57 protein-coding genes (2 of these 57 cut by a window edge) are annotated in these 57088 nt (G+C 68.0%); 18 read left to right on the forward strand and 39 right to left on the reverse strand.

From position 1 onward, the window contains the following. Positions 1–1048: the 3' portion of a class I adenylate-forming enzyme family protein gene (locus Y900_RS02760; protein WP_036338719.1), read on the forward strand. The gene continues 512 nt to the left of window position 1, outside the view; 1048 of the gene's 1560 nt are visible here — the last part of the coding sequence; the start codon falls outside the window, past its left edge; its stop codon occupies positions 1046–1048. 78 nt (positions 1049–1126) lie between these two features. Here Y900_RS02760 and Y900_RS02765 read toward each other — a convergent pair whose 3' ends face one another. Genes Y900_RS02765 through Y900_RS02775 form a run of 3 tightly spaced genes read right to left on the reverse strand, consistent with a single transcriptional unit; the run spans position 1127 to position 3619 of the window. Next, on the reverse strand, positions 1127–2335 hold the full coding sequence (locus Y900_RS02765; protein ID WP_036338722.1) for a winged helix-turn-helix domain-containing protein: 1209 nt from the start codon (positions 2333–2335) through the stop codon (positions 1127–1129). Beyond that, a complete protein-coding gene (locus tag Y900_RS02770; RefSeq protein ID WP_036338725.1) occupies positions 2332–2811 on the reverse strand; it encodes a dihydrofolate reductase in 480 nt (159 codons plus the stop codon). Before Y900_RS02770 ends, Y900_RS02765 begins: the two co-directional genes overlap by 4 nt. Positions 2812–2818: 7 nt before the next feature. Further along, complete coding sequence (locus Y900_RS02775; protein WP_036338728.1) at positions 2819–3619, reverse strand: thymidylate synthase; 801 nt, start codon at positions 3617–3619, stop codon at positions 2819–2821. 43 nt (positions 3620–3662) lie between these two features. Here Y900_RS02775 and Y900_RS02780 point away from each other — a divergent pair, with 43 nt between their 5' ends. Continuing rightward, positions 3663–4403, forward strand: coding sequence for a dienelactone hydrolase family protein (locus Y900_RS02780; RefSeq protein ID WP_036338731.1), 741 nt, complete (start codon positions 3663–3665; stop codon positions 4401–4403). Here the strand turns inward: Y900_RS02780 and Y900_RS02785 are convergent. Continuing rightward, positions 4392–4859, reverse strand: a complete 468-nt coding sequence (locus tag Y900_RS02785) for a hypothetical protein (protein ID WP_036338734.1) — start codon at positions 4857–4859, stop codon at positions 4392–4394. The genes Y900_RS02780 and Y900_RS02785 overlap by 12 nt on opposite strands. Before the next feature lie 281 nt (positions 4860–5140). Between Y900_RS02785 and Y900_RS02790 the strand changes: the two genes are divergently transcribed. Further along, positions 5141–5689 (forward strand): TetR/AcrR family transcriptional regulator, encoded by a 549-nt coding sequence (locus Y900_RS02790; RefSeq protein ID WP_237752658.1) that lies wholly within the window; start codon positions 5141–5143, stop codon positions 5687–5689. A 64-nt stretch (positions 5690–5753) separates the two neighbouring features. On the opposite strand, the gene Y900_RS02795 is transcribed toward Y900_RS02790, so the two are convergent. The 5 genes from Y900_RS02795 to aldR all read right to left on the reverse strand — a co-directional run bounded on the left by Y900_RS02795 (position 5754) and on the right by aldR (position 8843). Continuing rightward, on the reverse strand, positions 5754–6206 hold the full coding sequence (locus Y900_RS02795) for a flavodoxin family protein (RefSeq protein WP_036345676.1): 453 nt from the start codon (positions 6204–6206) through the stop codon (positions 5754–5756). Then, entirely contained in the window at positions 6203–6670 is a 468-nt protein-coding gene (locus Y900_RS02800; RefSeq protein ID WP_192827468.1) for a nitroreductase family deazaflavin-dependent oxidoreductase, read from the reverse strand. Before Y900_RS02800 ends, Y900_RS02795 begins: the two co-directional genes overlap by 4 nt. A gap of 35 nt (positions 6671–6705) precedes the next feature. Beyond that, a complete protein-coding gene (locus Y900_RS02805; RefSeq protein WP_051660293.1) occupies positions 6706–7128 on the reverse strand; it encodes a tetratricopeptide repeat protein in 423 nt (140 codons plus the stop codon). 35 nt (positions 7129–7163) lie between these two features. Then, positions 7164–7898, reverse strand: a complete 735-nt coding sequence (gene dapB, locus Y900_RS02810; RefSeq protein WP_036338740.1) for a 4-hydroxy-tetrahydrodipicolinate reductase — start codon at positions 7896–7898, stop codon at positions 7164–7166. Positions 7899–8330: 432 nt separating this feature from the next. Then, positions 8331–8843 (reverse strand): HTH-type transcriptional regulator AldR, encoded by a 513-nt coding sequence (gene aldR / locus Y900_RS02815; RefSeq protein ID WP_036338744.1) that lies wholly within the window; start codon positions 8841–8843, stop codon positions 8331–8333. Between the two features lie 95 nt (positions 8844–8938). Here aldR and ald point away from each other — a divergent pair, with 95 nt between their 5' ends. Further along, complete coding sequence (gene ald, locus Y900_RS02820) at positions 8939–10054, forward strand: alanine dehydrogenase (RefSeq protein ID WP_036338747.1); 1116 nt, start codon at positions 8939–8941, stop codon at positions 10052–10054. A gap of 76 nt (positions 10055–10130) precedes the next feature. Here ald and Y900_RS02825 read toward each other — a convergent pair whose 3' ends face one another. The 6 genes from Y900_RS02825 to rpsO all read right to left on the reverse strand — a co-directional run bounded on the left by Y900_RS02825 (position 10131) and on the right by rpsO (position 17072). Next, positions 10131–10925 carry a VOC family protein gene (locus Y900_RS02825; RefSeq protein WP_036338750.1) on the reverse strand — a complete coding sequence of 265 codons (795 nt, stop codon included), beginning with the start codon at positions 10923–10925 and terminating at the stop codon, positions 10131–10133. 60 nt (positions 10926–10985) lie between these two features. After that, positions 10986–11900 carry a class A beta-lactamase gene (gene bla / locus Y900_RS02830; protein ID WP_036338753.1) on the reverse strand — a complete coding sequence of 305 codons (915 nt, stop codon included), beginning with the start codon at positions 11898–11900 and terminating at the stop codon, positions 10986–10988. Continuing rightward, positions 11897–12922: a nitronate monooxygenase gene (locus Y900_RS02835; RefSeq protein WP_036338756.1), complete on the reverse strand. Its 1026-nt coding sequence runs from the start codon at positions 12920–12922 to the stop codon at positions 11897–11899. The genes bla and Y900_RS02835 overlap by 4 nt, the downstream gene beginning before the upstream one ends. Before the next feature lie 2 nt (positions 12923–12924). Beyond that, positions 12925–14310, reverse strand: a complete 1386-nt coding sequence (locus Y900_RS02840) for a M16 family metallopeptidase (RefSeq protein ID WP_081845261.1) — start codon at positions 14308–14310, stop codon at positions 12925–12927. After that, complete coding sequence (locus Y900_RS02845) at positions 14288–16537, reverse strand: polyribonucleotide nucleotidyltransferase (RefSeq protein ID WP_036338762.1); 2250 nt, start codon at positions 16535–16537, stop codon at positions 14288–14290. Before Y900_RS02845 ends, Y900_RS02840 begins: the two co-directional genes overlap by 23 nt. Before the next feature lie 265 nt (positions 16538–16802). After that, positions 16803–17072, reverse strand: a complete 270-nt coding sequence (rpsO, locus tag Y900_RS02850; protein ID WP_005148712.1) for a 30S ribosomal protein S15 — start codon at positions 17070–17072, stop codon at positions 16803–16805. 168 nt (positions 17073–17240) lie between these two features. Between rpsO and Y900_RS02855 the strand changes: the two genes are divergently transcribed. Next, the gene (locus Y900_RS02855; protein ID WP_036338767.1) at positions 17241–17591 is read left to right on the forward strand and encodes an ArsR/SmtB family transcription factor; all 351 of its coding nucleotides are present in this window, start codon (positions 17241–17243) and stop codon (positions 17589–17591) included. Beyond that, positions 17591–18076 (forward strand): SRPBCC family protein, encoded by a 486-nt coding sequence (locus Y900_RS02860; protein WP_036338770.1) that lies wholly within the window; start codon positions 17591–17593, stop codon positions 18074–18076. The genes Y900_RS02855 and Y900_RS02860 overlap by 1 nt, the downstream gene beginning before the upstream one ends. Positions 18077–18082: 6 nt before the next feature. Here Y900_RS02860 and Y900_RS02865 read toward each other — a convergent pair whose 3' ends face one another. Next, entirely contained in the window at positions 18083–19060 is a 978-nt protein-coding gene (locus Y900_RS02865; RefSeq protein ID WP_036338773.1) for a bifunctional riboflavin kinase/FAD synthetase, read from the reverse strand. 80 nt (positions 19061–19140) lie between these two features. Here Y900_RS02865 and mntR point away from each other — a divergent pair, with 80 nt between their 5' ends. After that, the gene (mntR, locus tag Y900_RS02870; protein WP_036338775.1) at positions 19141–19845 is read left to right on the forward strand and encodes a manganese-binding transcriptional regulator MntR; all 705 of its coding nucleotides are present in this window, start codon (positions 19141–19143) and stop codon (positions 19843–19845) included. Between the two features lie 12 nt (positions 19846–19857). Here the strand turns inward: mntR and truB are convergent, their stop codons facing one another. The 3 genes from truB to Y900_RS02885 are packed head-to-tail and all read right to left on the reverse strand — an operon-like array spanning position 19858 to position 22348. Next, the gene (truB, locus tag Y900_RS02875; protein ID WP_036338777.1) at positions 19858–20751 is read right to left on the reverse strand and encodes a tRNA pseudouridine(55) synthase TruB; all 894 of its coding nucleotides are present in this window, start codon (positions 20749–20751) and stop codon (positions 19858–19860) included. After that, positions 20748–21416: a 4'-phosphopantetheinyl transferase PptT gene (gene pptT, locus Y900_RS02880; RefSeq protein ID WP_036338779.1), complete on the reverse strand. Its 669-nt coding sequence runs from the start codon at positions 21414–21416 to the stop codon at positions 20748–20750. The genes truB and pptT overlap by 4 nt, the downstream gene beginning before the upstream one ends. Further along, positions 21413–22348: an ACP phosphodiesterase PptH gene (locus tag Y900_RS02885; RefSeq protein WP_036345679.1), complete on the reverse strand. Its 936-nt coding sequence runs from the start codon at positions 22346–22348 to the stop codon at positions 21413–21415. Before Y900_RS02885 ends, pptT begins: the two co-directional genes overlap by 4 nt. Before the next feature lie 183 nt (positions 22349–22531). On the opposite strand from Y900_RS02885, the gene Y900_RS02890 reads away from it, so the two are divergent. Then, entirely contained in the window at positions 22532–24175 is a 1644-nt protein-coding gene (locus tag Y900_RS02890; protein WP_420329732.1) for a CocE/NonD family hydrolase, read from the forward strand. Here Y900_RS02890 and Y900_RS02895 read toward each other — a convergent pair. Both Y900_RS02895 and Y900_RS02900 read right to left on the reverse strand, forming a co-directional pair. Further along, positions 24086–24631, reverse strand: a complete 546-nt coding sequence (locus Y900_RS02895; RefSeq protein WP_036338781.1) for a DUF1802 family protein — start codon at positions 24629–24631, stop codon at positions 24086–24088. The genes Y900_RS02890 and Y900_RS02895 overlap by 90 nt on opposite strands. Continuing rightward, positions 24628–24891, reverse strand: a complete 264-nt coding sequence (locus Y900_RS02900; RefSeq protein WP_036345683.1) for a DUF2277 domain-containing protein — start codon at positions 24889–24891, stop codon at positions 24628–24630. Before Y900_RS02900 ends, Y900_RS02895 begins: the two co-directional genes overlap by 4 nt. Before the next feature lie 142 nt (positions 24892–25033). Here Y900_RS02900 and Y900_RS30130 point away from each other — a divergent pair, with 142 nt between their 5' ends. The 3 genes from Y900_RS30130 (at position 25034) to Y900_RS02915 (ending at position 27816) form a co-directional block, all read left to right on the forward strand. Further along, positions 25034–25585, forward strand: coding sequence for a helix-turn-helix domain-containing protein (locus Y900_RS30130; protein ID WP_081844969.1), 552 nt, complete (start codon positions 25034–25036; stop codon positions 25583–25585). A 134-nt stretch (positions 25586–25719) separates the two neighbouring features. Continuing rightward, positions 25720–27036: a hypothetical protein gene (locus Y900_RS02910; protein ID WP_036338784.1), complete on the forward strand. Its 1317-nt coding sequence runs from the start codon at positions 25720–25722 to the stop codon at positions 27034–27036. 21 nt (positions 27037–27057) lie between these two features. Continuing rightward, complete coding sequence (locus Y900_RS02915) at positions 27058–27816, forward strand: enoyl-CoA hydratase (RefSeq protein WP_036338786.1); 759 nt, start codon at positions 27058–27060, stop codon at positions 27814–27816. A 78-nt stretch (positions 27817–27894) separates the two neighbouring features. Here the strand turns inward: Y900_RS02915 and Y900_RS02920 are convergent, their stop codons facing one another. The 8 genes from Y900_RS02920 to rimP form a co-directional block, all read right to left on the reverse strand. Continuing rightward, on the reverse strand, positions 27895–29229 hold the full coding sequence (locus Y900_RS02920; protein WP_036338788.1) for an MATE family efflux transporter: 1335 nt from the start codon (positions 29227–29229) through the stop codon (positions 27895–27897). 114 nt (positions 29230–29343) lie between these two features. Continuing rightward, entirely contained in the window at positions 29344–30342 is a 999-nt protein-coding gene (locus Y900_RS02925) for a DHH family phosphoesterase (RefSeq protein WP_036338791.1), read from the reverse strand. After that, on the reverse strand, positions 30317–30850 hold the full coding sequence (rbfA, locus tag Y900_RS02930) for a 30S ribosome-binding factor RbfA (protein WP_036338794.1): 534 nt from the start codon (positions 30848–30850) through the stop codon (positions 30317–30319). Before rbfA ends, Y900_RS02925 begins: the two co-directional genes overlap by 26 nt. Beyond that, positions 30850–33636, reverse strand: coding sequence for a translation initiation factor IF-2 (gene infB, locus Y900_RS02935; protein WP_081844970.1), 2787 nt, complete (start codon positions 33634–33636; stop codon positions 30850–30852). The genes rbfA and infB overlap by 1 nt, the downstream gene beginning before the upstream one ends. A gap of 80 nt (positions 33637–33716) precedes the next feature. Next, complete coding sequence (locus Y900_RS30745; RefSeq protein ID WP_109751162.1) at positions 33717–34100, reverse strand: YlxR family protein; 384 nt, start codon at positions 34098–34100, stop codon at positions 33717–33719. A 49-nt stretch (positions 34101–34149) separates the two neighbouring features. Continuing rightward, positions 34150–35556 carry an NAD(P)-binding protein gene (locus Y900_RS02945; RefSeq protein WP_036338800.1) on the reverse strand — a complete coding sequence of 469 codons (1407 nt, stop codon included), beginning with the start codon at positions 35554–35556 and terminating at the stop codon, positions 34150–34152. A gap of 102 nt (positions 35557–35658) precedes the next feature. Beyond that, complete coding sequence (gene nusA, locus Y900_RS02950) at positions 35659–36693, reverse strand: transcription termination factor NusA (protein ID WP_036338803.1); 1035 nt, start codon at positions 36691–36693, stop codon at positions 35659–35661. Further along, the gene (rimP, locus tag Y900_RS02955; RefSeq protein ID WP_237752490.1) at positions 36690–37223 is read right to left on the reverse strand and encodes a ribosome maturation factor RimP; all 534 of its coding nucleotides are present in this window, start codon (positions 37221–37223) and stop codon (positions 36690–36692) included. Before rimP ends, nusA begins: the two co-directional genes overlap by 4 nt. Before the next feature lie 115 nt (positions 37224–37338). Here rimP and Y900_RS02960 point away from each other — a divergent pair, with 115 nt between their 5' ends. Together Y900_RS02960 and Y900_RS02965 are read left to right on the forward strand one after the other, a co-directional pair. Further along, positions 37339–37872: a membrane protein gene (locus tag Y900_RS02960; protein ID WP_036338808.1), complete on the forward strand. Its 534-nt coding sequence runs from the start codon at positions 37339–37341 to the stop codon at positions 37870–37872. Continuing rightward, the gene (locus Y900_RS02965; protein WP_036338811.1) at positions 37869–38393 is read left to right on the forward strand and encodes a ferritin-like domain-containing protein; all 525 of its coding nucleotides are present in this window, start codon (positions 37869–37871) and stop codon (positions 38391–38393) included. Before Y900_RS02960 ends, Y900_RS02965 begins: the two co-directional genes overlap by 4 nt. Here the strand turns inward: Y900_RS02965 and Y900_RS02970 are convergent, their stop codons facing one another. Both Y900_RS02970 and Y900_RS02975 read right to left on the reverse strand, forming a co-directional pair. Beyond that, positions 38394–40148, reverse strand: a complete 1755-nt coding sequence (locus tag Y900_RS02970; RefSeq protein WP_036338814.1) for a proline--tRNA ligase — start codon at positions 40146–40148, stop codon at positions 38394–38396. 56 nt (positions 40149–40204) lie between these two features. Then, complete coding sequence (locus Y900_RS02975; protein WP_036338817.1) at positions 40205–40879, reverse strand: VOC family protein; 675 nt, start codon at positions 40877–40879, stop codon at positions 40205–40207. A 114-nt stretch (positions 40880–40993) separates the two neighbouring features. Between Y900_RS02975 and Y900_RS02980 the strand changes: the two genes are divergently transcribed. The 3 genes from Y900_RS02980 to Y900_RS02990 all read left to right on the forward strand — a co-directional run bounded on the left by Y900_RS02980 (position 40994) and on the right by Y900_RS02990 (position 45157). After that, complete coding sequence (locus Y900_RS02980; protein ID WP_036338820.1) at positions 40994–41719, forward strand: ATP-binding cassette domain-containing protein; 726 nt, start codon at positions 40994–40996, stop codon at positions 41717–41719. A 14-nt stretch (positions 41720–41733) separates the two neighbouring features. After that, the gene (locus tag Y900_RS02985) at positions 41734–43728 is read left to right on the forward strand and encodes a YhgE/Pip domain-containing protein (protein WP_081845263.1); all 1995 of its coding nucleotides are present in this window, start codon (positions 41734–41736) and stop codon (positions 43726–43728) included. Positions 43729–43822: 94 nt separating this feature from the next. Continuing rightward, positions 43823–45157 carry a purine-cytosine permease family protein gene (locus Y900_RS02990; protein ID WP_036345691.1) on the forward strand — a complete coding sequence of 445 codons (1335 nt, stop codon included), beginning with the start codon at positions 43823–43825 and terminating at the stop codon, positions 45155–45157. Here Y900_RS02990 and Y900_RS02995 read toward each other — a convergent pair. From Y900_RS02995 to mqo, 8 genes are read right to left on the reverse strand one after another with little or no spacing between them, the layout of a single operon-like run. Continuing rightward, the gene (locus tag Y900_RS02995; RefSeq protein ID WP_036338824.1) at positions 45154–46647 is read right to left on the reverse strand and encodes an MFS transporter; all 1494 of its coding nucleotides are present in this window, start codon (positions 46645–46647) and stop codon (positions 45154–45156) included. The genes Y900_RS02990 and Y900_RS02995 overlap by 4 nt on opposite strands. A 52-nt stretch (positions 46648–46699) precedes the next feature. Beyond that, positions 46700–48268 carry an MFS transporter gene (locus Y900_RS03000; RefSeq protein WP_036338827.1) on the reverse strand — a complete coding sequence of 523 codons (1569 nt, stop codon included), beginning with the start codon at positions 48266–48268 and terminating at the stop codon, positions 46700–46702. A gap of 33 nt (positions 48269–48301) precedes the next feature. Next, positions 48302–49525 (reverse strand): uroporphyrinogen-III C-methyltransferase, encoded by a 1224-nt coding sequence (gene cobA, locus Y900_RS03005; RefSeq protein ID WP_036338830.1) that lies wholly within the window; start codon positions 49523–49525, stop codon positions 48302–48304. Next, the gene (locus tag Y900_RS03010; RefSeq protein WP_036338833.1) at positions 49522–50895 is read right to left on the reverse strand and encodes a cobyrinic acid a,c-diamide synthase CobB; all 1374 of its coding nucleotides are present in this window, start codon (positions 50893–50895) and stop codon (positions 49522–49524) included. The genes cobA and Y900_RS03010 overlap by 4 nt, the downstream gene beginning before the upstream one ends. 2 nt (positions 50896–50897) lie before the next feature. Continuing rightward, positions 50898–51512, reverse strand: coding sequence for a cob(I)yrinic acid a,c-diamide adenosyltransferase (cobO, locus tag Y900_RS03015; RefSeq protein ID WP_036338836.1), 615 nt, complete (start codon positions 51510–51512; stop codon positions 50898–50900). A 32-nt stretch (positions 51513–51544) separates the two neighbouring features. Continuing rightward, positions 51545–53368: a VWA domain-containing protein gene (locus Y900_RS03020; protein ID WP_081844972.1), complete on the reverse strand. Its 1824-nt coding sequence runs from the start codon at positions 53366–53368 to the stop codon at positions 51545–51547. Beyond that, the gene (locus tag Y900_RS03025; RefSeq protein ID WP_036338842.1) at positions 53365–53838 is read right to left on the reverse strand and encodes a GNAT family N-acetyltransferase; all 474 of its coding nucleotides are present in this window, start codon (positions 53836–53838) and stop codon (positions 53365–53367) included. The genes Y900_RS03020 and Y900_RS03025 overlap by 4 nt, the downstream gene beginning before the upstream one ends. Beyond that, complete coding sequence (gene mqo / locus Y900_RS03030; RefSeq protein WP_036338845.1) at positions 53835–55406, reverse strand: malate dehydrogenase (quinone); 1572 nt, start codon at positions 55404–55406, stop codon at positions 53835–53837. Before mqo ends, Y900_RS03025 begins: the two co-directional genes overlap by 4 nt. A gap of 182 nt (positions 55407–55588) precedes the next feature. Here mqo and Y900_RS03035 point away from each other — a divergent pair, with 182 nt between their 5' ends. Further along, positions 55589–56548, forward strand: a complete 960-nt coding sequence (locus Y900_RS03035) for an alpha/beta hydrolase (RefSeq protein WP_051660298.1) — start codon at positions 55589–55591, stop codon at positions 56546–56548. A gap of 10 nt (positions 56549–56558) precedes the next feature. Beyond that, positions 56559–57088, forward strand: the beginning of a protein-coding gene (mtr, locus tag Y900_RS03040; RefSeq protein ID WP_036338852.1) for a mycothione reductase. 883 nt of this gene lie beyond the right edge of the window; the window shows 530 of its 1413 coding nt (coding positions 1–530); the start codon lies at positions 56559–56561; the stop codon falls past the right edge of the window.

Raw genomic sequence — 57088 nt, forward strand, 5'->3', positions numbered from 1 at the left:
GATCCTGTTCACCTCGGGCAGCTCCGGGCTGCCCAAGGCGGTCGAACTGTCCCGGCGCGCCGTCATCGCCAACCAGCACAACGTGCTGGCGGTGACCAAACGCCTGCCGCATCAGCTCAATCCGGCTGCACCGCAGTCGGTTTCGCTGGCAAGCACCCCGATGTTCCACGTCGGCGGACTCTCGAATCTGCTGAGCAACTACCTCACCGGCGGCCGAGTGGTCATTCCCGAAGGGCGGTTCGACGCCGGCCAGATACTCGGGCTGATCGAACGCGAGGGTGTGCACAGTTGGGGCGGTGTTCCGACCATGGCGATCCGGGTGCTCGAGCACCCCGACTTCGACTCGTTCGATCTGTCGACACTGCGTTCGTTCCCGCTCGGCGGGGCGGCGGTACCCACCGCCCTGCTGGACCGGATGCGCGTGCGGCTGCCTCAACTCGCCGGCCGGGGACTCGGAAACACCTGGGGCATGACCGAATCCGGCGGATTCCTGACCTCCGCGACAGGCCGTGACCTGCAGCAGTATCCGGGTACCGTCGGACGCCCCTATCCGGTCGTGGAGATCGTCATCGACCGCCCGGATGCCGACGGAGTAGGCGAGATCCTCGCGCGCTCACCAACAGTGATGAACGGCTACGTCGGGATCGATGACGGCACTGTCGACGACGACGGCTGGCTGCACACCGGTGATCTCGGCCATCTCGTGGATGGCTATCTGTTCATCGACGGTCGCGCCAAGGACATCGTCATCCGGGGTGGCGAGAACATCGGGTGCGGCCACGTGGAAGCCGCGCTGTCCTCCCATCCGGCGGTTGTCGAGGTGGCCGCCATCGGACTGCCGCACCCCGACCTCGGCGAGGAACTCGCCGCCGTGGTCGTCCACCGCGAAGGCGATGCGGCACCGACCGAGGATGAACTCCGCGCCCACGTGTCGGATGTGCTGGCGCACTTCGCGATTCCGACCCGCTGGCACATCAGCACCGCTGCCCTGCCGACACTTCCTGGCGAGAAGATCGACAAGAAGCGCCTGACCGAACGATTCAGCTGACTCACCTCTACCGCAACGAAAACGACGTCACGACTGCTGATCGCCGAGAATCACGACCATAGCGGCGATCTGGACGCCTCAGAGGGCCTTGCCCAGCGCCGCGACCAGGTCGCCGCGCTTCCCGACGGTGACGGTGCTCAACCCGAGCCAGACCGCCATGCTGTGGAGTTCGGCAGCCAGCCTGGGCGCGACCACCGCCGGGTTCTGGCCCGGCTCGGTGAAAGCGCCGACCACATTGAGCGCGTCGTTGGCGCGGTCGGCCTTGAGGTCGACACGCCCGACGAGGCGCCCGTCGAGCAGGAACGGCCACACGTAGTAGCCGAACTGCCGCTTAGGTTCGGGTGTGTAAATCTCGATGCGGTAATGGAATTGGAAGATCCGCTCGAGGCGCGGACGAAAAAAGATCAGCGGGTCGAACGGGCACAGCAGCGCAGTGCCCCGATCCAGCCGGGGCACCGTCACGCCCGGCGCCAGGTACGCCGGCGCCGACCAGCCGTCGACCTCGACCTCCTCGAGCGCACCCTCGGCGACCAGCGCGGCGACCGCGGGCTTGCTCTGCTTGGGACTGAGCCGGAAATAGTCACGCAGGTCCGGTTCGGTGGCCACGCCGAGCGCACCTGCGGCGCGCTGCACCAATTCCCGCACCGCCTCGTCATCGTCGACCTCGCGGGCCAGCACATGCGGCGGCAACACCTTCTCGGTGAGGTCGTAGTGCCGGGCGAACCCGATCCGCGTCGCCGTCGTCAGCGCTCCCGACGACCACAACGCCTCGGCCACCCACTTGGTGTCGCTGCGATCCCACCACGGACCCTTGCGCCGCGCACGTTCCCCTTCCAGATGTGCTTCGATCTGTCCGGCCGTGCTCGGCCCGAGCTCGTCGACGGCAGCCAGGACATTATCTGCCAGTCGCGGGTTCTTCTTGACGATCTCCCGGCCCCAGCGACCGTGGGCGTATTCCCGCATCCGCCAACGCATCAGCGGCCAGTCCTCGAGTGCCATCAGCGCGGCCTCATGGGCCCAGTACTCGACCAGCAACCGCGGCGCCCGGGCGCTGTGGCTCCACGCCGCGGCGTCGAGGATGCTGCGATCGTAGGGGCCGAGTCTGCTGAACACCGGCGCGTAGTGAGCGCGCACGGCCACCGACACCGAGTCGAGTTGCAGCAGTTGGATCCGGCTGACGAGTCGCCGCAGATGCGCGCGGTTGACCGACCCGCGCGGCTTCGGTTCGGCGAAGCCCTGAGCTGAGATGGCGACGCGGCGGGCCTGATCGGCTGACAGCCGGGTCATGCCCGCAGGTAGCTGTGGAACCGGTACCGCAGTCCCGACGTACTGGTCTGCCAGTCCCCCGACGTGCCAACCCAGGATTCGTCGAGACCCGGAGCCAAGGCATCCTCGTCGTCGACGCGCAGGTCGATCTCGACCTCGGTCACCTCGCAGCGGTCCGCCACCGGCAGGGCGAGGTGGTAGACCTCCGATCCGCCGATCACCCACATATCGTCATCGGGCACGTCGTCCAGCGCGCCCACCACCGTCGCTCCGTCAGCCATGTAGTCAGCTTGCCGGGTGAGTACGACATTATTCCGGCCCGGCAGCGGCCGCACCGAGCCGGGCAACGACTCCCAGGTGCGCCGGCCCATCACAACGGTGTGTCCCATGGTGAGGTCCTTGAAGCGCGCCAGATCCTCGGGCAGGCGCCACGGGATGCCGCCGTCGCGGCCGATGACACCTGAGGTCGACTGCGCCCAGATCAGGCCAACGCTCATTCGCAGCTCACACCGCAACAGGCGCTTTGATCGCCGGGTGTGGATCGTAGTGGCGGATCTCGACATCTTCGTAGGTGTAGTCGAAGATCGAATCACGCTGAGCAAGAACCAATTCGGGATACGGGCGGGGATCGCGGTTCAACTGTTCGGTGACCTGCTCGACGTGGTTGTCGTAGATGTGGCAGTCGCCGCCGGTCCAGACGAAGTCGCCGACATCGAGCCCCGCCTGGGCAGCCATCATGTGGGTGAGCAGCGCATAGCTGGCGATGTTGAACGGAACCCCGAGGAACAGGTCGGCGCTGCGCTGGTAGAGCTGGCAGCTCAGCCGCCCGTCGGCCACGTAGAACTGGAACAACGCGTGGCAGGGCGCCAACGCCATCTGCGGGATCTCACCGACGTTCCACGCCGAAACGATGATCCGGCGGCTGTCGGGGTCGGTGCGCAGCAGGTCCAGCGCGGCGCTGATCTGGTCGACGTGCTCACCTGACGGGGTCGGCCACGACCGCCACTGCACCCCGTACACCGGTCCGAGATCGCCGGTGGCAGAAGCCCATTCATCCCAAATGGTCACGCCGTGCTGCTGCAGCCATTCGACGTTGGATTCGCCGCGCAGGAACCACAGCAGCTCGTAGACCACCGACTTCAGGTGCACCTTCTTGGTGGTGATCAAGGGGAAGCCGGCCGACAGGTCGTAGCGCAACTGGTGGCCGAACAGACTGCGGGTGCCGGTACCGGTGCGATCGGATTTCGGTGTGCCCTGCTCGAGCACAAGTCGCAGCAGATCCTCGTACGGCGTGGCGATCGGCACGCCGCCCAGCTTACGTCCGCAGGCAGAGAGTACAAACGAAGCCATGCCGACCATCTCTGACACCGTCACCACCGCCGATGGAACCTGTCCGGTCATCCTCGCCGTTCCCGACGGCCAGGGCCCATGGCCCGGTGTGATCCTGTATCCGGATGCCGGGGGCACCCGCGCGACATTTGTCGACATGGCGGCCCGGCTGGCCGACCTGGGCTACGCGGTGTTGGTGCCCGACGTCTACTACCGCAGCGGCGACTGGGCGCCCTTTGACATGGAGACGGTGTTCAGCGACAAGGCCGAGCGGCAGCGGCTGTTCTCGATGATCGGCAGCGTCACGCCCGACGCGATGGCCGCCGACGCGCGGGCGTTCTTCGACTTCCTGGCCGGCCGCCCCGAGGTGACCGGCGAAGCGTTCGGCACGACCGGCTACTGCATGGGTGGCCGCACGTCACTGACGGTCGCCGGCCGGGTGCCCGAGCGCGTCGCCGCGGCGATGTCGTTTCACGGCGGCGGGCTGGCCACCGACGATCCGGGAAGCCCGCATCTGCTGGCCGATCAGATCACGGCGGCGGTCTATGTCGGCGGAGCCCACGACGACGCCTCTTTCACCCCGGCCCAGTCCGACGCCTTGGACAAGGCGCTGACAGCCGCCGGCGTCGACCACACCATCGAGTGGTACCCCGCCGCGCACGGCTTCGCGGTCCCCGACAACGCGCCTTACGACGAGGCAGCCGCCGCGCGGCACTGGGATGCGATGCGGGACTTCTTCGCGGCCCACCTACCCCGCTGAGCCGTCCTTGTGGCGGGAGTGGCGCAGGCTGGCCACCGCGCGGATGACGCCGCGTGAGGCGTAGACGGCGACGACGCCGGACAGCAGGATCAGGAATACGAACATCACCAGCCAGTTGGTCCGGCTGTGCGGCACGTTCCACCAGACGATGGTGAACAGCACCGCGCAGATGAAGACCACGATGTCGCGCCAGTTGCCCTTGTACGACGAGGCGATCTCGCGCAGCTCGCGGCTTTTCTCGGTCGCGTCGATGAGGTCGACGATCCGCATGTTGATGCTCTCGCGCAGCCTGGCGCGCAACTCGACGTCCTCGTCAGGCAGCTGGTCGAGCAACTCGAGGTCGGCCTTGATGGCGCCGCGCACATCAGGGCCCCGGAGATTGCCGGCGGCGACACCCAATAGCGCCCCGCCGGCGATCGGGGCGGCCCCCAGAGCGATATCAGCGATTCCCGGCATGACACCTCACGTCCTTGATCGGGCGGTTGTTGCAGATGACGGTAGGGCCGACCCGGCCTGCCGGTCCAGAAAAGACGTCAGATCGTGTCGCCCGGTCTCGGACGCGGACGCGTCGCGATAGGCAAGGTCGCAGGGCTGATGACGTAGTTTGACTAGGCGAGCCGATCCCGAGTGGAAGGGCGAGACCGATCCCAGTCACACGCCAGCAGAGCGACAACGCCAGGCGCCGCATCGAACGTCGCGCAGCAGATCGCCGGGCGTCCAACGAGCGCTGGCGCAGCATCCTCCTCGGCGCCACCGAGGTTTTCCGGCGGGAGGGATTTGCCCGAGCCCGGCTCGAAGACGTGGCCGCCGAAGTCGGTATCAACCGGGCGTCTCTCTACTACTACGTCGGAACCAAGGAAGAGTTGCTGCTCGCCCTCATCGAGGAGCCTGCCCGCGACATGACGCGGCACTGCCGTGCCGCACTGGAATCCGACGAGCCGGCCGACGTCAAACTGCGGGTTGCACTGCACTGTTACGTCGACGACCTCCAGAACCATCCGGAGCTGTTCCTGCTGTTCAGCGAGAGTCAGCACATCGCCGCGATCCCCGATGCCCACGGCATCAGCAGCAACGCCGAGGATTATGCCCAGGCCCTACTCGCGATCGTCGAGGAGGGCGTCGGCACAGGCGTTTTCCGCGCCGACCTGGAACCCCGGCTGGTGACCCACGGAATTCTCGGCATGCACAACTGGATTCATCGGTGGTACGTGCCGAGCGGGCGACGCTCATTGACGGAGATCGGCGAAGTCTTCGCCGAGATGATCCTGTCCGGCCTGCGCCCCTGACAGGCCGATGATCGTTCTCCCACAGCATTTTCCGCAGGTGCGGACGACAGGTTGGAGGACGTATTCACTCCATCAGCTGAGCAGCGACGGTAGCGCCGAGATTCCAGCAGGCCTCGAGGTCGTCCTTGGTCGGCTTGCCGGACACGATGACCGTCTCGGCCGCCCGCAGCCAGCCCAACCCCGCGGTGATGCCGTCGACGGCGCGCTGCGCCCCCTCGGTGCCCTCGTTCCCGTGCAGATAGACGCCGAACGGGCGACCTCGGGTGGCATCCAGGATCTGGTAGTAGGACTGGTCGAAAGCGTGCTTGAGCGCGCCGCTGATGTAGCCGAGATTGGCGGGGCTGCCCAGCAGGTAGCCGTCCGCCTCCAACATGTCGGCGGCCGAGCATGTCAGTGCCGGCCTGCGAACCACCTCGACCCCGTCGATCTCGGGGTCGGTCGCGCCGGCGAGCACCGCCTCGAACATCTCGTGGCAGTGCGGCGACGGCGTGTGATGCACAACCAGCAGACGCTTCATCTCCGGCACCGTTCCCAACAGTTGGTCGACGCGGGAGTCAGGACAATGACCGGGATCTGGCGCGTCGTTCGTGTCTCGTAGTCGGCGAAGTACGGATACATCTGCACCAGTCGTCGCCAAAGCTCCTCGCGCTCATCGGCTTTGGCTTCGGCAGCCTCGACAGGGACGGTCACTCCCCTGACCTGAACCTGCGCAGCGGGATTGGCTTTCAAGTTCAGCCACCAGACGGGGTCGGTGTCGCTGCCCGAGTAGGCCGCCGCGATGACGAACCGACCACCGTCCTCGATGTAGATGAGCGGCAGGGTTCGCGACTTACCGGTTTTTCGTCCGGTCACGGTCAGCAGCATCGTCGGATACTTCGGATTCTGGGCCTTGCCGCCGGTCAGCCGGTATGCCAGGGAGTGCAGTCCGCTGATCGCCCGGGTCACCGGTCGCATGGCCGGGCGCCGCAAGACGTTACTCATGGCGTTGAAGAGACGCGCACCCGGCGAATCACTGGTCACCGTCTCCCCTCCGCTTGCATGGCAACGGCTTTGCGCATCGTCTCACGGGCTCGGCTGCGGTCACCCGCGTAGTCGTAGGCCCGCGCCAACCGGTACCACCGCTGCCAGTTGTCCGGATCGGCTTCCAGTTCGGCCCGCACCGTGTCGAACAGCGCGTCGGCGGCATCTCGCTCGATACGTCCCGACGGCGTGCGCGGCAGCTGGCTCACATCGAGTTCCATCCCGGCCTCGACGGCCAGCCGCGCCAGCCGCTGATGGGCGAACCCGGCCCGCAACGTCGCCACCATCGCCCACACCCCGACGACCGGAAGGATCAGCACCCCGATGCCGAGCGCGACCGCGACCGGAGTTCCCGTGCCGACCAGCGTGATACCCGTGCGGCCAAGCAGCAGAAAGTAGACAACCAGGGCCGCACACATGAGGCCGATCAGGAGCTGGATGCGCAGGGCGGCGTTCACAGGTCGAGTAGCGGTTCGATTCCGATGGTGAGGCCAGGCCGGTTGGCGATCTGACGGACGGCGAGCAGCACGCCGGGCACGAACGAGGTGCGGTCCAGGCTGTCGTGCCGGATGGTGAGCGTCTCCCCGAGGGTGCCGAACAGCACCTCCTGATGCGCGACCAGCCCGGTCAGCCGAATGGAGTGCACCGGCACGCCGTCGACATCGGCCCCGCGAGCTCCGTCCAAGCCGGTACTGGTGGCATCAGGGTTGGGCGGCAAGCCTTTTCGCGCTTCGGCGATCAACCGGGCGGTGCGGGTCGCAGTACCCGAGGGGGCGTCGGCTTTGTGCGGGTGGTGCAACTCGATCACTTCGACGGATTCGAAGTAGGGCGCGGCTTTCTGAGCGAAATGCATCGACAGCACGGCACCGATCGCGAAGTTGGGGGCGATCAGAACAGCGGACTCAGGGTGGTCAGCCAGCCAGGACCGGACGGTATCCAGGCGCTCGTCGGTGAAGCCGGTGGTGCCGACGACGGCATGGATCCCGTTGTCGATGAGGAACTTCAGGTTGTCCATCACGACATCGGGATGGGTGAAGTCGATGACCACCTCGGTGTCGCTGCCGGTCAACAGCGACAGCGCATCACCGGCGTCGACTTCGGCGCTCAGCGTCAGGTCGTCGGCCGCGCGGACGGCATCACACATCGTTGTTCCGACTTTGCCTCTGGCTCCCAGCACCGCAACTCGCATACCTGCAGCCTAACGAGGCACCGGTGCCGCCATCGCGATGCACCGATCGTCGTCGGGGTGGGTGCAAGGATTTACCATTCCCCTGGGGAGGTCGGGGCGGACAGGTCGTCCATTCCGACCTGCGCCGGTTTGCCGCCGACCCTGCCATTGCACCTGAACCGTCCCGGCTGATCTGGGCATCGATTGGCAACCTGGAGAATCCGTACGGCGGCCGACGAGCCGACACCGGCAGTTCGACGGCTGGGCCGGTTGGCCGGACGACACACGCAACCTGCCGGCAAGCCGGAATCGAAGTCCTCGACGGCGGCCGACGAGCCGACACCGGCAGTTCGACGGCTGGGCCGGTTGGCCGGACGACACACGCAACCTGCCGGCAAGCCGGAATCGAAGTCCTCGACGGCGGCATCCTCGGGCCGCCGAAAGGAACGCCATCTAGAGCGGAGCCGCACCGCGCAGGTGCTCGAAGATCAACGAGGTCTGGGTTCCCGCCACGTCGGAATCGGAGTTGAGGTTCTCGACGACGAACGAGCGCAGATCGTCGGTGTCACGGGCGGCGACATGGATGATGAAGTCGTCGGCCCCGGCCAGGAAGTACACGTCCATGACCTGTGGTTTGCGCCGAATGTGCTCGATGAAGCTGAGGATCTTTCCGCGGGCGTTGGATTGCAGGCTCACCGAGATCATCGCCTGCAACGACAGCCCGATCGCGGCCGGATCGATGTCGGTGTAGAAGCCGCGGATCACCCCGATGTCCTGCAGCCTGCGCACGCGCCCGTGACAGGTCGACGGCGCGATACCGACAGCGTCAGCCAGCGCGCTGTTGGAGATGCGGGCGTCCGCATGCAGAGTGGCCAGAATCCGCCGGTCGACACCGTCGAGTTCGGACCGAACATCCTTCGGCGCCACGGCCGGACGACCAGCCGATCTCGCTGATTCTCCACTCATACACCTAATCTATCGAATTTTCGCCAATTCGATTGCAATCCACTCGAATTTTCTTCACACTTCTTGCCAAGCCAATTTCCAATCGAGGAGCGATCATGCGCGTCGGCATACCGACCGAGATCAAGAACAACGAGTACCGCGTCGCCATCACCCCGGCCGGCGTGTCCGAACTGGTGCGCCGCGGCCACGAGGTCACCGTCCAGGCCGGCGCCGGTGAGGGTTCCGCCATTCACGACGACGACTTCAAGGCCGCCGGCGCGCAGATCATCGCCAGCGCCGACCAGGTGTGGGCCGAAGCCGACCTGCTGCTGAAGGTCAAGGAGCCCATCGAGGCCGAGTACGGCCGCATGCGCAAAGACCAGACCCTGTTCACCTACCTGCACTTGGCCGCCTCACGTCCGTGCACCGACGCTCTGCTGGCATCCGGCACCACGTCGATCGCCTACGAGACGGTGCAGACCGCCGACGGAGCGCTTCCGCTGCTGGCCCCGATGAGCGAGGTCGCAGGCCGGCTGGCCGCACAGGTCGGCGCCTACCACCTGATGCGCACCCAGGGCGGTCGCGGCGTGCTGATGGGCGGCGTGCCCGGTGTTGCCCCGGCCAAGGTCGTAGTGATCGGCGGCGGAATGGCCGGCGACAACGCCGCCGCCGTCGCCTGGGGTATGGGCGCGCACGTCACCGTGTTCGACCTCAACATCAACATCCTGCGCAAGATCGACGCCGAGTACGGCGGGGCGATCGAGACCCGCTACTCCTCGCGGCTCGACCTCGAGGATGCCGTCAAGCAGGCCGATCTGGTCATCGGTGCCGTGCTGGTGCCGGGCGCCAAGGCTCCGAAGCTCGTCACGAATGCGACTGTGGCACAGATGAAGCCGGGAGCGGTGCTGGTGGACATCGCCATCGACCAGGGTGGCTGCTTCGAGGATTCGAAGCCCACCACGCACGACGACCCGACCTTCCGGGTGCACGACGCGGTGTTCTACTGCGTGGCCAACATGCCCGGCGCGGTCCCGCGGACCTCGACCTACGCGCTGACCAACGCGACCATGCCGTACGTCATCAAGCTCGCCGACAAGGGCTGGCAGGCTGCCTGCGGGTCCGACCCGGCGCTGGCCAAGGGCTTGTCCACCCATCACGGGCAGCTGCTCAATCACGAGGTCGCCAACGACCTCGAGCTGCCCTACACCGATCCGGCCGGCCTGATGGCCTGAAAACCTCAGTGAGCCAACAGCTCACTACTGCACAGCGAACCGGGACTGCTCACCGCAGCGTCCCGGTTCGTTGGTCTTATATCCCGGCCGGCGGATGGCCGAGGCAGATCAGCGCGCCCAAGGGATCTTTGATCGCCGCCAAAGTTCCGTAGGGCGTCTCTTCGACGGGAATCACCAGCTGGCCACCGAGTTCCTCGGCCTGCTTGACCGTGGCGGCCACATCGTCGACGGTGATGTACACCTGCCAGAACGACGGCACCTCGGCGGGAAAGAGCTTGGCGGCGTCCATGATTCCCGAGTATGCGCGCTCTCCGGCGAAAACCTGACCGTAACGGTCCGGACCGACGGCGTCCGGGTCACCGCCGGTGCCGATCTCCTCGATCCGAGCCCCGAGCACCTGGCGGTAGAACGCCAGTGATGCGTCGTAGTCCTTGCTTTGACATTCGAACCAGTACGGCGTGCCGTGCTCGCCCCACTCGGTGAACCCCGGATGCGTCCCGGGCTGCCAGAATCCGATGACCGCGCCGGCGGGGTCGGACACCACCATCATCGAACCCAGATCGCCGACCGCCATCGGGGGCACCATCACCGTCGCGCCCGCGGTCTCCGCCGCCGCGACCGTGGCGCTGCCGTCGGTGGTGTGCAGGTACACCGACCAGATGTTCGCCGGGCCCTCGCCCATCGGCGGGATAAGCCCTGCCACCCGCTTACCGTTACGGGTGAAGTTCTGATAACCGCCGAACTCCGGGTGCGCCGGTCCCTCGAGCTGCCAACCGAAGATCACCCGGTAGAACTCCGCGGCTCGCGCGGGGTCACTGCTCATCAGGTCGAACCAGATGGGCGCCCCGGCCGGGGCGGCGTACTCACTCACGATGGATCCTTTCGGCTGATGTCGACGGTCTTCAGTACTGACAGCCGGCGGGGCGGAAACTCATCGCGGGCGCGTCACCTCCGGCAACACCAAAGTCGCCACCTCGGCGATGAGCTGGCGCAGCGGCTCGGCCCGCGCATCGTCGGATCGGGTACGGGTCATGATCGCCAGCAGAACGCGTTCGCCGTTGGGCCCGAATGCGATCCCGACGTCGTTGGTGCTGGCGTAGTCACCGGATCCGGTCTTGTCGGCGGTCGTCCAGCCAGCGGGCAGCCCACCGCGCATGCTCGAGGTGGTGTTGGCGCGCATCCAGTCCTCGAGTTGCGTGCGGTGTGACCCGTCGAGGACGTCGCCGGTCAGCACCCGCGCGAATCCGCCGCCGAGCGCCCGCGGCGTGCTGGTGTCGCGCGGATCGCCGGGAACAGCCGAATTCAGCTCGGTCTCCCAGCGGTCCAGCCGGCTGCGATCATCCCCGATCGAGCGGGCGAACGCGGTGATCGCCGGTGGCCCGCCGATGACACGCAGCAACATGTTCGCCGCGGTGTTGTCGCTGACTTGCAGCGCCGCCGCGCACAGATCCGAAATAGCCATGGGCTGACCGGCATTGGGCTCGGTGCGCGGGGAATTGGGCTTGAGCTCCGCGGGGTCGACCACCACCGTGTCCGTCAGCCGCAACTCCCCCGCCTGCGCCTTCTGCAGCACCCGAGTCGAGAGGTAGACCTTGAACGTCGAGCACATCGCGAACGGGTCGCCGTCGCGGTTCGCCAACTCCACCTTGGAGTTCAGGTTCTGGGCATAGAGCCCGACGAATGCGTTGTGCCGGTTCTCCAGAGCGGCGATGCGCTGCTCGACGGGCGGCAACGGCTCAGCCGGGTCGATGAGCGTCGGATGGGTCGGTGAGGGTTTGACGCCGCACGCCGCGAGAACGGTCAGCGCGCTGCCAGTGACCAGAAGGCGGCGGCGGGACAGGCTCATCGGGTGCCTTCCGCCAATGCCGCCACGATGTCGGCTGCGCTACCCCCGCTGATCTCCCGCCACGCGGTGCCCGCCCACAGATTGGTGCCATGCGGATCACCCGCGGCGACGGCGGCGCGGCGCAGCGGACCCGTCATCTGATTGACATCCGGATAGCCCAGCGGTGCCACATCGTCATAGCGGGCGGTGAAATCATTCGCCAGGCCGCGCGCATACCGGCCCGAAAAGGCCCGTGTCACCACGGTTTCGGTGAAGTTCCGATCGGTCAGCGCCCCGCGGTGGACGGCGTTGGTGCCGGCCTCCTCGGCCAGCAAGAACGCCGTGCCCGCCTGCGCTGCGACCGCTCCGCCGTGCAGCACCCGCCGGACATCCGCCGCGCTGGACAGACCACCCGCCGCGATCACCGGCACGTCGTGGGCTGCGACGATCGCGGACAGCAGCGAATCCAGCGGCTCATCGCCGGGCCGGACGACGGGATCGAAAGTGCCCCGATGCCCGCCGGCTTCCGGGCCCTGCACCACCAGAGCGTCGGCGCCCGCAGCGACCGCCGCGGCCGCCTCGTCCGGGCTGGTGACCGTCACCGCGACCAACACGCCCCGATCACGCAGACGGGCAATGATTTCCGGTGTCGGGCAACCGAAGGTGAACGAGGCCACCTCCGGTGCGGTATCGGCGACCACGTCGATCTTGGACTGCCAGGCGTCGTCGTCGGGATGGGGCCGCGCGATCTCCGCACCGTAGTGATCGGCAAGCGGGGCAAGCCGGTCGCGGTAGCGCTCCAGCTCATCTGCGTTCGCCGCAGACGGCTGCGGCACAAAGAGATTCACCCCGATCGGTGCCGACGTCAACGCCCGGGTGCCGGCAATCACCTCGGCGAACTTGTCCGCAGTCAGATAGCCGGCGGCCACGAAACCCAGGCCGCCTGCGTCGGACACCGCGGCCGCCAGGGCGGGCGTGCTCGGACCGCCTGCCATTGGTGCACCGAGTATCGGTATCGCCAAATCCTGCAGGTGCAGCGGCACGGCTAGCTCCTGATCGTCCGAAGTGGCTGCGGCAGCGATCGTTTGGACTTGTGCGGCCCCAAGACGGCCGCACCGAAAGGCTTGGTGAGCACCTGGCGGGCCACCGCGTTGACCTGATCCAGGGTCACTTCGTCGATGCGCGCCAGAGTGCTCGTGACGCTGCGGTACTCACCGTAGTTCAGCTCGCTGCGACCGAGACGGTGCATTCGCGATGCGGAGTCCTCCAAACCGAGCACCAGACCGCCGCGAATCGAACCCTTGGCGATGCGGCACTCCGCCTCGGTGATGCCGTCACGCGCGACACCCTCGAGGACTTCGGTGGTCAACCGCACCACCTCGTCGAAGCGCTCGGGAAGGCACGCCGCATACACCGACAATGCCCCGGCATCCGAGAAGCTGTCAACCGACGAGTACACCGAATACGCCAGCCCGCGGTTCTCCCGAATCTGTTGGAAGAGGCGGGAACTCAATCCACCACCGAGGGCGGTGTTGAGCACCGAAAGTGCCCAGCGGTGCGGCCAGTGCCGCCCCGGCACCCGGACACCCAGCGACAGATGGGTCTGCTCGGCGTCACGACTGATCAGCTCCAACCGGGGTGCGCCGGTGGCCCGGCCGGTGCCCTTGCGCGGAGCCTGCGGTGTACGGCCTTTGACCAGATGAGTGCCGAAGTGCTTGCGCACCAGCCGGACTACCTCGTCGTGATCGATGTTGCCCGCGACCGCCACGACCATCCGCTCCGGGGTGTAGCGGCGCACATGGAACGAATGCAGCTGCGATCGGGTCATCCCCGACACCGAATCGACGCTGCCGATCACCGGCCGCCCGACGGGATGGTCCCCGAACATCGCCGACAGGAACACGTCGCCCAGGGCGTCTTCGGGATCGTCGTCGCGCATCGCGATCTCTTCGAGCACGACGTCACGCTCCAATTCGACGTCGTGGGGTGCGCAGACGCCGTTGAGTACCACGTCGGCGACCAGATCGACGGCCAACCCCAGATCGTCGTCCAGAACGTGGGCGTAGTAGCAGGTGTGTTCCTTGGCGGTGAAAGCGTTGAGCTCACCGCCGACGGCGTCGACGGACTGCGCGATCTCGACGGCAGTGCGACTCGGCGTCGCCTTGAACAGCAGATGCTCCAGGAAATGCGCGGCGCCGGCGACAGTCGGGCCTTCGTCACGAGAACCGACGTTCACCCAGACGCCCACCGAGGCCGATCGCACCGATGGCACATATTCGGTGACGACCCGCAGGCCGCCGGGAAGTACGGTGCGCCGCACCGCAACCGGCGCCTCGCTAGAGAGGCGCCGGCCGCGGCGAAGCGATGGGTTCATCCCGGCGTCGCTGCGCTCCTGCCCGCCGAGCGGGTTAGCTGCTGGCGGTCGCGGCATCGGCATCAGCGGGTGCCGGTGCAGCGTCTTCGGGAGCGTCGGCCCCGTCTTCGGACACCAGGATCAGCGAGATCTTGCCGCGGTTGTCGATGTCGGCGATCTCCACGCGGAGCTTGTCACCGAGCTTGACGACATCCTCGACCTTGGCGATCCGCTTGCCCTTGCCGAGCTTCGAGATGTGCACCAGGCCGTCACGACCGGGCAGCAGCGACACGAATGCACCGAAGTCGGTGGTTTTCACCACTGTCCCGAGGAAGCGCTCGCCGACCTTGGGCAGCTGCGGGTTCGCGATCGCGTTGATCATGTCGATCGCCGCTTGCGCCGACGGGCCGTCGGTGGCACCGACGAACACGGTGCCGTCGTCCTCGATGGAGATCGATGCGCCAGTCTGCTCGGTGATCGAGTTGATCATCTTGCCCTTGGGTCCGATGACCTCACCGATCTTGTCCACCGGCACCTTGATGGCGGTGACGCGAGGAGCGTACGGGCTCATCTCGTCGGGCTCGTCGATGGCCTCGGCCATCACCTCGAGGATGGTCAGGCGAGCGTCCTTGGCCTGAGCGAGAGCATTGGCCAGCACCTGCGAGGGGATGCCGTCCAGCTTGGTGTCCAACTGCAGAGCGGTGACGAACTCCTTGGTGCCCGCGCACTTGAAGTCCATGTCGCCGAAGGCATCCTCGGCACCGAGGATGTCGGTCAGGGTGACGAACCGACGCTCACCATCAACATCGTCCGACACCAGACCCATGGCGATACCGGCAACCGGGGCCTTGAGCGGCACACCGGCGTTCAGCAGCGACAGCGTCGAGGCACACACCGAGCCCATCGACGTGGAGCCGTTGGAGCCCAACGCTTCCGACACCTGGCGAATCGCGTACGGGAACTCCTCGACACTCGGCAACACCGGCATCAGCGCGCGCTCGGCGAGCGCGCCGTGGCCGATTTCGCGGCGCTTCGGGGAGCCGACGCGACCGGTCTCACCGGTCGAATACGGCGGGAAGTTGTAGTGGTGCATGTAGCGCTTGGAGGTTTCCGGCCCGAGCGAGTCGATCTGCTGAGCCATCTTCACCATGTCGAGAGTGGTGACACCCATGATCTGGGTCTCGCCGCGCTCGAACAGCGCGCTGCCGTGCGCGCGCGGGATGATCGCGACCTCGGCGGACAGGGCGCGGATATCGGTGACGCCGCGGCCGTCGATGCGGAAGTGATCGGTCAGGATACGCTGGCGCACAAGCTTTTTGGTCAGCGAGCGGTAGGCAGCGCCGATCTCCTTCTCGCGCCCGGCGAAGGTCTCGCTGAGCTCTCCGAGGACCTCGTTCTTGATCTCGTCGGTGCGCTCGTCGCGCTCCTGCTTGCCGGCGATGGTGAGCGCCTGCGCCAGCGAGTCGCCGGCCACATGCGAGACGGCCGCATACACGTCGTCCTGGTAGTCCGGGAACAGCGGGTAATCGGCGACCGGCTTGGCGGCCTTGTCGGCCAGCGCCTGCTGCGCATCGCACAACGCGGCGATGAACGGCTTTGCGGCTTCGAGGCCTTCGGCCACGACAGCCTCGGTCGGAGCACCTGCGCCACCGGCGATGAGCTCGATGACATTGTCGGTGGCCTCGGCCTCGACCATCATGATCGCGACGTCATCGCCCGCCTTGCGGCCCGCGACGACCATGTCGAACACCGCTGTCTCGAGCTGCTCGACGGTCGGGAACGCCACCCACTGGCCGTCGATGAGGGCGACGCGCACGCCGCCGACCGGACCGGAGAACGGCAGACCGGAAATCTGGGTGGACGCCGACGCTGCGTTGATCGCCAGCACGTCGTACAGATCCTTGGGATCCAGGCTCAGGATCGTGACCACGACCTGGATCTCGTTGCGCAGGCCCGAGACGAACGTCGGGCGCAGCGGGCGGTCGATCAGTCGACAGGTCAGGATCGCGTCGGTGGAAGGACGGCCTTCGCGGCGGAAGAACGAGCCGGGGATGCGCCCGGCGGCGTACATCCGCTCCTCGACGTCGATCGTCAGCGGGAAGAAGTCGAAATGATCTTTGGGGGTCTTGCTGGCGGTGGTCGCGCTCAGCAGCATGGTCTCGTCGTCGAGGTAGGCGACGACGGAGCCTGCGGCCTGCTGCGCCAGCCGGCCGGTCTCGAAACGTACGGTGCGGGTGCCGAAGCTCCCGTTGTCGATGACGGCGGTCGCTTCGAAGACGCCTTCGTCGATTTCAGCTACAGACATGGATGCCCGTTCAGCCTTTCTGAATTCACTGTTCAGCTGTTTCGCGTCATCACAGGTGCATCCAGTCGGCTACGGCCGTCGATCGAAGCGGCCGGGCGCTCCCCAAATCATTGGGGCCCGGCAGCCACTACCGAAGACCGCCCGATCAGGGAAGCTTCGCTGTGACACGCGGGAACGGGACACGCGGGTTTGCATGCACCGCACCCGTTGTTCGAGCCGCAATCCGGCTCGCAACGCCCCTATGTTACACGGCGGGTCGTGCGCCTCAGCGGCGCAGACCGAGCCGCTCGATCAGCGAGCGGTAGCGCGCGACGTCCAGGTCGGCGACGTACTTGAGCAGCCGGCGACGGCGGCCGACCAGCAACAGCAGTCCGCGCCGCGAGTGGTGGTCGTGCTTGTGCTGCTTGAGGTGCTCGGTGAGATCGGCGATGCGTTTGGTCAGCAGCGCCACCTGGGCTTCCGGCGAGCCGGTGTCGGTCTCATGCAGACCGTACTGGCCCAGGATTTCCTTCTTCTGCTCGGCGGTAAGCGCCACGAAAACATCTCCATCACATCGGTGCCGCGAGGGGAATCGAATGCCGTGGGCCGCCGCGGACTGCAGCGCACGCTGATCGCCGACTCTAGCAGCGCCCACGCCGCGAACCGAAATCGCAGCAGGCCGACCCCTTGACGATGTACAACCATCTGGTTGTACATTGGGGCGGTGACCGTAGCTGCCGAGGACCGTGCGGACGCCCTGTTCCACGCTCTCGCCGACCGAACCCGCCGCGACATCATGCGCCGGGCGCTGGCCGGTGAGCATTCGGTGTCCGCGCTCGCGCTGAAATACGACATGAGCTTCGCCGCGGTGCAAAAACACGTCGCCGTCCTGGAGAAGGCCGGTCTGCTCACCAAGCGGCGCCACGGCCGCGAGCAGTTGGCCAGCGGTGATGTGACCGCCGTGCGGTCGGTGGCGGCGATGCTCACCGAACTGGAAGAGGTCTGGCGCGGTCGGGTCGGCCGCATCGACGACCTCATCGCATCCGAGAAGTCCGAAAAGAAGGAGAACGACTGATGCCTGTCACCGACGTGAAGCACGATCTGGAGAACCTGACGCTCACCATCACCGCTGATTTCGCGGCACCGGTGCAGCGGGTCTGGCAGATCTACGCCGATCCTCGTCAGCTGGAGAAGGTGTGGGGGCCGCCCTCGCATCCGGCGACCTTCGTCGACCACAGCCTCACCCCAGGCAGCCGGGTCACCTACTTCATGACCGGGCCGGACGGCGAGAAATACGCCGGGTACTGGGACATCACCAGCGTCGACGAGCCGACGAGCTTCGCATTTCGGGACGGGTTCGCCGACGCCGATCTGAACCCGAACCCCGATATGCCGGTCTCGGAGAACACCTATACCTTCACCGAACACAACGGCGGCACGCGCGCGATCTACGTCAGCAGGTTCGCCTCCGCTGAGGGCTTGCAGCAGGTGCTGGACATGGGCGTGGTCGAGGGCTCGACGTCGGCGATCAACCAGATTGACGAGCTGCTGGCTGCCTGAGGGCGGTCAGTCCTGCGCGGAGAGAATCGCGCGAGCTTTCTCGGTGTCCTTGCCCATCGCCTTGATCAGGTCGTCCACCGAATCGAACTTGAGCTGGCCACGCAGCCGGGCGACGAAGTCGACCGCGACATGCTGGCCGTAGAGGTCGGCGGCGGTGTCCAGGACGAACGCCTCCACGGTGCGGGTGCGCCCGGAGAACGTCGGGTTGGTGCCCACTGACACCGCGGCCTGATACCGCTCCCCCGGAATCACCGAACCGGTCACCGGGCCGTGGCCCAGCACCGTGAACCACGCCGCGTACACCCCGTCCGCCGGAATCGCGGAGTACATCGGCGGTGCGACGTTGGCGGTCGGGAAGCCCAGCACCCGGCCGCGGCCGTCGCCGCGCACCACCACACCTTCCACGCGATGCGGGCGGCCCAGCGCCTCGGCGGCCGTCACCACGTCACCGGCGTCGACGCAGGACCGGATGTACGTCGAGGAGAACGTGACGGTTTCGCTCTGGTGGTGCTCGGCGACCAGCGACAGGCTCTCGACGGCGAAGCCGAAGCGTTCACCGGCCTTGCGCAGGGTGCCGACGTTGCCGGCCGCCTTCTTGCCGAAGGTGAAGTTCTCGCCGACGATCACCTCGACGACGTGCAGCCGCTCCACCAGCAGTTCATGGATGTAGCGCTCCGGGGTGAGCTTCATGAAATCAGTGGTGAACGGCACCACCAGGAAGACGTCGATGCCCAGTTCCTCGGCCAGCTCGGCCCGCCGGGTCAACGTGGTCAGCTGTGCCGGATGGCTTCCCGGGAACACCACTTCCATGGGGTGCGGGTCGAACGTCATCAGCACCGTCGGGACCCCGCGGGACCGGCCGGCCTTGACCGCACTTCCGATCAGCTCCGCGTGCCCGCGGTGCACACCGTCGAATACGCCGATGGTCACCACGCATCGGCCCCAGTCCGAGGGGATCTCGTCCTGTCCGCGCCACCGTTCCACGACGGCAAGCCTACGGCGCGCCGAGCCGCCCGGACACGCCAGATCCCCAGATCAGGTGATGATTGCCTAAACTTTTGGATGTGAGTCCTGACGACAACCCCAACCCCGGGGTACACGACCTGACGACGGTCGCCCAGGACTACCTCAAGACGATCTGGTCGGCGCAGGAATGGTCGCTCGACAAGGTCAGCACCAAGCTGCTCGCCGAGCGCATCGGGGTGTCGGCCAGTACTGCCTCGGAATCAATCCGCCGGCTCGCCGACCAGGGACTGGTCGACCACGAGAAGTACGGTGCGGTCACGCTGACCGAACGCGGACGGCTCGCGGCGCTGGCGGTGGTCCGGCGGCACCGGCTGTTGGAGACGTTCCTGATGCGCGAGCTCGGCTACAGCTGGGACGAGGTGCACGACGAGGCGGAGATTCTCGAGCACGCCATCAGCGACATGATGCTCGATCGGATCGACGCCAAGCTGGGTCATCCCGTACGCGACCCGCATGGCGACCCCATCCCGACCGCCGACGGCCGGGTTCCCACCCCGCCCGCCCGCCAGCTGTCGGCATGTGTCGACGGCGAACTCGGCACCGTGGCGCGGATTTCCGATGCCGACCCGGAGATGCTGCGCTATTTCGACACCGTCGGCATCAGTCTGGACTCGCGGCTGACGGTGCTCGCTCGGCGAGATTTCGCCGGCATCATCTCGGTGTCGGTGGAATCATCCGACGGGGCAGCGAGCACAGTCGAGCTGGGCAGCCCTGCGGCCCAGGCGATTTGGGTCGTCGGCTAAATCCCCAGCCGGCTAGAGCGTGGCCGGCCGGATCACCACGACTGATCTGGTGCGACCGCCCTTGTCCTCCAGCAATGCGATGACGCGGTTATCGGGATCCGTTGCGGCATACACTCCGCCGATTCCCGCCGAGCCCAACGGCCGCCCGTGGCTGGCGTCCTCGGCTTCGGCAGCGGTGATAGCGCGGCGAGGGAACGCCAGCAGGCAGGCGTCGTCGAGGGAGTAGCTCAGCTGCGGATGTTCGGCGAGTTCGTCCAGCGTCCTGGCGTGATCGAGCCCGTAGCCGCCAACGCGGGTGCGGCGCAGGGCCGTCAGATGCCCTCCGACACCGAGCGCATCACCCAGGTCGCGGGCCAGTGCCCGGATGTAGGTGCCCGACGAGCAGTCCACCGTGACGTCGAGGTCCACAAACGCGCCATCGCGCCGGATCTCGCTCACGTCGAACCGGTCGATTCGCACCGCGCGCTCGGCCAACTCCACCTGCTGGCCTTCGCGCACCAGCTGATAGGCGCGCTTGCCATCGATCTTGACCGCACTGACTGCGGACGGTCGCTGCGAAATCTCGCCGCGCAGGTCCGCGATACCGGCGTGGATCTGTGTGTCCGTGATATCGGCCGCGGAAACATCCTGCAGCACTTCGCCTTCGGCGTCATCGGTGGTGGTGGACCGGCCCAGCCGGACCGTCGCGGTGTACGACTTCGACGTGGCGGTCACCAGTCCCAGGATCTTGGTGGCGCGCTCGATCCCGATGACCAGCACGCCGGTGGCCATCGGGTCGAGGGTGCCGGCATGGCCGACCTTGCGGGTTCCGAAGATCCGCCGGCAGCGGCCCACCACATCGTGGCTGGTCATACCGCCGGGCTTGTCGACGACGACGATGCCGGGCTCCGGTCCGCCGGAGGTCACAACACGATCGCCGTCAGCACCAGGCCGCCGCCCACCGACCACCGGCCGGCCAGTTCGGTCAGCGGCGGGCCGGAGCGCGCGGCCGGGTCGATCAGGATTCGGGACACGAACGTCCCGGTGACGCCGGAAGGGTCGACACCGAACGTGATGTGGGCATCCTCGAATCCCAGCCAGCGCTCGGTCAGCGGGAACCATACTTTGTAGGTTGCTTCCTTGGCGCAGAACAAGATTCGATCCCAGTGCAGTCCGCCCGGCAGGGCGCTCATCTCATAACGCTCGGCGGGCAGGCTGACCGCGTTGAGGACCCCGTCCGGAAGCACGCCGTGCGGTTCGGCGTCGATACCAACCGATCGGACCGCGGTCGTGCGCCCGACCACCGCGCCGCGGTAACCCTGGGTATGCGTCAGGCTGCCCACCACGCCGTCCGGCCAGCACGGCTCACCCTTGTCCCCTTTGAGGATCGGCGCGGGCGGGATACCGAGCTGTCCCAACGCGACCCGCGCGCAGTGGCGGACGGTGATGAATTCGTTGCGCCGCTTGGCCACCGACTTCGCGATCAGCGGCTCCTCCTCGGGCAGCGGAGCCAGATCCGGCGGATCGTCGTACGCCTCGGCGTAGACCAGGTCGTCCAGGTCGGGCAGCACCGCCCGCATCAGCTCACTCATTCGCGCCGACTGCGCAGACGCTCGCGCAGCTTGGTCGACTGCTCCTTCATCTCCTCGGTGATGACGAAGTGGCCGCCGAAATCGTTGAGATAGCCCGGCGCGTACTGCGGGTCGGGCAGGATCTGGCGCAACCAGCGATAAGGCTTGCGGCGCCGCCACTCTCGGGGATAGCCGACGGACACCTCCTCGAAGCGAACGTCGTCGTACCAGGTGGTCCGCGGGATGTGCAGGTGACCGTACACCGAGCAGACCGCGTTGTAGCGGGTGTGCCAGTCGGCGGTCTCGGTCGTCCCGCACCACAGCGAGAACTCCGGGAAGAACAGAACATCGCAGGGCTCACGACGTAACGGGAAGTGGTTCACCAACACCGTCGGCGTCATCCAGTCGAGCTCGTCGAGCCGAGCCTTGGTGTGGCGCAGCCGGTCCCGGCACCACGCATCGCGGGTGGCGTAAGGTTCACTGGACAGCAGGAACTCGTCGGTGGCCACCACGTTGCGTTCCCTGGCGATCGCCAGGCCCTCGGCCTTGGTCGTCGCGCCCGGGGGCAGAAATGTGTAGTCGTAGAGCAGGAACATCGGCACGATGGTCGCCGGGCCGCCCTGCTCGGTCCACACCGGAAACGGGTGTTCGGGAGTGACGATGCCCATCTCGTCGCACATGGTGACCAGATAGTCGTAGCGGGCCCGGCCGAACACCTGGACCGGGTCCTTGCCGGTGGTCCACAGTTCGTGGTTTCCCGGCACCCAGATCACCTTGGCGAAGCGTCGGCGCAGCAGATCCAGCGACCAACGGATGTCGTCGGTGCGCTCGGCAACGTCGCCGGCGACGATCAGCCAGTCGTCCGGGGTCGAGGGATATAGCGATTCGGTGACCGGCTTGTTGCCAGTGTGACCCGTATGCAGGTCACTGATCGCCCAAAGTGTGGGTGCCACAACGTGCCAGCCTACTTGCGCACGCCACCCCGCCTGGTTCTGGGTGATGAAGCGCACCGACCTGATCAACCCTGGTACGCAGTGCATAGTCTGGAAGGCGTGCGCAGCAGTCGGGTTCGAAAGATCGTCGACCGATCCGTTTCCCGCGCCCTTCACCTAACGCCGCCGACCACGGACTATGCCGTGCATCGCGGCGTCGAGGTGCCGATGCGCGACGGAGCGATCCTGCGGGCCACCCACTACGCGCCCGCCCGCGCACCGCTGGGCACCATCCTGGTCCGCTGCCCGTACGGCCGGGCCTTCCCGTTCTCCCTGGTCTACGCACAGCTCTACGCCGCACGCGGGTACCACGTCCTGCTGCAGAGTGTGCGCGGCACATTCGACTCCGGTGGCACCTTCGTGCCGATGGTCCACGAAGCCGACGACGCCGCCGACACCGTGGTCTGGCTGCGCCGCCAACCGTGGTTCACCGGTACCTTCGCCACCATCGGGCTGTCCTACCTGGGCTTCACCCAGTGGGCGCTGCTGTCGGACCCGCCGCCCGAACTGGTTGCCGCGGTGATCACCGTCGGCCCGCACGACTTCCACGCCTCGTCGTGGGGCACCGGCTCGTTCTCGCTGAACGACTTCTTGGGCTGGTCGGACATGGTCGGTCACCAGGAGCAGGCGAACCTGCGCCGCCTGGCCTTCCAGACCCGTGCGGCCCGCAGGCTCGAACACGCCACCCTGGGGCTGCCGCTGGGGGCCGCCGGCCGGGATCTGCTGGGCACCGCGTCACCGTGGTACGAGTCGTGGATCGACCACCCCGAGGCGGACGACCCGTTCTGGGACACCATGCGGATGACCGCTGCGCTCGACCGCTGCGAGGTACCGGTGCTCTTGCTCAGCGGCTGGCAGGACCTGTTCCTGGAGCAGACCCTCGCGCAGTACCGCCACCTGCGCGGACGTGGGGTCGACGTCGCGTTGACGGTCGGGCCGTGGACCCACACCGACATGATCATGAAGGCGGGCGGCACCGCCGCCGCCGAGACGCTGGACTGGCTCGGCACACATCTGGCCGGTGCTCCCACCACCGGCCGGCGCAGCCCGGTGCGGGTACACGTCGCGCATCACGGCTGGATCGACCTGCCGGACTGGCCGCCGCCGACCGGTACAGGTGTGATGTACCTGCAGCCGGGTGGGTGGCTCGCCGCCACCATGCCGCCCGCCGACGCCGCGCCCTCGACGTTCCGCTACGACCCCGCTGACCCGACCCCGACGGTCGGCGGCCGGCTGCTGTCTCGGCTGAGCGGCTACCGCAACGACGCGCGGCTCGCCGAGCGAGCCGACGTACTGAGCTTCACCAGCGGCCCGCTGGACGCCGACCTGTATGTGTTCGGCGAGCCGGTGATCGAACTGGCCCACCACGCCGACAACGCCCACGCCGACGTGTTCGTGCGTGTCAGCGAGGTCGACCCGCGCGGGCGCTCGCGAAACGTCAGCGACGGCTACCGGCGGCTCGGCGCCGCGGCATCGGGGCCGCTTCGCATCGAGCTCGACGCCGTCGCGCATCGCTTCGCCGCCGGAACCCGGATCCGGGTGCTCGTCGCGGGCGGCTCACACCCGCGCTACGCGCGCAATCTCGGGACCGGCGAACCGGTGCTCACCGGCGCGCGGATGGTCCCCTCGCTGCACACCGTGCACCACGGGGTGGGTGGGGTCTCCAGGCTGCTGCTGCCCGCCTCGGCGGACCTGCCGTCAGCTGACGGCAGCGCGCACCCGGGAGGCGATACCGGCCAGGGCCGTGGCGTCGTGCACCGGGGCGCCGACGGCGGCGCTCGCGGGTAGCTGCACCCAGCTGGTGCAGCCCCGGTAGTGCGGTTCCCGCGTCAACCGGATCGGCTCGGCCAGTGCAAAGGCCTGCACCACCAGCACGGTCAACTGGTGACGGGGCCGGAAGTCCAGCCGGTCGGCCTGCACCGACTCGGCGGTCCAGATGTGCAGGTCCTCAATGTCGGCCAGCCCCTGCGGATCGGAAACCGCCACGGCAGCAACCACTTTGGCGGCAGCCCTGATGACGACGTGGTCATTGGTGCTGTCCGGCTGCGCGGCGGCGAGCAGGTCCCGATGTTCCGGGCGCAGCCGCTCGGCATGACTGTGCGCGACGGTGGGGAACAACAGGAATTCGTCTGCCGCCACGGCGAACCGCTTCTCGTGGATTCCGCCCTTGCGCAGCAGCACGGTCTGCCGACCATCCAGCAGCGCGTGCACCGCCGCGCTCCACTCCTTGAGCGCAGTGGTCATGGTGCCAGCCGCGCCCGCACCTCGGGGCGCCGCAGCGGCGGAACGGTTTTCGGTGGCTGACGCCGGGCGGGCAACTCCTCCAGCAGCCGGGCCGTGGTGGCCGCGACCTCGGCGACCGCGGTCTCGAACACTTCGGCCACAGCATCGGAAGGCCGGGTGATGCCGCTGACCTTGCGCACATACTGGCGGGCCGCCGCGGTGATCTCGTCGTCGGTGGCCGCCGGCTCGAGGCCACGCAACTCGGTGATGTTTCGGCACATGACCCCAGCATGCCCGCCTTCAGTCCGGACTTCACGGCCGAAGCGCTGATCGGATTGATATCCGGCACCCATCTGGCTCACACGTTCGGGACCTAGCCTGGCCGCCTAGTGTGTCGAATTCGTGTGATGGGAAGGGTGCACCATGACCGCGGGAGTGGCGTCACCTCGACCTCGAGTGATCAAACGCGCAGTCGGCCGGCCACCCGGCTCGAACACCGATGCGCGACGCGAGATGATCATCACCGCGGCGATCCGCGTCTTCGCCTACCGCGGATATGACGCCGCCACCGTGCAAGAGGTCGCCGATCTCGTCGGCATCACCCGACCGGCGATCCACCACCACTTCCCGGGCAAGGCACCGCTGTACCGGGCGGCACTCGAGCGGGCGTACGACATCGCCATGACCCCGGCCGGAATCGGATCGGAACGCTTCACCGGCCCCGATCACGGCGGATTGCGCATGGCCTGCGCACTGCTGGGCACGTCACTGGCGCACTCGCACCGGATAGCGGACGTCGCACCCCGAATCACCGGCGTCTCGGCCGACCTGCGCCGAATGTGTGCCCAGACCCTCGGCCCGCACGATGACGCGGATCAGGTGGATGAACTGGTCGCCACGATCGTCGGCCGATGGGTGCTGACCGCCTACGCGCTCACTTGGATCGATCTGCAGATGGACGTAGACATGCTGTGAGCAAACTCCCGGCCACTGGTTCGGCACGGCAGCAGCCCAAGGATGCTGCGCCGGAGTAGATTTGCGCCTGGTCTGCGCTGAGCTCGTCACGCAAGCCGCAGTCCATGCGACGAAGGGTGGGAGGTCCGTTGCGAATGCGACGATGGGGCCGAACCCTTTCGGCAGTCGCTCTGCTCGCCGGTGCCGCTGCCGTTCCATCGTGCGGTGGTCCCGGCAACGTCATCGAGATCGCCAACAACCTCCAGTCCGCGCTGATGTCGATGCCGGGAGTGACCGACGCGTGGGTGTATCACGACCGGAGCTACGCCGAGGGCATCGTCTTCACCGTCGCGGTCGACGTCCCTGACGCGACACGGCCTCAGCTGGTCGCGGTCGCGAACCGTATCGCCGAGACCCGGCTCAGCCACGTCTCGAACTACATCGAAGACGTCGAGTTCTGGGTGACGCCGGACAAACCCGTGACGGTCAGACGACAGTCGCACCTCGATCCCGCGCAGATCGCCGACGACACAGAACGACTCAGGGTGATCGCCGCGCACACCGACGGCCGCATCGACTGGTTCCGCGACGACGACGATGTCAACCAACTGTCGGTCACCGACAGCCGCACCCCAGGGTCCGACCTCCTCGACACCGTGCGCCGAACCGCAGGCGACACCGGCCTGACATTGACGGTGTCGCCGGCGTCGCCTTCGCCCCGCACTCCCCGGATGCGGGTGTCGTTTCCGCTGAGCGTCGAAGACCGGAACTCGGTCGAGCAGTTCCTCGATACCGTCCCCGTCGATGTATTCGGGGTGCGCATCGACGACGGCGGCGTTCGCGTGCTGCAGGCCATGGTGCCCGCCGACCCGGCCGTCGCCGAGCAGGAACTGTCCACGGTCATCCGGCAGCGCAGGGCTGCCGCGGCGGGCCCGATGTGGTTGGCGTGGTACGTCCCCAGCGCGCTCGGCGGCGTACCGATGTTCGGCGGTGTCGTCGACGTCTACGAGTGTTCGGCTGCGGCAGCGGCGATTCATCAGGTGTCCCTGCGCTCGGGACAGGACAGTTACACACTGCAGGACCGTCTGCAGTCAATGATCGACACCTGCGCGGCGCCGGAGCAGATCAGCACCGACGTGGCCGTACCACCGATCCAACAGCCTGCTTTTCCCTCTCCCCCAACGCTATTCGTCCAGAATGAGGTATCGGATCCGGTACAGATCCCCGCCGCTGTCGCCATCGCCGACCGTGTGGCATCGAGCGGCACCACACCCGGCCGCTCCTCCCCCGCCGGGACGGTGCGCCCGCCGTGGCCCGCGCGGACCGGCACGGCGGCGCCGCACCCGGCGGCGGCCGTCAATCCAGGGGCGCCGCAGCCCGATAGCGGTCCGGCCGTCACCGCCGGCGGTTCACCGCGTCCCGCGACAACACCGCACCGCTCGACGAGCCGGAGCGCAGGCCCGGGCCGTTAGTGGTGCCGATACGGTGTCCCTATGACCGGCGACGACATCCTGCTCATTGACACCACCGACCGCGTCCGCACAGTGACGCTGAATCGGCCCAACTCGCGTAACGCGCTGTCGAGCGCACTGCGCAGCCGTTTCTTCAGCGCGCTGCGCGAGGCGGAGGCCGACACCGACGTCGACGTCATCATCGTCACCGGCGCCGACCCGGTGTTCTGCGCGGGACTGGACCTCAAGGAGCTCGGGGACACCACCGAACTGCCCGACATCTCCCCCAAATGGCCACCCATGACCAAGCCCGTCATCGGCGCGATCAACGGCGCTGCTGTGACCGGCGGACTCGAACTCGCGCTCTACTGCGACATCCTGATCGCCTCCGAGAACGCGCGCTTCGCCGACACCCACGCCCGGGTCGGGCTGCTGCCGACGTGGGGCCTGAGCGTACGGCTGCCGCAGAAGGTCGGCGTCGGGATGGCCCGGCGGATGAGCCTCACCGGGGACTATCTGTCCGCCGAGGACGCGCTGCGCGCCGGCTTGGTGACCCAGGTGGTCGCCCACGACGAGCTTCTCCCCACCGCGCGGGCAGTGGCCGCCTCGATCGTCGGCAACAACCAGAAGGCCGTCCGCGCGCTGCTGACGTCGTACCACCGGATCGACGAGGACCAGACCGGCTCGGGACTGTGGATCGAGGCGATGTCGGCCAGGAAGTGGATGGCGGCGACGTCCGGTGACGACATCGCCGCCAGCCGCGCCTCGGTGATCGAACGCGGGCGCAGCCAGGTGAAATAGCTTCTCGCCAGACCGCTTTCGCGGCGGCGATGAGGCTCTGCCGCTTGGCCAGGAGCGCCGGTGTCCTCGGGCCCGACGCTAGTTGGTGCCGGGCACCAGCCAGCGCCCGGAGAACGCCCGCCACCCGACGAACACCAGCCGCAGCACCATGAACGTGCTCAGGCCCGACCAGATGCCGAGCAGTCCCCAGCCGAAAGCCAGCGACAACCAGATCAGCGGCAGGAAACCCACCAGCGCGCTGAGCAACGTCGCGGTACGCATGAAGGCGGCGTCACCGGCGCCCAGCAGCACCCCGTCGAGCGCGAACACGATTCCGGCGACGGGCAATTGGGCCACCATGAACCACCACGGCACCCCGATCTCCGCGAGCACGGACCGGTCGTCGGTGAACAGCGACGGCAGCACCGAAGCGCCTGCGGCGAACACGAAAGCGAGCACCGCGGCGGCGATCGCGGAGAACACCGTCACCCGCCACGCGACCGACTTCGCGTGCTCCGTGCGACCCGCGCCAAGCGCGGCACCGACCAGCGACTGCGCGGCGATCGCGAGTGAATCCAGCACCAGCGCAAGGAAATTCCACAGCTGCAGAACGACCTGATGCGCGGCGACGGCCGCCGCGCCGAATCGGGCGGCCACCGCGGCGGCCGACACGAAACAGGCCTGGAAGGCCAGGGTCCGCAGTACCAGATCACGCCCCATCACGACCTGCGCGCGCAGCACCGACGTATCGATGCGCAGCGACACCTTTTCGGCCAGCAGCGCCCAGCAGAAGAGAATCGCGGCCAGCCACTGCCCCACCAGGTTGGCGATCGCCGAACCGGCCAGTTCCAGCCGCGGCAGGCCAAGCCAGCCGTAGACGAGCAACGGGCACAGCACCGCCGAGACACCGAAACCCACCAGCACATAGCGCAGCGGGCGCATGGTGTCCTGCACACCGCGCATCCAGCCGTTGCCCGCGGCGGAGACGAGAATGGCAGGCACACCGAAGATCGCGATACGCACCCAGGGCAAGGCGGCACCGGCGATGTCGCCGCCGGGCGTCGTGCCCGCGATCGCCGACACGATCGGCACGGCGGCCAACTGCACGGCAGCCACGATCGCGACACCCATCCCGAGCGCCAGCCAGGTGGCCTGGACCCCTTCGCCGACGGCCGCGACCCGGTCACCCGCGCCGTAGAAACGCGCCGAGCGAGCCGTCGTCCCGTACGACAGGAAGGTGAGCTGGGCGCTGACGACCGACAGGATCAGGCCGCCGATCGCCAGGCCGGCCAGGCTCAGCGCGCCGAGCCTGCCGACGATCGCGATGTCGAACAGCAGATAGATCGGTTCGGCGGCAAGGACACCCAGCGCGGGAAGCGCCAGCGCCGCGATCCGCAGGCTGGTTACAGCGGCGTCGTCGGCTGAGTCAGTCAAGCCCAGACCCCGGAGTAGTGAGATCGAGTTTCACCTTTTGCACTCGAAGTACGAGTAGATCGCTACCAAAGGTGAAATTCGATGGTGCGGCAGCGGTACCGGCCAAGACCCGACTCAGCCAAGGGCGGCGGTCAGCTGCGCCACCACGTCCTCGATCGGCCCGGCCGCCGAGTAGCCGGCGGCCAACGTGTGCCCACCGCCGCCGAAACCACTGGCGACCGCAGCCAGGTCATAGCTCTTGGCCCGCATCGACACCGACCAGTGCCCGGGCTCGATCTCCTTGAACACCGCGGCGACCTCGGCTTCGTGGGTGGTGCGCACGATGTCGACGATGCTCTCGACCTCTTCGGAGCGGTTCTCCATCCACTCCTCGTGCGCGACCACCGCGTAGACGAGCCCGCGCCCGCCTGCCGCCTCCGGCAGCAGCTGCGCCCGGGACAAGACGCGTGACAGCAGAGGCAGCCACACGAACGGATGGGTGTCGAACAGCTCACGGCTGATCGCGGCGTTGTCCACCCCGAGCTCGACCAGGCGGGCGGCCAGCCGCAACGCGCCCGGCGACGCCCACCGGAACGACCCGGTGTCGGTGGTCAGTCCCGCGTACAGGCACGACGCGACATCGCGGTCGATCGTCTTGCCCCACGCATCGAGCAGCTCGGCCACCACCATCGTGGTCGAATCCGCCTTCGGATCAACAAGATTCACACTGCCGAACAGGGTGTTGGACTTGTGGTGGTCGATGACGAGCACCGCGCAGCCGAGCTGGGTGAACTCCGACAGCGCGCCGAGCCGGTTCACGCTCGGGGCGTCGACGGTCACCACCAGATCGACGTCGCGGCGCATGTCACCAGGGGCCACCAGCAGGTGCCCCCCGGGCAGCATGCGCAGCGACTCCGGCAGCGTCGACGGCGTCGCGAAACTCACTTCGACGTCCACGCCGTCACGCTCGAGGATCAACGCCAGAGCCAGCCCGGCCCCCACACTGTCGGCGTCGGGATGAACATGGCAGATGACGCTGACCGCGCCGGCACTGCGCAGGACCTCGACGGCGCCGTGCGCGTCCACCCGCCGCGAGGGGCGGGTGATCTCAGTCGTCGAGTCGATCGCGGTCACCGGCGTCCTGGTCGTCCTGCGAGAGGGAAGCGTTGACATGTCCCGGGTCGCTGCGCTCCTGCCCAACGTCCCCCTCTTCTCCTACCACACGGTACGGCTGCGCGTCTCCCGCAGGAGTGGCCCCGGCCCGAATCCGGGCGACATCGGCGTCGGCAGCGCGCGCCTTGGCGAGCAGCTCCTCCATCTTCTGCGCGGTGTCGGGCACCTTGTCCACAACGAAGGACAGGGTCGGAGTGAACCGCACACCGGTACCGGCGCCGACCTTGGTGCGCAGCGCACCTTTGGCGCGTTCGAGCGCCGCGGCCGCACCCGCATAGTCCGGCTCGTCATCGAGGGTCTTGCCGCGCACCGTGTAGTACACGGTGGCATCGTGAAGGTCACCGGTCACCTTGGTGTCGGTGACCGTCACGAACGCCAGCGGCGGATCCTTGATCTCGAACTCGATGGCCGAGGCGACGATGGTGGCGATGCGCTTGGAGAGCCTGCGGGCCCTGCCGACATCAACCACTAGACGCGCTCCTTCTCGACCAGCTCGTAGGTCTCGATGACGTCGCCTTCCTTGATGTCGGAGTACGTCAGCGTGAGACCGCATTCGTAACCCTCGCGCACCTCGGTGGCGTCGTCCTTCTCCCGCTTGAGCGAGGAGACCGTGAGATTCTCGGCGATGACCACATTGTCACGCAGCAACCGCGCCTTGGCGTTGCGCCGCATGATCCCGGACTGCACCAGGCAGCCGGCGATGTTGCCGACCTTCGACGACCGGAAGATCGCGCGGATCTCGGCGCGGCCGAGCTCCTTCTCCTCGTAGATCGGTTTGAGCATGCCCTTGAGCGCGCTCTGGATCTCGTCGATCGCCTGGTAGATCACCGAGTAGTACCGGATCTCCACACCCTCGCGGTTGGCCAGTTCGGTGGCCTTGCCCTCGGCGCGCACGTTGAACCCGATGATGATCGCGTCCGAGGCCGACGCCAGGTTGACGTTGGTCTCGGTGACGCCACCGACACCGCGGTCGATGACGCGCAACTCCACCTCGTCGTCGATCTCGATGCCCAGCAAGGCCTCCTCGAGCGCCTCGACGGTGCCCGAGTTGTCGCCCTTGAGGATCAGGTTCAGCTGGCTGGTTTCCTTCAGTGCCGAATCCAGGTCTTCCAGGCTGATGCGCTTGCGAGTACGCGCGGCCAGTGCATTGCGCTTGCGCGCGCTGCGGCGGTCGGCGATCTGGCGGGCAATGCGGTCCTCGTCGACAACCAGGAAGTTGTCGCCGGCACCTGGCACCGACGTGAAGCCGATGACCTGCACCGGTCGCGACGGCAACGCCTCGGTGACGTCCTCGCCGTGCTCGTCGACCATCCGGCGAACCCGGCCGTATGCATCGCCGGCGACCACGGAGTCGCCGACCCGCAGCGTGCCGCGCTGGATCAGCACGGTCGCCACCGGGCCGCGGCCGCGGTCCAGGTGCGCCTCGATGGCCACACCCTGGGCTTCCATATCGGGGTTGGCCCGCAGGTCCAGTGCCGCGTCGGCGGTCAGCAGGACCGCCTCCTCCAGCGCCTCGATGTTGGTGCCGTTCTTGGCCGAGATGTCGACGAACATGGTGTCGCCACCGAAGTCCTCGGCAACCAGGTTGTACTCGGTGAGCTGCGCCCGGATCTTGGCCGGGTCGGCGCCCTCCTTGTCGATCTTGTTGACCGCAACCACGATCGGCACGTCAGCGGCCTGCGCGTGGTTGATGGCCTCCACCGTCTGCGGCATGACGCCGTCGTCGGCGGCGACCACCAGGATCGCGATGTCGGTAGCCTTCGCACCGCGGGCACGCATGGCGGTGAACGCCTCGTGGCCCGGGGTGTCGATGAAGGTGATCGGGCGCACGACACCGTCGTGCTCGACGGTCACCTGGTAGGCACCGATGTGCTGGGTGATGCCGCCGGCCTCGCCCTCGCGGACGCTGGCCTTGCGGATCGTGTCCAGCAGTCGGGTCTTGCCGTGGTCGACGTGACCCATGACGGTGACCACCGGCGGACGGACCTCCAGGTCGCCCTCGTCGCCTTCGTCCTCGCCGTAGGTGAGGTCGAACGACTCCAGCAGCTCGCGGTCCTCGTCTTCGGGCGACACGACCTGCACGACGTAGTTCATCTCGCCGCCGAGCAGCTCGAGCGTTTCGTCGCCGACCGACTGGGTGGCGGTCACCATCTCACCGAGGTTGAACAGCGCCTGGACCAACGCGGCCGGGTTGGCGTCGATCTTCTCGGCGAAGTCGCTCAGCGACGCGCCGCGGGCCAGTCGGATCGTCTCGCCGTTACCGTGCGGCAACCGCACGCCACCGACGACGGGCGCCTGCATGCTCTCGTACTCGGCGCGTTTGGCCCGCTTCGACTTGCGGCCACGACGCGGGGCACCGCCGGGACGGCCGAACGCGCCGGCCGCGCCACCGCGCTGACCGGGACGACCACCACCGCCACCGCCACCACCGGGACGGCCACGGAAGCCACCGGCAGCAGCTCCGCCTGCGCCACCACCGCCACCGGGACCGCCGGTGCGGTAGTTACCGCCACCGCCACCACCGGGACGGCCGCCGCCACCGGGGCCGCCGCCGGGACGGGGACCGCCACCGGGACGCGGGGCACCGGGCCGACCGGGCGCACCGGGCCGGGCGCCGGGCGGACGAGGAGGCATGTTGCCGGGTGTGGCTCCACCCGGACGCGGCGCGCCGGGACGCGGACCACCGGCACCGGGCCCGGGACGCGGGCCCTGGGGGCGCGGCGCGGGCCGCTCGACCGGCTGGGCCGAGGAGAACGGATTGTTGCCGACGCGCGGCGGCCGAGGCATGCCCGGCTTCGGCGCTGCCGGTCCCGGACGGGGACCGGGCGTCGGCCCGGGGCTGCTCGGCGCAGGTGCCGCGGGGGCGGCAGGAGCCGCCGAGGCCGCGGGTGCCGCCGGAGCCGCAGGCACCGGGGGTGCCGGAGTCGGCGCAGCCGGGGCTGGAGCGGGAGCCGGAGCGGCCGGCTTGGGTGCCGGCGCCGCGGGCTGCGCGGTCGCGGCAGCGCCATGGGAGACGGGCGCGGGCTTGGGTGCCGGCGCTCCGTTCCCGGCGGCGCTCGCCGGTGTGGCTTTCGCCGGGGCTTTGTCGGGCTTACCGCCGCCGAATGATTCCCTCAGACGGCGTGCGACGGGGGCTTCCACCGTCGATGATGCGGATTTGACGAATTCGCCCTGATCGCTCAGTCGGGCGAGAACTTCCTTGCTGGTTACACCGAGTTCCTTGGCCAACTCGTGTACGCGGGCCTTACCTGCCACTACATCTCCTACTCAAGAGGCGACAGCGGTGGTAGGCCGCGCCTCGGGTTTAGCTACGACGCATGGTCATCGTCGGGACTTCACGGTGTGCTCATGTTCTTCGCTGCCTGTTCTCTTGCCGGGCTGGTCTGGCCCGTCGATTTCTCGACGTACTCGACCACCGCGGATGTATCCGGTGAACCGGTGATGCGCAACGCTCGACCGAAAGCTCGCCGTCGGAACGCTGCCTGAAGGCACCGGTCGTCGGGGTGCAGCCACGCACCCCGCCCTGGGAGGTTACCTGCCTGATCAACGGTTAGGGCGCAATGGCCGTTCCCGTTCGACACAGCCACCACTCGGAGGAGATCGACGGCCAACTCTCGCCTCCGGCACCCGACACATGTCCGTACCGGACCTTCGGTACGTCGATGCGGTCTCTCGGGGGTCGGAGTCTCGCGCTGGATCACGGCACAGTCTACCGTCATCGCGGCATCGCTCAGAACCACCCTTGGCTGGGCGATGCGGGTCCGGCCGTCAGCCCGCTTTCTCCTGATACCGCGAATAGCCGTCTCGCCCGACCACGCCCGCGTGGTCGGCGGCCAAGCTGCCGACCCGGGTTCCCAAGTCCCTCGCCTGGTCGAGATTGATGTAGATCCCGGCCCCCTGGCGTCCCGTGGCGATGATCCCCTCGCCGAACCGGTGGAGCGCCGTGTCGAGCTCGTCGAACAGGTCGGCGGCGGCGTCGAAGTTGGAGTACGCATCGGCGGTCATCTCGGATCCGAGGAATTCGAAGGAACCCCCGTCGAGCAAGATCGACATGTCCTTCGATGCGGTGGACCGGACATCGAACAGCTCACCGGACGGAACCGCGTACTCCAGGCCGATGACGCCGGACGGGCAGTTCAGCGTCTTCCACTCGCCGTAGTTGTTGAATCGGTGGGCTCGCACGCCGGCGTCGTGGGTGTACAGCCACTGGTAGCCATGCCAGCTCGGCGGTGCGTCGGGCAGTCGCACCACGCCGACGACAAGGTCGCGCCGTCCCGAGGCCTGCGCGATCGCGGTGGACAGCTCGCTCAGCCCCAGGCTTGCGGCCAGGTCATCGGGTCGCCCGGTCCAGATGATCCGGCCGCAGGACACGACGCGTTTTCCGGCGGGACCCGACACCGTGACGGTGAAGCGTCGGCTACCGGACCTGCTGATCGCCGCCACGGTGGAGTCGAACAGCCAGTCGACTTTCCTTCCCAGCGATGCGGCCAGGCGCGACCACAGGACCCCTGCCCCGCCGTGCGGATAGATGAACTTGTCGGTCGGCTCATCGGGACGCGTCGAGTTCCGCATCCGCGGTAACGCGGTGGCCAGTACCGAGGCGAGCCGCGGCGAGAGGATCCGCTGCGAGGCCCACGCCGCCGGAATGTTCTTCGGGTCGATGCCGAACACCTTCCGGGCGTGCGGGGCCATGAACTTCTCCGACAGGTACGGCCCGTACCGGTTCTTGACCCAGTCGTCCAGGGTGTCGTCGGTGCGGCCGGCCGGCGCCGTCAGCTTCCAGGCGATCAGCGAGGCGGCGCCGCGGGCCCGGACGGACAGCGGCGCCGAGTGGCGAAACTGCCGCCAGTCGAACGGATAGCTGACCACATAGCCTTCCCGCAGGATTCCGCTGTGCCGGTCGATGTCCGACATCGGGATACCGCCAAGCCGATCGGCGAACTCCAGCCACACCCGGCGCTGCTCCGGTGTCGCCGACAGCAGCCGGTGACCGCCGAGGTCGACGTCATGCCCGGCCACGGTTGCCGGACGGGCCAGCCCGCCCACAAAGGCGGTTCGTTCCACGATGGCCACCGAGGATCCGGCCGCCACACACGCGTCGGCCGCCGTCAGCCCGGTCGGGCCCGCTCCGACGACGAGCACGTCGACGGACTGGGCAGCGCCGAGTTCTGACAACGAATTCCCCCCTTTTTGACGATGGTGCACCCACCGAATTGACGATGGTGTACCCACCGATCACCGATGCGGCTACATCAGCAGCTCAGTGCCGGTTTTTCGTCAGTGCTCCACGTCGTGCGACGCGGCAGGGCGCGGCTCGTCTTCCGGCGCCGCCGCGTCGCTGCGGATGTCGATGCGCCAGCCGGTCAAGCGGGCTGCCAGCCGGGCGTTCTGCCCCTCCTTGCCGATCGCCAGCGACAGCTGGAAGTCGGGCACCACCACCCGCGCCGCGCGGGTGTTCGCATCGATCACCGACACGGACACGACCTTCGCCGGCGACAGCGCGTTGGCTACGAATCGCGCCGGGTCCTCGTCGAAGTCGATGATGTCGATCTTCTCGCCGGACAGTTCGCTCATCACGTTTCGCACCCGCTGACCCATCGGACCGATGCAGGCGCCCTTGGCGTTGAGTCCCGGAACCTTGGAGTTGACCGCGATCTTGGACCGATGTCCGGCCTCTCGAGCCACCGCGACGATCTCGACCGAGTTGTCGGCGATCTCAGGCACCTCCAGCGAGAACAGCTTGCGAACCAGGTTGGGGTGTGTGCGTGACAGCGTGATCAGCGGTTCGCGCGCACCGCGGCTGACACCCACGACGTAGCAGCGCAGCCGGTCGCCGTGCTCGTAGGCTTCGCCCGGCACCTGCTCGGCAGCCGGGATGACGCCTTCGGCGCCCTTGGTCTCACTGCCCAGGCGCACGACGACCAGGCCGCGCGCATTGGCTCGGGCGTCGCGCTGGATGACACCGGCGACGATGTCGCCCTCCCGGGCGGAGAATTCCCCATAGCTGCGCTCGTTCTCGGCGTCGCGGAATCGCTGCAGCATGACCTGGCGGGCCGTCGTGGCCGCGACCCGGCCGAATCCCTCTGGCGTGTCGTCCCATTCGCTGATCAGGTTGCCGTCTTCGTCAGTCTCGCGCGCAATCACCTGCACCGCACCGCTTTTCCGGTCGATCTCGATGCGTGCGTCGGGCTGATGCCCCTCGGTGTGCCGGTAGGCGGTCAGCAATGCCGTCTTGATGGTGTCGAGCAACTCGTCGACCGAGATGCCGCGATCGATCTCGATCGCATGCAGGGCGGTCATGTCGATGTTCATGCTTCGGCCTCCGTTCCGGCTGCTCCCGCAAGTTCGAGCTCGCGTGGCTTTGGTGGTGAAAACTCGACCTGGACAACAGCTTTGACGATGTCAGCCAGCGGAATCCGGCGCACCGTCCAATCGTTGCGCTCGCGCACCACCAGGTCGACGGCGTCATCGGACACGATGCCCAACCGGGCGGTGACCGTGGTTCCGTCGGCGAGCTCGGCGTCGACGAGGCGGGCGTGCGCGCGACGGAAATGCTTCTCGGCGGTCAACGGTCGGTCCACCCCCGGCGAGGTGACTTCGAGAACGTAGGCGTCGTCGCCGGCGATCAGGTCGTCCAGCAGTGCCGAGGCCGAGCGGGAGAGCGCGGCGACGGTATCCAAGTCCAGTGGCTTGTCGCCGTCGGCGATGACGGTGATGCGCGGCGGCCGCGGGCGGCTGTCGATCACGACGTCGTCGATTTCGTATCCGGCGCGCACGAACTCACCATCGAGTAGCTCGATCACCTGCTTCTGGGTTGGTAGCCCCGTAGAACGGCCAGCCACGGCGAGCTCCTCCATCTTGAGTTGTCCTGATCAGCTGCGTCGGATGCAGGGCTCTCGAGAGAGCCAGCCCTCCACGATACGCCAGCACGGGGCACCGCAATGGCAGGATGTTGGCGTGCTGAGCCGAGATCCCCGTCCATTCGGCGGGATATCCCGACGACGAGTTCTCATCGACGGCAGCCGCGGGTTGGCGCTGCTCGCGGTGTTGGGCGCGGCGACAACCGCCTGCGGCAACCCGGCGCCGCCCGAACCCGATCCGCTGGAGCAGCAGGCCGAGCTGGCCCGCCATGACAGCGAACTCGCAGCTGCCGCGGCCAAGACCGCTCCCTCTGCACTGGCGCCGGCATTGACCGAGCTGGCGGCCGAGCGCGGGAAGCACGCCACGGCGCTTGCCGCCGAGGTCGCGCGACTGTCCGGCAAACCGGCATCGACGACAACTTCCACCGCTGCGACGACCACCACGTCGGCGTCCGGCGCCCCGGCACCGACGGTGGCCGACGTGGTCGCCGCGCTGCGCAGCTCGGCGGACAGCGCCACCTCGCTGGCGCCGACCCTGTCCGGATACCGGGCGGGCCTGATCGGTTCGATCGCGGCGTCCTGCGTCACCGGGTACTCGGTGGCCCTTTCCGCCGGAAAGGCCGGGCAATGACTTCACCGACTTCACCGACTTCACCGACGTCACCCACCTCACCGACATCGCCGACCCCGTCGACCACGCCCAATCCCGATCGGCCGTCGGATGCCGCCGCTGCGGCGCTGTTCGACGCGGTGGCCACCGAGCACGCGGCGATCTACGGGTACGGCATCGTCTCGGCCCACAGCTCTCCGGACGAGAACGACCTGGTCTCCGAAGCGATGGCGCAGCACCGCGAGCGCCGCGAAGCGGCCATCGCGATGCTGACCGGCCGCTCAGTCAAGGCGCCGGTGCCCGCCGCCGGCTATCAGCTGCCGATGGCGGTGAACACCCCGACCGACGCGGGCAATCTCGCGATCCGCATGGAGGATGACTGCGCGACGGCCTGGCGTGCGGTGATCGAGCGGGCGACGTCCGACCAGGACCGCGCCTTCGGCGTCAGCGCGCTGACCGAAACGGCGGTCCTGACCGCACGCTGGAAGCAGGCGCTGGGCATCCGGCCGCTGACCGAGGCGTTCCCCGGCGGCACCGAGTAACTAGGACGCCAGCGTCGCCGCGATGTCTGCGACGGCGCCGTCGGCGGCGACCTCGCGCTTCTCCCCGGTGAAGCGGTTACGCAGCTCGACGACCCCGTCGGCCCAGCCACGCCCGACCACGACGATCCACGGCACCCCGAGCAGCTCGGCGTCCTTGAACTTGACCCCCGGCGAGGCGGTGCGGTCGTCGAGCAGGACCTCCAGGCCGAGCCGGTCCAGGTCGCGGGCCAGCTCTTCGGCCCCGGCGCGGGCCTGAGCGTCCTTGTTGGCGATCACCACGTGCACGTCGAACGGTGACACCGACGCCGGCCAGCGCAGCCCGAGCTCGTCGTGCTGTTGTTCGGCGATCACCGCGACCAGGCGGGACACCCCAACACCGTAGGAACCCATCGTCAGCCGCACCGGCTTGCCGTCCTCGCCGAGGACGTCGGCGGCGAAGGCGTCGGTGTACTTGCGACCCAGCTGGAAGATGTGACCGATCTCGATCCCGCGCGCCGAGACCAGCGGTCCGGCGCCGTCGGGCGAGAGGTCGCCGTCGCGCACCTCGGCGGCCTCGATGGTGCCGTCGGCCACGAAATCCCGGCCGGCGACCAGGCCGACGACGTGCTTGCCGGTTTCGTCGGCGCCGGTGATCCACGCCGTCCCGTCCACCACCCGCGGATCCACCAGATAGCGAACCCCGTTGGCCAGCAAGCCTTTCGGACCGATGTACCCCTTCTTCAAGAAGGAGTACCTGGCGAAGTCGGCGTCGTCGAGCAGCGCGTATTCGGCGGGCTCCAGCGCAGCGCCGAGACGCTTGTCGTCGACTTCGCGGTCACCGGGCACGCCGATGGCCAGCAGCTCCCAGTCGCCGCCGGGGACACGGACCTTGAGCAGCACGTTCTTCAGAGTGTCGGCGGCGGTGATCTCCCGGCCGAGGCCGGCGGAGTTCGCCCACTCGACCAGGGTGGCGATGGTCGGGGTGTCGCCCGTGTCGTGCACCTGGGCGGGAGGAAGGCCAGCCACCTTTTCAGCCGGCATTGCCTCCGGGACCGCGGTGACCACCGCCTCGACGTTGGCGGCGTACCCGGATTCCACGCACCGCACGAAGGTGTCTTCGCCGATCTCGCTTTCGGCCAGGAATTCCTCGGAGGCAGAACCGCCCATCGCGCCGGACACCGCCGAGACGATCACATAGCGAATTGCCATGCGCTTGAACATGTTCTGATACGCCTCGCGGTGTGCGTGGTATGCGGTCTTGAGGCCGTCGTCGTCGACGTCGAACGAGTACGAGTCCTTCATGATGAACTCGCGTCCGCGCAGGATCCCGGCCCGCGGCCGGGCCTCGTCGCGGTACTTGGTCTGGATCTGGAACATCAGCAGCGGGAAGTCCTTGTAGGAGCTGTACTCCCCCTTCACCGTCAGGGTGAAGAACTCCTCATGGGTAGGGCCGAGCATGTAGTCGTTGCCGCGGCGGTCCTTGAGCCTGAACACTCCGTCGCCGTACTCGGTCCAGCGGTTGGTGGTCTCGTAGGGCGCTTTCGGCAGCAGCGCCGGGAACAGGATCTCCTGGCCACCGATCGCGACCATCTCCTCGCGCACGATCTTCTCGATCTTGCGCAGCACCCGCAGGCCCAGCGGCAGCCAGGTGTACAGCCCCGGAGCCACCGGCCGGACGTACCCGGCGCGGATCAACAGTTTGTGGCTGGGCACTTCGGCGTCGGCTGGATCGTCGCGCAGAGTGCGCAAGAACAGCTCGGACATGCGGGTGATCACGGTGGAACAGCCTAGCGATGAGCGCTCGCGCGAAGAGCCGAGGACTCCGGTTGCCCTCAGTCGCTGCCCTGCCAGGTGCAGATGCAGGCTTCGTTGCCCTCGGGATCGGCCAGCACCCAGAACGCCGGCGCCCGGGCATCGGACAACAGCGTCCCGCCCGCGGCGATCGCCGCGGCGATGCGCGTAGTCGCCACGTCGTGCGGCACGTCGATGTCGAGGTGGATGCGGTTGCGCTGGGGCCGGGGCGCATCCATCTGCTGAAACCAGATCGCCGGACCGCGCCCGGCCGGATCGATCAACCCGTCGGTCAGATCCGATGGTCCGGCTTCATCCACGTAGCCGGTGATCGCCTGCCAAAACGGCCGGACCGCACCGATGTCCAGCGCGTCGACGGCGATTTCGAGAGCCTGCACCGAAGCCGGCGCAAGACGCACGTTCCGTTCCGTCAAAACAGATGAAATCGCTTGCGCCAGAGCAATATCCACATCGGTGACCGTCGCGGCAGCCGCCGACTGCAGCCGGACCCCCACCCGATCGGACCTGATGTCGGTGCTCACGTGACCCTGACCGCCCGCGCGGACGGCGGCCACCACCAGCGCGGCCACCTCACCGGCCGCCGCCAGCGACGACACCGTCACCTCGGTGTAGACCGCACCGAGCACCAGTCGCCAGCCGAGGCCGGTGACCGCGTCGGAGATTTCCTGGCGGCTCGGCCGGTCCGACGCACTCACAGAGGTCAGCCTAGCGATCTGGCCGGCCGCGCTCTGGGCGTGCATAATTTCCCGCGCGCGCCACCGCCTCGGCGTGTTCTGATGTGCGGGCACGCACGACGCGGGAGGTGCGCAGTGTTACCGGAATTGCCCGACAACCACGATGACGACTCCGGTCCACCCGCTGTCGTCGCCCGCGGGATCAGGGTGCGCGGACCGTGGGGTCCGGTCTACGGTCCCGTCGACCTCGATGTTCCGGCCGGCGGCGTCAATGTCCTGGTGTGTCCGGCCGGCTCGGGACGCACGGCGCTGCTGATGACGATCGCCGGACGGATGGCGCCCCAGTCCGGCGAGCTGACCGTCTTCGGCGCCGGCGCCGTCCGCAGCATCTTCGCCACGTCCGCCCTCGCCGGTATCGACGAGCTCGACACCGTCCCCGAATCGGTCACCGTCCGCGATCTGATCACTGAACAATTGCGTTGGGACGCAAGGTGGTATCGCCTCGTGCGCAGAGCCGACATGGCCGCTCTGACGGCGATCTGCGCGCCCGTGTTCGGGCCGCATCCGCTGCCTCCCCTCGACGAGTACTTCGAAGAACTCTCCGAGCTGGACCGGCTGCTGCTTCGTATCGCCCTGGCCAACACCAAGCGCCCGCCGTTGCTGGTCGTCGGCAACCTCGATTTCGTCACCAGCGATCTCAACCGGGACCTGCTCATCGAGCGGCTGATCGACCTGGGCCGCGAACAGACGATCGTCACCGCGACGGTGAACGGGGTGAGCGGCCACGACGTCCGGTCACAGATTCCGGTCGCCAACGCCGACCGCGCCGAATTGTCGGAATCCCAGAAAGGGACGGGTTGACCATGCTCGCCGGAATGTCACTGGGCACCGACCTCAAGCGATACTCCCGAGGCGTCCTTCCCCGGATCGCCCTGATCACCATCATCTTGATGCCGCTGCTGTACGGCGCGATGTACCTGTGGGCGTTCTGGAATCCGTTCGCCGCGGTCAACAAGGTTCCCGCCGCTCTGGTCAATGAGGACCGTGGCGCCCAGGCTCAGGGCAAACCTCTGCGGGCCGGAGACCAGGTGGCCAAGGCGCTCAAGGATTCCGGCCAGCTGCAGTTGCACGAGACGTCGGCGGCCGACGCCGCCCGCGGGCTCGCCGACGGCACCTACTACTTCACGATCACGATCCCGGCCGATTTCAGCGCCGACATCGCCTCGCCCTCCGGCGATGAGCCCACCCCGGCCAGCCTGAAGTTCACCTTCAATGACGCCAACAACTACCTCGGCTCGATCATCGGTCAGAACGCCGCGCGCGAGGTCATCAATCAGGTCAATTCCAGTGTCGGCGAACAGACCGTCGGCACGGTGCTGACCGGGCTCACCGACGCCGGCGCCGGCCTCAAGGCCGCTGCCGACGGCGCCGACCGGCTGGCATCCGGACTGGACACCGCCGACGCCGGAGCCCACCAGCTCGCCGCAGGATCGACCACCCTGGCTACCAGCATGGCCACCGCCCGCGATGGCGCCGCCCAATTAGCGACCGGCACAAAACAATTGAACGCGTCTGTGACCACGGCGACCGATCCGCTGGTGCACGTGCTGGAACGGGTCGACGGGCTGGGGTTGGATCCGGCCGAGGTCGGCGCGGTCGCCGAACACCTCAGCGGTGCGGTGCGCTCGACGTCCGACCGGATAGCGGCGTTGAACATCGACCAACGGCAGGCCGCGGCCCTGGTCGATCAGGCGGTGGCCACGCTGTCGAACAATCCGGACCCCACGGTGCGCGATGTCGGGACAGTCCTCGCCGGGGCCCAGCGGCTGCTTCGGGCGCAAGGTATCGACCCCACGACCGACGACGGGCTCGCCCGACTGCGCGACAGCGCAGCCCAACTCGAAACCGAACTGGGCGACCCCACAAGCAAGTTGCGGACCTTCCTCACCGCGGCGGTCGACGGGTCGTTGCGCGCTGATGTCCTGAAGCTGCGCAGCGGCGTCCAACAGCTCGATTCCGGCACGCAGCGGCTCACCGCCGGCCTGGTGGCGCTGACCGACGGCAGCCGTCAGCTGGCGGCGGGCGCGCAACGGCTGGCCGATGGCACCGGCCAGTTGCGGGATGGCAGCCAGGAGCTGGCAGGCAAACTGCGCGAAGGCTCGACACAGGTTCCGTCGTGGACGCCGCAACAGCGCCAAGCCGTCGCCAAAACCGTTGCCTCTCCGGTGAATCTGGACATGGAGACGCACAACCCGGCGGCCACCTTCGGCACCGGATTCGCTCCGTTCTTCCTGCCGCTGGCGCTGTTCATCGGGGCGCTCATCATCTGGATGCTTCTGACCCCGTTGCAGTCCCGGCCGATCATCAACGGGCTCGGCGCGCTGCGCGTGGTGCTGGCGTCCTACTGGCCGGCCCTGCTCGTCGCGGTGAGCCAGGTGGTGGTGATGTACGTGGTGGTGCACTACGGCGTCGGGTTGAAGGCCCGCTATCCGGTGGCGACGGTGGCATTCCTGATCCTGGTCATCGCCGCATTCCTCGGCATCATCCAGGCGTTCAACGCGGTGTTCGGCGTGGCCGTCGGACGCGTGGTCACGCTGGCGTTCCTGATGCTGCAGCTGGTGTCGGCCGGTGGGATCTATCCGGTGGAGACCACCGCCAAACCCTTCCAGGTGATCCACCCGGCAGACCCGATGACCTATGCCGTCAACGGTTTACGCCAACTCATCAATGGTGGGATAGACCACCGATTGTGGATCGCGGTGGCGGTGCTGTCCGGAGTTCTCGCCGCATCGCTGGCCGCCACCGCCTGGGCGGCCCGGCGAAACCGCCAATACACGATGGAGCGGTTGCACCCACCCATCGAGGTGTGAGCCCGGCGGCCTCTAGGGTGGGTGAGTGACAACCGAATCGTCGCCGACCGGTTCTGCCGGGTCATCGCTGGCCGCCCAGACGTACGCCGGCCGGATGCCGTCGCACGTCGGGGACATGGCAGTCGAAACCCACGGGATCGCCCCCATTCCGCCGGGCAACCGGTACGGCGCCGCGCGCCGGCTGTTCACCGTCTGGTTCGCCCCCCAGGTGAACATGACGGTGGTGTTCACCGGCACGCTGGCCGTGGTGCTCGGACTGGGCTTCTGGCTTGGCCTGCTGGCGATGGTGATCGGCACGGTGGTCGGTTCGCTGGCCGTCGCGTACCTGTCCACCTGGGGCCCGCGCACCGGCACCGCCCAACTTCCCAACGCGCGCATGGCATTTGGCGGCACCGTCGGTATAGTCGCGGTGATCCAGTGGTTGTCGTCGATCGCCTGGGACGGGCTGGTCGGGTTGTTCGGCGGTGAGGCGCTCGCCGAACTGCTGGGCATGCCGTTCTGGTTGGCGGTGGTGATCGTGCTGGCGGCCCAGGGTGCCGTCGGGGTCTTCGGCTACGAGGTGATCCACCGGGTGCAGGCGGTGATGACGGTCGTGCTGATCGTCACTTTCGCGGTGTTCGCGTGGAAGCTGATCAACGGTCATCAGGTGATATCGCTGCCCACCCTGGGTGGCGCCGACCTGGCGGGTGCGTTCGCTCTGGAGGTCACCATCGCGCTGAGCCTGGCGATCTCGTGGGCCAGCTACGCCTCGGACTACAGTCGGTATCTGCCCGTCACCACATCGCGCACCGCCGTGTTCGGCTATACCTTCGGCGGTCTGGCGGTGGCCTACATCGCCGTGCAGGCGATCGGGGTGGCCGCGGCAGGCACGCTCACCGATCAGACTGCGCAGGGCGTGCGCGACATCATGGGCGGCGGCGTGCTGGGCGCGGTGGCGCTGCTGGTGATCGCGCTGGGGTCGGTGGCCTCGAACGCGATGAACGACTACAGCGGGTCCCTGGCGTTGCAGACCGTGGGGGTGCGGGTACGCAGGCCGGTGTCCGCGGTCGTGGTGGTGGTGATCGCGTTCGCGCTCATCATGTGGCTGCATTCCGGCGACCTGGCGTCACGCTTTCAGGGTGTGCTGTTGTTCGTCAGTTACTGGATTCCGGCGTTCGTGGCGATCGTGGCTATCGACTGGCGGTTCCGTAGCGCAGGCCGCGACGCGGTGAACCCGGCCGACGAGGTCACCCCCCGCAGCGACGCCGTCGTCGCGCTGGTGGCGTTCTTCGTGGCGTTCGCGGCGGCGGTCCCGTTCATGCACACGAACCTGATCGTCGGGCCGGTGGCGACGGCCCTGCACGGCGCCGATCTGGCGTACTTCGTGAATTTCCTTGTCGCAGCCGGGGTTTACGGCAGCTACCGGGTTATCCGGGGGCGCAGCTCCTAGAGCTCGCCGGCCTCGACGGCTTCGCGGGTGTGCTGGGCGGCGGCTATGTCGCGGGTGGAGAACCCGATGCCCAGCGCGGCCACCCCCACCAGCACGGCGATGCCGGCCACCCACAGCAGCGAATAGGTGTACCCCTGACCCAGCGCGTCGAGCTGGGCGGGCGTCATGTACTTGACCGGCCCCGTCGTTCCGCCCAGGTACAGCGTTCGCGAGGTCTGCACCGCCTGGACGATCACCAGGACCAGCGGACCGCCGAGGTTGAAGACCATCAGGGTGACCGACGAGACGGGACCGATCTCGCGCGGCCCGACTCCGGCCAGGGTGCACAGCGGCAGGATCACCGAGATGATCCCGATGCCCAGACCGCCGACGACGATCGGGACGAACAGGTCGGGGAAGTACGGAATCGACCGATTCAACGTCGACCCGTAGAGCATGGCCGCCAGCACGAGCAGACCACCGCCGAGGATCACCCACCGCGGCGCGATCCGTAGCGCCAGTTTGGTGGCGGCGACGTTGCCCACCACGAACGCCGCCGCAAACGGCATGAAGCAAATCCCGGCGCGCAACGGCGAGTACCCGAGCACATCCTGGACCAGCAGACCGATCATCACGCTCAGCGTCAGCATCACGCCGCCGGCCATGAAGTAGGCCGCGAAAGACGCGACACGGCTGCGATTGTCGAAGATCGAGAACGGCACCAGCGGGTTGTCGGCGCCGCGCTCCACGATCAGGAACGACACGAAGAACACTGCCGCGGCCACGCCCGCACCGATGACCCACGGATCGATCCAGCCGCGTGGCGGGCCCTGGGTGAAGACCAGCACGGCCGAGGTGCACGCCAGGGTGGCCAGCAGCGCGCCGGTGACGTCGAGCTTGAGTCTCTCGTGCCGGGTCTCTTCGAGCCGGGTCAGACCCACGACGATGATGAAGAGTCCGATCGGCACATTGACCAGAAAGGCCAGCCGCCAGGACAAGCCGGTCACCGCACCACCGGCGACGAGGCCGAGAACGGATCCGAGTCCCTGCATCGCGGCCGAGACGGCCAATGCCTGATTGCGGGCATGCCCGACGGCGTACGTGGTCGCGATCAGCGCCAGACCCGTCGGGGCGGCCACCGCGGCGCCCATCCCCTGCACGGCGCGCGACACGATCAGCGTCCACTGGTCGTTGGCCAGGCCGCACGCCAGTGAGGCGATGGTGAAGACGCCGACGCCGGAGATGAACGCGCGTTTGTGGCCGACGGCGTCGCCGACGCGACCGCCGAGCAGCAGCATGCCGCCGAAGGTCAGCACGTAGGCGGTGATCACCCAGCTCTTGGAGGCATCCGACAAGCCCAGCTCGGCCTGCATCCGCGGCAGCGCGACGATCACGATCGTGCCGTCGAGCGTGGACATCAGCTGCATACCGGTGATCGCGACGATCGCCAGCCCCAGCACTCTGGAGGACAGCGGTCTGGTGGTCGGCTGACGACCACTCACACCAGACATGGGTGACTACCCTACTGGCCGCCGCGGCGGCCGTCGGTGAGCCCTCGCGGAGTTACAGCTCTCCCGCGTCGATCGCGTCCTTGACTTCCTGGGCGTGCGCGACCTGCGCAGCGGTGTAGCCGATGAACAGAGCGACAGCGCCCACGATCACCGCGACGGCGGCGACCCACAGCAGGCCGTAGGTGTAGCCCTGGTCCAGGGCGTGCAGCTGCGCCTCGTTCATCTTCTTCACCGGACCGGTGGTGCCGCCCAAGTAGAGGGTGCGCGAGGTGATCACGGCCTGGATGATGGCGAGCACGACGGGTCCGCCGAGGTTCTGCAGCATCAGCGCGATCGCCGACACCGGGCCGATCTGATCGAAGCCGACGCCCGCGATGGCCGACACGGTCAGCGGCACGACGATCATGCCGATGCCGAAGCCGCCGACGGTGATCGGCAGGACCAGGTTGGGGAAGTAGGGGATGCCGCCGTTGAGCGTCGAGCCGTAGATCATCGCGGCCAGCACCAGCACACCACCGGCGATCACCAGGATCCGCGGCGGGAAATGGGATACCAACTGCGAGGACGCGCCGAGGCCGATGCCGAGGGCGATCACGAACGGGATGAAGCCGATCCCGGCCTTCAGTGCGCTGTAGCCCATGATGTCCTGCACATACAGGCCGATCAGCACGGTCAGCGTGAACATCACGCCGCCGGCCAGGAACACCGCGGCGAACGTCGCCAGCCGGTTGCGGTCACGGAACAATGCAAACGGCACCACGGGGTTGACCGCGCGACGCTCGACGAACGCGAACGCGACGAAGGCGAGCACGGCCGCCACGCCTGAGGCCAGGGTGATGGGCGACTGCCAACCGTTCTCGGGCGCCTGGGCGAAGCCGAAGACCGCCGCGGTGCAGCCAACGGTGGCCAGCAGCGCACCGGCGGCGTCCATCTTCATGCGCTCACGATGGGTCTCGCGCAAGGTCTTGCGCGCCAGGTAGATCATCAGCAGGCCGATCGGCACGTTCACCAGGAAGGCCAGCCGCCAGGACACCTCGACCAGCGCTCCGCCGACCACCAGGCCCATCACCGAGCCGATGCCCGTCATCGCGGCGAACACCGCGGTCGCCGCGTTGCGGGCAGGCCCCTTCGGGAACGTTGTGGCCACCAGGGCCAGCCCGGTCGGTGAGGCGATCGCGGCACCGACACCTTGGAGCAGCCGTGCGATCACCAGCGTCGCCTCGTCCCACGCGACACCGCACAGGACCGACGCGATGGTGAACAGCGCGACGCCGACGATGAAGGTGCGCTTGCGGCCGATGGTGTCGCCGAGCCGGCCGCCGAGCAGCATCAGCCCGCCGAACGTCAGCACATAGGCGGTGATGACCCAGCTACGGCCGGCATCGGACAGTGCCAACTCGTCCTGGATCCTGGGCAGCGCGACGATCGCGACAGTGCTGTCCATCGTGGCAAGCAGCTGCATGCCGCCGATGGCGGTCACCGCGGCGAAGAACCGCCGAGACGGCAACCAGCTCGGGATGTACTTGTTGGTCTTTGCCAGTGCTGCCGGCTCGAGGCGCATGGGGACCGCGCGCTCAGAACTGTTGGCGGTCGCCCGCGCAGCGTCGTTGAGGGCCGTCATACCGAGCTACCCTACAGTAATCTTAAGGATTCTTTAAAGGCCGAAAGCCCCGGGAAGGCCTGCGACGGGGCCGATCACGATGATTGCCGGGGGCCTAATACCGTCGGCTCGAATCCGATCAGGCGCATCGCGCAGTGTGGTCCGGAGTACGCGTTCGGCGGCGGTGGTGCCGTGTTGCACCACCAATACCGGTGTTTCCGCAGGTCGGCCGCCCGACATCAATGCCTGGGCAAACAATTCGATGCGTTCGACGGCCATCAACAAAACTAGCGTTCCCGACAATTGCGCCAGCGCATTCCAATTCACTAACGATTCCGGATGGTCGGGTGCCAAATGGCCGCTGACCACCACGAATTCGTGATTGACGGCGCGGTGCGTGACGGGAACACCGGCCATCGCCGGGACCGATATGGCACTGGTCACACCGGGTACGACGGTGACGGGGATGCCGGCCTCCGCGCACGCGAGAACTTCTTCGTATCCGCGGGCGAACACGAACGGGTCGCCGCCCTTGAAGCGCACCACGAACCGCCCCTCCCGGGCGCGGTCTATAAGAATTTTGTTTATGGCTTCCTGAGCCATTGCCCGGCCGTACGGGATCTTCGCGGCATCGATGACCTCGACGTGCGACCCGAGCTCGGCGAGCAGTTCCGGCGGAGCCAACCGGTCGGCGACGACGACGTCGGCGCGGGCCAGCAGCCGCCGGCCGCGCACGGTGATCAGTTCGGGGTCGCCGGGACCGCCACCGACCAGGGCGACGCTGCCGGGCGTGACGTCGTCGGGAGCCTCGGCGGTGATCAGTCCCTGCTGGAAGGCTTCGCGGATGGCCGTGCGGATAGCCGCCGACCGGCGGTGCTCCCCGCCGGCGAGCACACCCACGAGGAGTCCGTCGTGGTCGAACGTGGCCGGCGTGACGGCGCTGCCTTCGCGCGCGATGTCAGCGCGCACACAAAAAATCTGCCTGCGGTCGGCCTCGGCGACGATGGCGGCGTTGACTGCCGGGTCGTCGGTGGCGGCGATGGCATACCAGGCACCCTCGAGGTCGCCGTCGCGGTAGTCCCGCAATTCCAGCGTGATGCCGGGGTTGGTGGTGGTCAGTACCTCGACGGCCGGCGTCGCGGCCCGCGCGATCACGTGCACATCGGCGTCGCGGGCCATCAGGAGCGGAATCCGCCGTTGGGCCACTGTTCCGCCGCCGACCACGACGACCTTCTTGCCGCCCAGGCGTAAGCCGACGAGGTAGGCGTTCTCGGTCACCGGGGCAGCCTAGTCAAGGTTGCGTGCGCGACAAATCGAGCGACCGACTGCGGTTGGGCGACCGGGTGGGTGTGCAGATACGACGCATGCACCCCGGCGTTGACCGCACCCTCCCGAACGGGCTGGCCGTCATGGTGCCGGAACGCCCAGGCCGGCTCGGGTGCGTCGGTGAATTCAGCTGTGGTGCGGTGAAATTCGTGTCCGACGACCCGTTGACCCGCGGCATGCAGCGATGAGTCGCATACCGCCACGGCCTCCCGGTAGCCAAGTGTCAGCCGCGAAGTGAATCGGGCGGAGCCGGCCAGCACCCCACACATCGGGTGGCCGTCCAGGTCCGCCATCAGATAGGCCAGGCCGCCGCATTCGGCCTGCACGGGTGCGTGGCCGGCCAGCTCGTGGATCTGGGCGCGCAGTTCCGAGTTCGCCGACAGATCGGCCAGATGCTGCTCGGGAAAGCCGCCCGGCAGGATCAGTGCCGCTGTCCGCGCGGGCAGGCTGTCGGTGAGCGGATCGAATTCGACGACGTCCGCCCCGGCGGCCCGCAGCAGCTCGCGATGTTCGGCGTAGCCGAAGCTGAAGGCCTTGCCCGCGGCCATCGCAACCACCGGGTGCCCAGCGTGAGGTGCGCCGACCACGTCCTCGGGTGCCCACGCCGGCGCCGGAACCCGCGACGCGCCGAGCGCGACGACGGCGGGCAGATCCACGTGGCGGGCGACCAGTTCGGTCATCGCGGCGACCGCGGCGCGGGCCTGCTCGCCGTGCTCGACGGCGGTGATGAGCCCCAGATGCCGTGACGGCACGGCCAACTCGTCATGGCGCGGGATCGCACCGAGCACCGGCACCCCGACCGCCTCGCACGCTTGGCGCAGCACCTGTTCGTGGCGGTTGGTGCCGACCCGGTTGAGAATCACCCCGCCGATGTGCACACCGGTGTGGAACGTCGAGAAGCCTTGCAGCACCGCGGCGACACTCTGCGACTGGCCGCGGGCGTCGACCACCAGGACGACGGGGGCGCCGAGCAGTTGGGCGACGTGGGCGGTGGAGCCGCGCGCGGGTGTGACCGGGTGCTCGTCGATGCGGCCGTCGAAAAGACCCATCACGCCTTCGATCACGGCGATGTCGGCATCGCGGCTGCCATGCCGGTACAGCGGGCCGATCAGCTCCTCGGGTACCAGAACGGGGTCGAGGTTGCGGCCCGGGCGGCCTGCGGCGACGGCGTGATAGCCGGGGTCGATGAAGTCCGGTCCGACTTTGAACGGGGCCACCCGTCGGCCGGCGGCCCGCAGCGCGCCGATCAAACCCGTTGCGACGGTGGTCTTTCCACTTCCCGACGCGGGCGCGCCGATCACCACGGCGGGGATGCTGGTCATGCTCACCACTCGATTCCGCGCTGACCCTTGCGGCCGGCGTCCATCGGGTGTTTGAGCTTGGCCATCTCGGTGACCAGGTCGGCGGCGTCGAGAAGGCGTTGCGGCGCATCACGACCGGTGATCACGACGTGCTGACCACCCGGCCGGTTGAGGAGCACGTCGACCACCTCGTCGACGTCGATCCAGCCCCACTTGAGCGGGTAGGTGAACTCGTCGAGGACGTAGAAGTCGTGTCGTTGTTTGCCGAGGCGCCGGGCGATTTCGGTCCATCCTTCGGCGGCGGCCCCGGCGTGATCGTCGGTGGAGCCGGCTTTCCGAGTCCACGACCAGCCGGAGCCCATCTTGTGCCATTCCACGGGTCCGCCGAGTCCCTGCTCGTCATGCAGCGTGCCCAGTGCGGCGAACGCCGACTCCTCGCCGACTCGCCATTTGGCGCTCTTGACGAATTGGAAGACCGCCACGCTCATCCCGGCGTTCCACGCGCGCAACGCCATTCCGAACGCCGCGGTGGATTTGCCCTTACCCGGCCCGGTGTGCACGGCCAGCACCGGGGTGTTGCGGCGGGCCCGGGTGGTCAGCCCGTCCTGCGGTACGGTGAGCGGCTGACCCTGCGGCATGGACGTTAACCTTTCCGAACACTAACGCAGCTTCAGGCGGCCCTGCGCACGGCCTGTGCCAGATAGTCTGCGCGCAGCTGCTCCAGTTGCAGCAGGGGGGCTTCCAGATTCTCGGCCAGATCAGCGGCCAACCCCAGCCTGACGTAGGACGTCTCGCAGTCCACCACCACTGCGGCGGCACCCTCTGCAACCAGTCGGCGGGCCGCGGAACGGCTGCGCCCCAACGGGTCCGGACCGCCGGTGGCCCGGCCATCGGTCAGGACCACCACCAGCGGGCGCCGGGTGCGGTCCCGCACTCGTTCGCGGACCACGACGTCACGCGCCGCCAGCAGTCCTTGCGCCAGCGGTGTGGTGCCACCGGTGTCGAACCGGGTCAGCCGCCGCGAGGCGATGTGCGCCGACGTCGTGGGCGGCAACAGTTCTCGTGCGCCGTCCTGCCGGAAAGTGATGACGGCGACCTTGTCTCGGCGTTGGTAGGCGTCCCGCAGCAGCGACAGCGCCGCACCGGACACCGCCGACATCCGGTCCCGCGCCGCCATCGACCCGGAGGCGTCGACGACGAAGATCACCAGGTTGCCTTCCCGGCCGACCCGGATGGCGCGCCGGATGTCCTCGGGTTGCGGACGCAGCCGGCGGTTGCCCGCAGCGGTCAGCACGGTGGCGAACAGGTGCAGACCGTGTCCCTGCTCGGGGGCATCGGTCGCGCCGACGACGGCACCGGAGCGGTTGCGGGCCCGCGAGCGCCTACCCGGGTTGCCCTCCCCCACGCCGGGCACGGTCAGCGCACGCGTCCGGAATGTCGCCGATGGCGGCGCAGCCGGGCGCGGGGCGGATGACGAAGTACCTTGCGGTGCAGACGATTGCGGAGATCCGTCACTCGGCTCCCCGCCACCGGGCGGATCCGGTTCGGGCTCCGGTTCGGGGCCTGATTCAGGGTCGGCGGCGGCCAACGCTTCGTCGAGCTGCGCCGGGTCCAGGCCCGGGTCGTCGAACGGGTCGCGGCGGCGGCGGTGCGGCAACGCCAGCTCGGCGGCCACCCGAATGTCCTGCTGCTCCACGACTTCGGCCCCACGCCAGGCCGCGTGCGCCACCGCGGTGCGGGCCACCACCAGGTCGGCCCGCATGCCGTCGACGTCGAACGCCGCGCACAGCGCCGCGATCCGGTTCAGTTCGGCATCGGGCAGCACCACTGCGGCCACCCGCGCTCGGGCGGCGGCGATCCGGGCGGCCAGCTCGCTGTCCTGGCCCGCGTGCAGGGCCGCGAATCCGGCGGGATCGGCTTCGTAGGCCAGCCGCTGGCGGATCACCTCGCTGCGCACCGCGACGTCGCGGGAGGCGTGCACGTCCACGGTCAACCCGAACCGGTCCAAGAGTTGCGGACGTAGTTCGCCCTCTTCGGGATTCATCGTTCCGATGAGCACGAATCGCGACTCGTGCGAGTGGGAGATGCCGTCGCGCTCGATGTGCACCCGGCCCATCGCGGCGGCGTCGAGCATGATGTCGACGAGGTGGTCATGCAGCAGATTGACCTCGTCGACGTAGAGGACGCCGCCGTGGGCGCGGGCCAGGAGACCCGGCGAAAAGGCATGCTCGCCGTCACGCAGCACCTTCTGCAGGTCCAGGGATCCGACGACCCGGTCCTCGGTCGCGCCGATCGGCAACTCGACGAGCCGGGCTCCGGCGTCCACCTCTGTCAGGACCGCGGCCAGCGCCCGCACCGCCGTCGACTTCGCGGTGCCTTTCTCGCCCCGGATCAGCACCCCGCCGATCTCGGGCCGAACGGAACACAGGATCAGCGCAAGGCGCAGCTGGTCGTGCCCGACGATCGCACTGAACGGAAAAGCCGGCGCGCTCACGGCTTCTCGGTCAATATCGGTGCGGCCGGTCGCAACATCGGAACGTGCGGGATCCCGTCCTCGACGAATTCGGCACCGTCGACCACGAATCCGTGGTTGCCGTACATGTCGACCAAGTAGGTCTGGGCGTTGATCCGGCAGGCGTGATCACCGACATCGGCCAGTGCGGCCTGCATCAGCCGGCTGGTGTGGCCCTGGCCGCGAGCCGCACGCTGGGTGCACACCCGGCCGATGCGGAATGCCTTCTCTCCCCCGGCGTGCTCCTCCATCAGTCGCAGCGTGGCGATCACCGTGCCGTCGGGTTGCTCCAGCCAGAAATGCCGGGTCTCGGCCAGCAGGTCGCGGCCGTCGAGTTCCGGGTAGGGACAAGCCTGTTCGACGACGAACACCTCGACCCGGAGCTTCAGCAGCTCGTAGAGGGTCGCCGCGTCGAGGTCCTTGGCCCAGGAGCGGCGCAAGGCGACCGTCACACCACTCCCGCGGGTTCCGGCTCACCGGAATCGGACGCGACCGGGGTGCTGTCGGCGCCGGCGGCCCGCGCGGCGCGGCCGGCGTGGGTTGCGCTGTCGAGCCCGAGCACCTTGGTGCCGTGCGCCCACACCTCGGCGAACAGGTCCGGATTCTCCGAGAGCTTGACGCCCAGCGAGGGCACCATCTCCTTGAGCTTGGGCAGCCAGCCCTGGTAGTGGTCGGAGAAACAACGTTCGAGAACCTCGATCATCGCCGGAACCGCGGTGGAGGCGCCCGGGGAGGCACCGAGCAGGCCTGCGATCGAACCGTCGGCGGCGGCGAGCACCGTGGTGCCGAACTCCAGCACGCCGAGCTTCTTGGAGTCGCGGCGGATGACCTGCACCCGCTGGCCGGCGATGTCCAGCTCCCAGTCGGAATCGCGTGCGGTGGGGGCGAATTCGCGGAGGTTGTCCACCCGGTCGGCTTCGCTGAGAGCCAACTGGCCGATCAGGTACTTCAACAGGCCCATCTCGGTGAGCCCCACCCCGATCATCGAGGCGAGGTTGTTGGGCTTGACCGACAGCGGCAGGTCGGTGACCTTGCCTTCCTTCAGGAACTTCGGCGACCATCCGGCGAACGGGCCGAACAGCAACCAGGAACGACCGTTGATCACGCGGGTGTCGAGGTGCGGCACCGACATCGGCGGAGCGCCCAGCGGGGGCAGTCCGTACACCTTGGCCTGGTGCGCGGCGGCCAGCTCCGGGTCGCCGGTGCGCAGCCACTGACCGCTGACCGGGAAGCCTCCGAAGCCCTTGGCCTCGGGGATGCCGGCCTTCTGCAGCAGCGGCAGCGCACCGCCGCCGGCTCCGACGAACACGAACTTGGCCGACAACTTGCGCTTCTGCCCGGTACGACGGTTGTGGATCTTCACCGTCCAGCCGCCGCCGGACTCCTTGTGCAGATCGAGGACATCGTGACCGAACAACGTGCTCATGCCGCGCTCGGTGCCGAAGGAGAGCAGCTGACGGGTCAGCGAGCCGAAGTCGACGTCGGTACCGTCCTGGGTCCAGTTCAGACCGACCGGCTCGGAGAAGTCCCGGCCCTTGGCCATCAGCGGCAGCCGACGGGTGAACTCGTCGCGGTCGTCGATGAACTCCATCGTGGCGAACAGCGGGTTGCGCACCAGGGTCTCGCGGCGGCGGCGGAGGTAGTCGATGTGCTCGGCGCCCTGGACGAAGCTGACGTGCGGGATGGGATTCAGGAAGCTGCGGACGTCGGGCAGGATGCCGTTTTCGTGGGCGTAGCTCCAGAACTGGCGAGTGACCTGGAACTGCTCGTTGACGGTGATGGCCTTGGCGATGTCGATGGTGCCGTCGGCTTTTTCCGGCGTGTAGTTCAGTTCGCACAGCGCGGAGTGCCCGGTGCCCGCGTTGTTCCACGGATCAGAGCTCTCGGCGGCTGCGGCGTCCAGGCGTTCGACCAGCGTGATGGACCAGTCCGGCTGGACCAGCCGCAGCAGGGCGCCCAGCGTGGCGCTCATGATTCCCGCACCGACCAGTACGACATCGGTCTTGGTGGTATCTGACACCGGATCGTCGTCCTTTACTTGTGACAGCTGTATAGACAGTCAGGTTATCCCGCCCGACACCGACTTATTCGCGAGAGTCGCCAGCACCACACCCCGCATTGCTCACAGCTAGGGTAGGGGCTGTGACGCCACGGCAGGCCGATTGGGTTGACGACGTCCTTTCCGGCTACCAACAGGCCACGATGGCGTTGGGGCCGGACCCCGATGGTGAGGGTGATCTGTTCGCCACGCTGGTGCGCCGCGCGGACGGCAAACCGGCCACCCACACGGTGCTGGCGGTGCACGGATTCACCGACTATTTCTTCAACACCGACCTGGCCGACCACTTCACCGGCGCCGGGTTCCGGTTCTACGCGCTGGACCAACACAAGTGCGGGCGGTCGTGGCGCGACGGTCAGACGCCGCACTTCACCACCGATCTCGCCCGCTACGACCGCGAGCTGGAGCGGGCGGTGGCGGTGATCGCGACCGAGAACCCCGGTACGACGATCCTGGTCTGCGGCCACTCGGCCGGCGGCCTGATCGTGTCGCTGTGGCTCGATCGGGTGCGGCGGCGCTCCGCGACCGCGGCACTGTCCATCGGCGGTCTCGTGCTGAACAGCCCGTGGCTGGATCTGCACGGACCCGCGATCCTGCGCACCCGGCTCACCTCGACGGCCATCGGCGCGATGTCGCGGGTTCGCAAGACGCGGGTGGTGCGCGGCACCAGTAAGGGCGGCTACGGGCTGACGCTGCACCGCGACTACCACGGCGAGTTCGACTACAACCTGGAGTGGAAACCGCTGGGCGGCTTCCCGGTGACAGTCGGCTGGATCCACGCGATCCGCCGGGGTCACGCCACGTTGCATCGCGGTCTGGACGTCGGCGTGCCGAACCTGATTCTGCGTTCCGATCACAGCGTCACCGAGAGCGCGGACGCGGCGAGTATGCAGCGCGGTGACGCGGTGCTCGACGTCACCCAGATCGCGCGGTGGGCGGGCTGTATCGGTAATCGCACGACGGTGGCGCCGATCCGTGACGCCAAGCACGACGTGTTCCTGTCGCTGGCCGAGCCGCGTGCAGCAGCCTATGACGAGCTGTCGGGCTGGCTGGATTTCTACCGCGCACACCACACCACCGCGTCGGCCGCTGGTCGGGGATAAGGGGAAGTCGTTGGAGCACTTCGACATTGCGATCATCGGGACCGGCTCGGGCAACACCATCATCGACGAGCGGTTCAGCGGCAAGAAGATCGCGATCTGCGAGCAGGGCGTGTTCGGCGGCACTTGCCTGAACGTGGGGTGCATCCCCACCAAGATGTTCGTCTACGCCGCCGAGGTGGCCCAGACCGTCCGCGACGCCGCGCGATTCGGCGTCGACGCCCACATCGACGGCGTGCGCTGGACCGACATCGTCTCGCGGGTGTTCGGCCGGATCGATCCGTTGGCGGCCGGCGGTGAGAACTATCGGCGCTCCTCGCCGGGCGTGACGGTCTATGACAGCCACACCCGATTCGCCGGCCACGACGACGACCGCTACCGGCTGCGGACCGAGGCCGGTGACGAGTTCACCGCCGCGCAGGTGGTGATCGCCGCAGGTGCGCGGGCGATGGTTCCCGACGCTATCGCCGGTTGCGGCGTCGATGTCCACACCAGCGACACGATCATGCGCATCCCCGAGCTACCCGAACATCTGGTGATCAT

The sequence above is a fragment of the Mycolicibacterium aromaticivorans JS19b1 = JCM 16368 genome, from assembly GCF_000559085.1.
GTDB classification, from domain to species: domain Bacteria; phylum Actinomycetota; class Actinomycetes; order Mycobacteriales; family Mycobacteriaceae; genus Mycobacterium; species Mycobacterium aromaticivorans.

What these genes read in the sequence shown, in the direction of transcription:
- Y900_RS02765 (WP_036338722.1), bottom strand. Translation starts at nt 2,335, where the DNA reads ATGACCCGGCTGTCAGCCGATCAGGCCCGCCGCGTCGCCATCTCAGCT.
- Y900_RS02770 (WP_036338725.1), bottom strand. Translation starts at nt 2,811, where the DNA reads ATGAGCGTTGGCCTGATCTGGGCGCAGTCGACCTCAGGTGTCATCGGC.
- Y900_RS02780 (WP_036338731.1), top strand. Translation starts at nt 3,663, where the DNA reads ATGCCGACCATCTCTGACACCGTCACCACCGCCGATGGAACCTGTCCG.
- Y900_RS02785 (WP_036338734.1), bottom strand. Translation starts at nt 4,859, where the DNA reads ATGCCGGGAATCGCTGATATCGCTCTGGGGGCCGCCCCGATCGCCGGC.
- Y900_RS02795 (WP_036345676.1), bottom strand. Translation starts at nt 6,206, where the DNA reads ATGAAGCGTCTGCTGGTTGTGCATCACACGCCGTCGCCGCACTGCCAC.
- Y900_RS02800 (WP_192827468.1), bottom strand. Translation starts at nt 6,670, where the DNA reads ATGAGTAACGTCTTGCGGCGCCCGGCCATGCGACCGGTGACCCGGGCG.
- Y900_RS02805 (WP_051660293.1), bottom strand. Translation starts at nt 7,128, where the DNA reads ATGTGTGCGGCCCTGGTTGTCTACTTTCTGCTGCTTGGCCGCACGGGT.
- dapB (WP_036338740.1), bottom strand. Translation starts at nt 7,898, where the DNA reads ATGCGAGTTGCGGTGCTGGGAGCCAGAGGCAAAGTCGGAACAACGATG.
- aldR (WP_036338744.1), bottom strand. Translation starts at nt 8,843, where the DNA reads ATGAGTGGAGAATCAGCGAGATCGGCTGGTCGTCCGGCCGTGGCGCCG.
- ald (WP_036338747.1), top strand. Translation starts at nt 8,939, where the DNA reads ATGCGCGTCGGCATACCGACCGAGATCAAGAACAACGAGTACCGCGTC.
- bla (WP_036338753.1), bottom strand. Translation starts at nt 11,900, where the DNA reads ATGAGCCTGTCCCGCCGCCGCCTTCTGGTCACTGGCAGCGCGCTGACC.
- Y900_RS02840 (WP_081845261.1), bottom strand. Translation starts at nt 14,310, where the DNA reads ATGCCGCGACCGCCAGCAGCTAACCCGCTCGGCGGGCAGGAGCGCAGC.
- Y900_RS02845 (WP_036338762.1), bottom strand. Translation starts at nt 16,537, where the DNA reads ATGTCTGTAGCTGAAATCGACGAAGGCGTCTTCGAAGCGACCGCCGTC.
- Y900_RS02860 (WP_036338770.1), top strand. Translation starts at nt 17,591, where the DNA reads ATGCCTGTCACCGACGTGAAGCACGATCTGGAGAACCTGACGCTCACC.
- pptT (WP_036338779.1), bottom strand. Translation starts at nt 21,416, where the DNA reads ATGAGTGAGCTGATGCGGGCGGTGCTGCCCGACCTGGACGACCTGGTC.
- Y900_RS02895 (WP_036338781.1), bottom strand. Translation starts at nt 24,631, where the DNA reads ATGACCACTGCGCTCAAGGAGTGGAGCGCGGCGGTGCACGCGCTGCTG.
- Y900_RS02900 (WP_036345683.1), bottom strand. Translation starts at nt 24,891, where the DNA reads ATGTGCCGAAACATCACCGAGTTGCGTGGCCTCGAGCCGGCGGCCACC.
- Y900_RS30130 (WP_081844969.1), top strand. Translation starts at nt 25,034, where the DNA reads ATGACCGCGGGAGTGGCGTCACCTCGACCTCGAGTGATCAAACGCGCA.
- Y900_RS02910 (WP_036338784.1), top strand. Translation starts at nt 25,720, where the DNA reads ATGCGACGATGGGGCCGAACCCTTTCGGCAGTCGCTCTGCTCGCCGGT.
- Y900_RS02915 (WP_036338786.1), top strand. Translation starts at nt 27,058, where the DNA reads ATGACCGGCGACGACATCCTGCTCATTGACACCACCGACCGCGTCCGC.
- Y900_RS30745 (WP_109751162.1), bottom strand. Translation starts at nt 34,100, where the DNA reads ATGACGGTAGACTGTGCCGTGATCCAGCGCGAGACTCCGACCCCCGAG.
- nusA (WP_036338803.1), bottom strand. Translation starts at nt 36,693, where the DNA reads ATGAACATCGACATGACCGCCCTGCATGCGATCGAGATCGATCGCGGC.
- Y900_RS02965 (WP_036338811.1), top strand. Translation starts at nt 37,869, where the DNA reads ATGACTTCACCGACTTCACCGACTTCACCGACGTCACCCACCTCACCG.
- Y900_RS02985 (WP_081845263.1), top strand. Translation starts at nt 41,734, where the DNA reads ATGTCACTGGGCACCGACCTCAAGCGATACTCCCGAGGCGTCCTTCCC.
- Y900_RS02990 (WP_036345691.1), top strand. Translation starts at nt 43,823, where the DNA reads ATGCCGTCGCACGTCGGGGACATGGCAGTCGAAACCCACGGGATCGCC.
- Y900_RS02995 (WP_036338824.1), bottom strand. Translation starts at nt 46,647, where the DNA reads ATGTCTGGTGTGAGTGGTCGTCAGCCGACCACCAGACCGCTGTCCTCC.
- Y900_RS03000 (WP_036338827.1), bottom strand. Translation starts at nt 48,268, where the DNA reads ATGACGGCCCTCAACGACGCTGCGCGGGCGACCGCCAACAGTTCTGAG.
- Y900_RS03010 (WP_036338833.1), bottom strand. Translation starts at nt 50,895, where the DNA reads ATGACCAGCATCCCCGCCGTGGTGATCGGCGCGCCCGCGTCGGGAAGT.
- cobO (WP_036338836.1), bottom strand. Translation starts at nt 51,512, where the DNA reads ATGCCGCAGGGTCAGCCGCTCACCGTACCGCAGGACGGGCTGACCACC.
- Y900_RS03035 (WP_051660298.1), top strand. Translation starts at nt 55,589, where the DNA reads ATGGCGTTGGGGCCGGACCCCGATGGTGAGGGTGATCTGTTCGCCACG.